This is a genomic window from Desulfopila aestuarii DSM 18488 (assembly GCF_900143695.1).
GTDB lineage: Bacteria > Desulfobacterota > Desulfobulbia > Desulfobulbales > Desulfocapsaceae > Desulfopila > Desulfopila aestuarii.
In genome coordinates, this window is sequence record NZ_FRFE01000014.1 from 1 (window position 1) to 57,671 (window position 57,671).

At 48.8% G+C, this 57,671-nt stretch carries 52 protein-coding genes and 1 pseudogene (1 of these 53 running past the window's edge); 28 read left to right on the forward strand and 25 right to left on the reverse strand.

Annotated elements, in window-relative coordinates:
- Together BUF15_RS14045 and BUF15_RS27755 are read left to right on the forward strand one after the other, a co-directional pair.
- Window positions 1-324 (forward strand): transposase (locus tag BUF15_RS14045; RefSeq protein ID WP_143170723.1); only part of this gene is annotated, 324 nt, incomplete at its 5' end.
- A gap of 805 nt (window positions 325-1,129) precedes the next feature.
- Window positions 1,130-1,423 carry a hypothetical protein gene (locus BUF15_RS27755; protein WP_073614193.1) on the forward strand — a complete coding sequence of 98 codons (294 nt, stop codon included), beginning with the start codon at window positions 1,130-1,132 and terminating at the stop codon, window positions 1,421-1,423.
- Between the two features lie 196 nt (window positions 1,424-1,619).
- On the opposite strand, the gene BUF15_RS14060 is transcribed toward BUF15_RS27755, so the two are convergent.
- Window positions 1,620-2,123 (reverse strand): lactoylglutathione lyase family protein, encoded by a 504-nt coding sequence (locus tag BUF15_RS14060; RefSeq protein ID WP_073614194.1) that lies wholly within the window; start codon window positions 2,121-2,123, stop codon window positions 1,620-1,622.
- Between the two features lie 179 nt (window positions 2,124-2,302).
- On the opposite strand from BUF15_RS14060, the gene BUF15_RS14065 reads away from it, so the two are divergent.
- Window positions 2,303-2,641, forward strand: coding sequence for a winged helix-turn-helix transcriptional regulator (locus BUF15_RS14065; protein WP_073614195.1), 339 nt, complete (start codon window positions 2,303-2,305; stop codon window positions 2,639-2,641).
- Window positions 2,642-3,194: 553 nt separating this feature from the next.
- Entirely contained in the window at window positions 3,195-4,277 is a 1,083-nt protein-coding gene (locus BUF15_RS14070) for an ADP-ribosylglycohydrolase family protein (protein WP_073614196.1), read from the forward strand.
- A gap of 45 nt (window positions 4,278-4,322) precedes the next feature.
- Here the strand turns inward: BUF15_RS14070 and BUF15_RS28355 are convergent.
- The 3 genes and pseudogenes from BUF15_RS28355 to BUF15_RS14085 all read right to left on the reverse strand — a co-directional run bounded on the left by BUF15_RS28355 (window position 4,323) and on the right by BUF15_RS14085 (window position 6,047).
- Window positions 4,323-4,822: pseudogene (locus BUF15_RS28355) on the reverse strand (dioxygenase family protein).
- A 153-nt stretch (window positions 4,823-4,975) separates the two neighbouring features.
- On the reverse strand, window positions 4,976-5,368 hold the full coding sequence (locus BUF15_RS14080; protein ID WP_073614198.1) for a DoxX family protein: 393 nt from the start codon (window positions 5,366-5,368) through the stop codon (window positions 4,976-4,978).
- A gap of 91 nt (window positions 5,369-5,459) precedes the next feature.
- Window positions 5,460-6,047 carry a YceI family protein gene (locus BUF15_RS14085; protein WP_073614199.1) on the reverse strand — a complete coding sequence of 196 codons (588 nt, stop codon included), beginning with the start codon at window positions 6,045-6,047 and terminating at the stop codon, window positions 5,460-5,462.
- 118 nt (window positions 6,048-6,165) lie between these two features.
- Between BUF15_RS14085 and BUF15_RS14090 the strand changes: the two genes are divergently transcribed.
- Complete coding sequence (locus BUF15_RS14090; protein WP_073614200.1) at window positions 6,166-7,047, forward strand: LysR family transcriptional regulator; 882 nt, start codon at window positions 6,166-6,168, stop codon at window positions 7,045-7,047.
- A gap of 123 nt (window positions 7,048-7,170) precedes the next feature.
- On the opposite strand, the gene BUF15_RS14095 is transcribed toward BUF15_RS14090, so the two are convergent.
- From BUF15_RS14095 to BUF15_RS14105, 3 genes are all read right to left on the reverse strand, one after another.
- Window positions 7,171-7,761, reverse strand: a complete 591-nt coding sequence (locus BUF15_RS14095; protein ID WP_143170724.1) for an NF038143 family protein — start codon at window positions 7,759-7,761, stop codon at window positions 7,171-7,173.
- A gap of 106 nt (window positions 7,762-7,867) precedes the next feature.
- Window positions 7,868-8,104 (reverse strand): hypothetical protein, encoded by a 237-nt coding sequence (locus BUF15_RS14100; protein ID WP_073614202.1) that lies wholly within the window; start codon window positions 8,102-8,104, stop codon window positions 7,868-7,870.
- Window positions 8,105-8,164: 60 nt separating this feature from the next.
- Complete coding sequence (locus BUF15_RS14105) at window positions 8,165-9,907, reverse strand: YeiH family protein (RefSeq protein WP_073614203.1); 1,743 nt, start codon at window positions 9,905-9,907, stop codon at window positions 8,165-8,167.
- A gap of 309 nt (window positions 9,908-10,216) precedes the next feature.
- On the opposite strand from BUF15_RS14105, the gene BUF15_RS14110 reads away from it, so the two are divergent.
- The 3 genes from BUF15_RS14110 to BUF15_RS14120 all read left to right on the forward strand — a co-directional run bounded on the left by BUF15_RS14110 (window position 10,217) and on the right by BUF15_RS14120 (window position 16,086).
- On the forward strand, window positions 10,217-12,637 hold the full coding sequence (locus BUF15_RS14110) for a c-type heme family protein (RefSeq protein ID WP_073614204.1): 2,421 nt from the start codon (window positions 10,217-10,219) through the stop codon (window positions 12,635-12,637).
- 11 nt (window positions 12,638-12,648) lie between these two features.
- Window positions 12,649-14,040, forward strand: a complete 1,392-nt coding sequence (locus BUF15_RS14115; protein WP_073614205.1) for a sigma-54-dependent transcriptional regulator — start codon at window positions 12,649-12,651, stop codon at window positions 14,038-14,040.
- 333 nt (window positions 14,041-14,373) lie between these two features.
- Window positions 14,374-16,086: a carboxypeptidase regulatory-like domain-containing protein gene (locus tag BUF15_RS14120; RefSeq protein ID WP_159441303.1), complete on the forward strand. Its 1,713-nt coding sequence runs from the start codon at window positions 14,374-14,376 to the stop codon at window positions 16,084-16,086.
- A 283-nt stretch (window positions 16,087-16,369) separates the two neighbouring features.
- On the opposite strand, the gene BUF15_RS14125 is transcribed toward BUF15_RS14120, so the two are convergent.
- Entirely contained in the window at window positions 16,370-16,822 is a 453-nt protein-coding gene (locus BUF15_RS14125; RefSeq protein ID WP_200802394.1) for a DUF1499 domain-containing protein, read from the reverse strand.
- 461 nt (window positions 16,823-17,283) lie between these two features.
- On the opposite strand from BUF15_RS14125, the gene BUF15_RS14130 reads away from it, so the two are divergent.
- From BUF15_RS14130 to BUF15_RS14145, 4 genes are all read left to right on the forward strand, one after another.
- Entirely contained in the window at window positions 17,284-19,353 is a 2,070-nt protein-coding gene (locus tag BUF15_RS14130) for a methyl-accepting chemotaxis protein (RefSeq protein ID WP_234981181.1), read from the forward strand.
- Window positions 19,354-19,570: 217 nt separating this feature from the next.
- On the forward strand, window positions 19,571-20,494 hold the full coding sequence (locus BUF15_RS14135; RefSeq protein ID WP_073614208.1) for a DMT family transporter: 924 nt from the start codon (window positions 19,571-19,573) through the stop codon (window positions 20,492-20,494).
- A 40-nt stretch (window positions 20,495-20,534) separates the two neighbouring features.
- Entirely contained in the window at window positions 20,535-20,783 is a 249-nt protein-coding gene (locus BUF15_RS14140) for a DUF3820 family protein (protein WP_073614210.1), read from the forward strand.
- A 57-nt stretch (window positions 20,784-20,840) separates the two neighbouring features.
- Window positions 20,841-21,380: a hypothetical protein gene (locus BUF15_RS14145; RefSeq protein ID WP_073614212.1), complete on the forward strand. Its 540-nt coding sequence runs from the start codon at window positions 20,841-20,843 to the stop codon at window positions 21,378-21,380.
- Window positions 21,381-21,511: 131 nt separating this feature from the next.
- On the opposite strand, the gene BUF15_RS14150 is transcribed toward BUF15_RS14145, so the two are convergent.
- From BUF15_RS14150 to BUF15_RS14160, 3 genes are all read right to left on the reverse strand, one after another.
- Entirely contained in the window at window positions 21,512-23,233 is a 1,722-nt protein-coding gene (locus BUF15_RS14150) for a sensor domain-containing diguanylate cyclase (RefSeq protein WP_073614214.1), read from the reverse strand.
- A 287-nt stretch (window positions 23,234-23,520) separates the two neighbouring features.
- Window positions 23,521-24,933 carry an NADPH-dependent glutamate synthase gene (gltA, locus tag BUF15_RS14155; protein ID WP_073614215.1) on the reverse strand — a complete coding sequence of 471 codons (1,413 nt, stop codon included), beginning with the start codon at window positions 24,931-24,933 and terminating at the stop codon, window positions 23,521-23,523.
- Between the two features lie 112 nt (window positions 24,934-25,045).
- Complete coding sequence (locus BUF15_RS14160; RefSeq protein WP_073614216.1) at window positions 25,046-25,882, reverse strand: sulfide/dihydroorotate dehydrogenase-like FAD/NAD-binding protein; 837 nt, start codon at window positions 25,880-25,882, stop codon at window positions 25,046-25,048.
- Window positions 25,883-25,947: 65 nt separating this feature from the next.
- Between BUF15_RS14160 and BUF15_RS14165 the strand changes: the two genes are divergently transcribed.
- Window positions 25,948-26,358, forward strand: coding sequence for a hypothetical protein (locus BUF15_RS14165; protein ID WP_073614217.1), 411 nt, complete (start codon window positions 25,948-25,950; stop codon window positions 26,356-26,358).
- A 307-nt stretch (window positions 26,359-26,665) separates the two neighbouring features.
- Here the strand turns inward: BUF15_RS14165 and BUF15_RS14170 are convergent, their stop codons facing one another.
- Window positions 26,666-27,682: a uroporphyrinogen decarboxylase/cobalamine-independent methonine synthase family protein gene (locus tag BUF15_RS14170; protein ID WP_234981182.1), complete on the reverse strand. Its 1,017-nt coding sequence runs from the start codon at window positions 27,680-27,682 to the stop codon at window positions 26,666-26,668.
- Window positions 27,683-28,054: 372 nt separating this feature from the next.
- Between BUF15_RS14170 and BUF15_RS14175 the strand changes: the two genes are divergently transcribed.
- The 14 genes from BUF15_RS14175 (at window position 28,055) to BUF15_RS14245 (ending at window position 44,835) form a co-directional block, all read left to right on the forward strand.
- Window positions 28,055-28,237: a hypothetical protein gene (locus tag BUF15_RS14175; RefSeq protein ID WP_073614219.1), complete on the forward strand. Its 183-nt coding sequence runs from the start codon at window positions 28,055-28,057 to the stop codon at window positions 28,235-28,237.
- 1,013 nt (window positions 28,238-29,250) lie between these two features.
- The gene (locus tag BUF15_RS26600; RefSeq protein WP_084554007.1) at window positions 29,251-30,573 is read left to right on the forward strand and encodes a (Fe-S)-binding protein; all 1,323 of its coding nucleotides are present in this window, start codon (window positions 29,251-29,253) and stop codon (window positions 30,571-30,573) included.
- Window positions 30,574-30,747: 174 nt separating this feature from the next.
- The gene (locus BUF15_RS14190; protein ID WP_073614222.1) at window positions 30,748-31,620 is read left to right on the forward strand and encodes a methylenetetrahydrofolate reductase; all 873 of its coding nucleotides are present in this window, start codon (window positions 30,748-30,750) and stop codon (window positions 31,618-31,620) included.
- 72 nt (window positions 31,621-31,692) lie between these two features.
- Window positions 31,693-34,734 (forward strand): FAD-dependent oxidoreductase, encoded by a 3,042-nt coding sequence (locus tag BUF15_RS14195; RefSeq protein ID WP_073614223.1) that lies wholly within the window; start codon window positions 31,693-31,695, stop codon window positions 34,732-34,734.
- Entirely contained in the window at window positions 34,734-35,174 is a 441-nt protein-coding gene (locus BUF15_RS14200) for a hydrogenase iron-sulfur subunit (protein WP_073614224.1), read from the forward strand. The genes BUF15_RS14195 and BUF15_RS14200 overlap by 1 nt, the downstream gene beginning before the upstream one ends.
- A gap of 34 nt (window positions 35,175-35,208) precedes the next feature.
- Entirely contained in the window at window positions 35,209-35,877 is a 669-nt protein-coding gene (locus BUF15_RS14205; RefSeq protein WP_073614225.1) for a methylenetetrahydrofolate reductase C-terminal domain-containing protein, read from the forward strand.
- Window positions 35,874-36,797: a methylenetetrahydrofolate reductase gene (locus tag BUF15_RS14210; protein WP_073614226.1), complete on the forward strand. Its 924-nt coding sequence runs from the start codon at window positions 35,874-35,876 to the stop codon at window positions 36,795-36,797. Before BUF15_RS14205 ends, BUF15_RS14210 begins: the two co-directional genes overlap by 4 nt.
- A gap of 48 nt (window positions 36,798-36,845) precedes the next feature.
- Window positions 36,846-37,229 (forward strand): response regulator, encoded by a 384-nt coding sequence (locus BUF15_RS14215; RefSeq protein ID WP_073614228.1) that lies wholly within the window; start codon window positions 36,846-36,848, stop codon window positions 37,227-37,229.
- A gap of 73 nt (window positions 37,230-37,302) precedes the next feature.
- Window positions 37,303-38,325 carry a hypothetical protein gene (locus BUF15_RS14220; RefSeq protein ID WP_073614230.1) on the forward strand — a complete coding sequence of 341 codons (1,023 nt, stop codon included), beginning with the start codon at window positions 37,303-37,305 and terminating at the stop codon, window positions 38,323-38,325.
- Window positions 38,326-38,385: 60 nt separating this feature from the next.
- Complete coding sequence (locus BUF15_RS14225; protein WP_073614231.1) at window positions 38,386-39,909, forward strand: PAS domain-containing sensor histidine kinase; 1,524 nt, start codon at window positions 38,386-38,388, stop codon at window positions 39,907-39,909.
- A gap of 428 nt (window positions 39,910-40,337) precedes the next feature.
- The gene (locus BUF15_RS14230; protein ID WP_073614232.1) at window positions 40,338-42,059 is read left to right on the forward strand and encodes a 4Fe-4S dicluster domain-containing protein; all 1,722 of its coding nucleotides are present in this window, start codon (window positions 40,338-40,340) and stop codon (window positions 42,057-42,059) included.
- Complete coding sequence (locus tag BUF15_RS14235) at window positions 42,056-42,985, forward strand: CoB--CoM heterodisulfide reductase iron-sulfur subunit B family protein (protein ID WP_073614233.1); 930 nt, start codon at window positions 42,056-42,058, stop codon at window positions 42,983-42,985. Before BUF15_RS14230 ends, BUF15_RS14235 begins: the two co-directional genes overlap by 4 nt.
- Before the next feature lie 165 nt (window positions 42,986-43,150).
- Window positions 43,151-43,909, forward strand: a complete 759-nt coding sequence (locus BUF15_RS14240; RefSeq protein WP_073614234.1) for an ATP-binding protein — start codon at window positions 43,151-43,153, stop codon at window positions 43,907-43,909.
- Window positions 43,910-44,121: 212 nt separating this feature from the next.
- Window positions 44,122-44,835, forward strand: a complete 714-nt coding sequence (locus BUF15_RS14245; protein ID WP_073614235.1) for an HD domain-containing protein — start codon at window positions 44,122-44,124, stop codon at window positions 44,833-44,835.
- 151 nt (window positions 44,836-44,986) lie between these two features.
- Here the strand turns inward: BUF15_RS14245 and BUF15_RS14250 are convergent, their stop codons facing one another.
- The 3 genes from BUF15_RS14250 to BUF15_RS14255 all read right to left on the reverse strand — a co-directional run bounded on the left by BUF15_RS14250 (window position 44,987) and on the right by BUF15_RS14255 (window position 46,652).
- Window positions 44,987-45,559, reverse strand: coding sequence for a DUF4388 domain-containing protein (locus BUF15_RS14250; RefSeq protein WP_073614236.1), 573 nt, complete (start codon window positions 45,557-45,559; stop codon window positions 44,987-44,989).
- Window positions 45,556-45,690, reverse strand: a complete 135-nt coding sequence (locus BUF15_RS28360; RefSeq protein ID WP_159441306.1) for a HAMP domain-containing protein — start codon at window positions 45,688-45,690, stop codon at window positions 45,556-45,558. Before BUF15_RS28360 ends, BUF15_RS14250 begins: the two co-directional genes overlap by 4 nt.
- A gap of 92 nt (window positions 45,691-45,782) precedes the next feature.
- Complete coding sequence (locus BUF15_RS14255; protein ID WP_073614237.1) at window positions 45,783-46,652, reverse strand: cache domain-containing protein; 870 nt, start codon at window positions 46,650-46,652, stop codon at window positions 45,783-45,785.
- 553 nt (window positions 46,653-47,205) lie between these two features.
- Here BUF15_RS14255 and BUF15_RS14265 point away from each other — a divergent pair.
- The gene (locus tag BUF15_RS14265; RefSeq protein ID WP_073614239.1) at window positions 47,206-48,747 is read left to right on the forward strand and encodes a GGDEF domain-containing protein; all 1,542 of its coding nucleotides are present in this window, start codon (window positions 47,206-47,208) and stop codon (window positions 48,745-48,747) included.
- Between the two features lie 71 nt (window positions 48,748-48,818).
- Here the strand turns inward: BUF15_RS14265 and BUF15_RS27420 are convergent, their stop codons facing one another.
- The 10 genes from BUF15_RS27420 to acsB all read right to left on the reverse strand — a co-directional run.
- Window positions 48,819-48,992, reverse strand: coding sequence for a TFIIB-type zinc ribbon-containing protein (locus BUF15_RS27420; RefSeq protein WP_143170725.1), 174 nt, complete (start codon window positions 48,990-48,992; stop codon window positions 48,819-48,821).
- 141 nt (window positions 48,993-49,133) lie between these two features.
- Window positions 49,134-49,739 carry a DUF3786 domain-containing protein gene (locus BUF15_RS14270; RefSeq protein ID WP_073614240.1) on the reverse strand — a complete coding sequence of 202 codons (606 nt, stop codon included), beginning with the start codon at window positions 49,737-49,739 and terminating at the stop codon, window positions 49,134-49,136.
- A 6-nt stretch (window positions 49,740-49,745) separates the two neighbouring features.
- Window positions 49,746-49,922 carry a histidine kinase gene (locus tag BUF15_RS14275; protein WP_143170726.1) on the reverse strand — a complete coding sequence of 59 codons (177 nt, stop codon included), beginning with the start codon at window positions 49,920-49,922 and terminating at the stop codon, window positions 49,746-49,748.
- 47 nt (window positions 49,923-49,969) lie between these two features.
- Window positions 49,970-50,380: a hypothetical protein gene (locus BUF15_RS14280; RefSeq protein WP_073614242.1), complete on the reverse strand. Its 411-nt coding sequence runs from the start codon at window positions 50,378-50,380 to the stop codon at window positions 49,970-49,972.
- Window positions 50,381-50,465: 85 nt separating this feature from the next.
- On the reverse strand, window positions 50,466-52,421 hold the full coding sequence (cooS, locus tag BUF15_RS14285) for an anaerobic carbon-monoxide dehydrogenase catalytic subunit (RefSeq protein ID WP_073614243.1): 1,956 nt from the start codon (window positions 52,419-52,421) through the stop codon (window positions 50,466-50,468).
- Window positions 52,422-52,829: 408 nt separating this feature from the next.
- Entirely contained in the window at window positions 52,830-53,612 is a 783-nt protein-coding gene (locus BUF15_RS14290; RefSeq protein ID WP_084554009.1) for an ATP-binding protein, read from the reverse strand.
- A 134-nt stretch (window positions 53,613-53,746) separates the two neighbouring features.
- Complete coding sequence (locus BUF15_RS14295; RefSeq protein ID WP_073614245.1) at window positions 53,747-54,028, reverse strand: DUF3110 domain-containing protein; 282 nt, start codon at window positions 54,026-54,028, stop codon at window positions 53,747-53,749.
- Window positions 54,029-54,261: 233 nt separating this feature from the next.
- Entirely contained in the window at window positions 54,262-55,152 is an 891-nt protein-coding gene (locus BUF15_RS14300; protein WP_073614246.1) for a dihydropteroate synthase, read from the reverse strand.
- A gap of 136 nt (window positions 55,153-55,288) precedes the next feature.
- Window positions 55,289-56,635, reverse strand: a complete 1,347-nt coding sequence (acsC, locus tag BUF15_RS14305; protein ID WP_073614248.1) for an acetyl-CoA decarbonylase/synthase complex subunit gamma — start codon at window positions 56,633-56,635, stop codon at window positions 55,289-55,291.
- A gap of 84 nt (window positions 56,636-56,719) precedes the next feature.
- Window positions 56,720-57,671, reverse strand: partial view of an acetyl-CoA decarbonylase/synthase complex subunit alpha/beta gene (gene acsB, locus BUF15_RS14310; RefSeq protein WP_073614249.1) — the end only. 1,262 nt of this gene lie beyond the right edge of the window; the window shows 952 of its 2,214 coding nt (coding positions 1,263-2,214); its start codon lies off the right edge, out of view; its stop codon occupies window positions 56,720-56,722.

Genomic DNA, 57,671 nt, shown 5'->3' on the forward strand with positions numbered 1-57,671 from the left:
AAGCTCAAAGCTTCTGAAGTGGCGGCCATTTACAAAGAACGATGGAAAATCGAACTGTTCTTCAAATGGATCAAACAAAATCTCAAGGTGAAAACTTTCCTCGGTACTTCAGAAAATGCTGTGTTGACGCAGCTTTGGATTGCCTTGTGTCTTTACCTTCTGCTGGCTTATTTGAAGTTCCAGGCCAATCTAGGTTTGTCACTTTCGGGTATTTTACGACTATTGCAATTGAATCTCTTTGATCGTCGATCAATGACTGATTTATTCAAGCCACCTGACAATCCACAAACTATTAAATCTCCACAGCTTTTATTGTGGAATTAACTGTGAGACAGCAGTGAGTGAGAATGATTCTTGAGTTTAGTGTTTTCAGTGTTAACATCTAGAAATGGTGGAATTCAATAAAATATCCTCAAGCATCTCTTTGCCTTTTGATACCATGATGTCGAGTAAGTTCGTCAATTGGCCAATGGCATTGTCTGCCTTCAAGGAGAATCTGATAGAATAGCTCCCATCGCCAACTTTGACCGCTTTTGTTGCAAGATCAAATTGTCGCAAAATTTGCTGAGCGCACTGAAATCACAGAATGAAACAATACTTTTTGTGTCATCTCATATTCAGTCTATTGGCAGAGAAAGATCTTTTGCAAGGTCTTTCAACACTACTGAATTGTGGTGAGAATTAAATGACAACTTGATAAGGAAATTTATACTGCAATCTTGGATGAGGATTGCAGTTGTGCTAGAATTCTTGCTTGATCAGTTTCGGCAAACATTTTGATCATCTGCAGAGTCTTAGGCTAGCGCCTCCCCTTACTTCTTCCCACACCGGGCTACTAACAATCAGGACTATGGAGACGTTTTAATAAATTGATCCACCATGAGGTGGTTGAAAACAGTAGGTCCAAAAATAATGTTCAGTTTAAATAGTTCAAGAGGTGTTCATTTGACCGGCAGGGACACTCTAAATAGGCTCCTGCTTCCTGCGAATTTTGTAATGCCAGCGAAAATACCAATACCGTCTTGAGCGATCTCTAATTGAAGATTTGTACTACCAACCCGTTACGTCCTGTCGGCAATACCGATTGCGATGTTTTCTGACATGGGTAGGAAAAGCTAAATCTTGAGAATTGATCAAAAATGGAGCATCTACCAACAAAAGCCTACCAAAGAGTCTTATCATCCAGAACCCCAAAAGTGGTCGATCAGGGGAGACGGTTTATGTTCCACGAAAATTATTGGTAAAATTAACCGACTACGTAAAAGGCAATGATATCGCTAAAAGTGAACGGATTTTTCCGTTTTCCTACGTTGCCGCCTGGTCAATGGTGAGAAAAACAGGCACACTGATCAATATCGAACTTCGTCCACACGATCTCCGCCGTCATGCGCCACGTATGCCTCAAGATCTGGAACTCCCATAGAAATAGTCAGTAAAGTTATTCTAAGGCATGCAGACCTTTCAACAGCTCAAAGGTATCTCGAAAAGGTAAATGACACTGAAGTGATCAGGTGGATCGATACACTTTACGGATAGGAAAACGTCAACGGGCGAGGATTGTTCCTCGCCCGTTTGAAGCAACGCAGCCCACAACATTATTGGCTCCGCTACAACAACAATTACAGCTTATCTTGGTACGCTCCTGCTGAGTAGGTCAACTCATAACTGTGGGAGTAAATCTCAATAAGATTCCCGAAAGGGTCCTCACAGTAAACCATTCGATATGGTTTATCCCCTGGGTAATACTCCCTTACCGGCATTCTCTGTTTGCCGCCATTTTCTACAATTTTCGCAGCTAGACCTTCAACATCCGGATCTTGTACACAGAAGTGAAACACACCAGTTTTCCAATATTCAAAGTTGTTTTCTCGTTGTTCTGCGTTTTTGAATTCAAAAATTTCAACTCCGATCTTATCTCCGGTTGAAAGGTGAGCAATCTTAAAACTGCCCCAGCCTTTACCGAAAACGTCATCGCACATTATCCCAATTGCAGAGTCATCTGATACTATCTCAGTCGGAGGCATAATTACGTACCAACCAAGTACCTTAGTGTAAAAATCTACCGCTTTGTCAAGGTCAGTCACTGATAATCCGATATGAGAAAAAGTCCTTGGATATGTCATTTTAGTGCTCCTATATATTTATTTGTTATTCAGATGTTATCCCGGGTACAGTGACACTATAGCTATAAGAACTAGAGTGACAAGAAGGCACAATTTTGTTCGACACGAACCAATTGGTTCGGATTGTCTGGATTAGCCGGTTCTAGGATCAATCTTTTTTTCGAGGGTTAAGCGATATCATGATCAGCTGGAACAAAAAGCAGTACCACTGCCCCGTTGAAGTTTCCATGGCTCTGCTGAGTGGAAAATGGAAGTGCCTGATGCTGTGGCATTTGAATGAAGGGACTAAACGTTACAACGAGCTGGAGAGAATAGTGCCGGGAGTCAGTCAGAAAATGTTGACTCAACAATTAAAGGAGTTGGAAAAAGACGGACTGATATCACGAATGGTATATCCGGAAGTACCGCCACGAGTTGAATATAGCTTGACCGAACTTGGGCAAAGCGCATTTCCCATTTTAGAGATGATGCATTCATGGGCTGTCAAACAGTTGGGGCTTATCGATCCAGAAGTATAGGTTCGTAGGGGTAACATTAAAGGTTCCCAAATCTCCTCTCATTGAGTTGTTCCTCAGATGTTGGGATCGGCCAACAGCCGATAATTGCTCTAAAATGGAGCAACTGCAGAATGTAGCTTACCAAAGACTCTGCGTAACAAACTCAGTTTTTTCTATTTGTATTAAAATGTTAGCTATCTCATTCCCTCATGTTTAAGAGTGAATAATCAAGGCCTACCCCAGTGGTAGCTCCGTCATCAGGCAGTGCGAGAATAGGCCTCTCATGAGTGCAAAGCACTCCAGACTGAGCTTTCTACTGAGCACCGCAGCTTTTGTTCTCATGCACGGTGACCCAAAAAAATCAAACTCACGCTCTACAAACCACCTGGAAATATCCCACCCACCGTTTTGTACCATTTTCTTTACATCGGCAGCGCAAGTACATATTTGTTTAAGAGAAAAATGTATTACCCGATTATTTCATCACAGGAAAAGCACCGATACTTTTTGCAAAAATACGGCTTTATTTTTTTCCTATCAATGCCACCATGATGAATTCAACGAGGCAACGAAAATGACAACAGCAATACAGGATAGAGCGCAAGGGGCAATAGTAGGGGCATTCATTGGCGACGCCTTGGGGCTCGGTCCTCATTGGTACTATAACCTCAGAGAGCTACGAACGGATTACGGTGATTGGATCAGCGACTATACAGATCCCAAACCTGGGCGATACCATGATGGGTTAAAGGCGGGTCAGCTTTCCCAGTCCGGATATATTCTGACCATGATGATCCGTTCTTTGAACGATTGTGGTGGTTATGATGAAAATGATTTCTGTAAGCGGCTGGACGAGGAGCTCTTTCCGCAACTTGACGGCACTCCGATAAGCGGCCCTGGTGGGTATACCAGCCAATCGATACGTGAGATCTGGCGACAGAGAACCATCAAAGGGATAGGCTGGCAGGATACCGGGAGCAATGCCGATACCACCGAAGCCATCGAACGCACTCTGGCCATTGCAATACGCTATGCCACCCGCCCTTCGGAACTGGCCGAGGCCATAACCAGCAACACCGTGCTCACCCAAACGGACGATACTGTAGTTTCGATCACTGTAGCCTTTGGAGCAGTTCTGAGCATGCTCGTTCAAGGGCACCCATTCGACACCTCTTTATCGATGAAGTTGATGAAACTGGTAAAAAATGGGGCCTTGCCCTTTCACGCCGTCACCAGTGACAACCTGCAGCCTCCCAAACCAGGTGACCCGGATCCACCGAGGTCAGGCCGGTTTGCATCACCAGACGCATTGCTGACCCCATCCTATATGGCCGCAGCCGCAGTTGATCCCGATATCAAGATAGAACCAGCTTGGAAAGTTTCACTTGTCTACGGCATGCCGTGTGCCATCTACCATCAATTGCCTGCAGCATATTACCTCGCTGCCAGGTTCTGTGATGATTTCGAATCAGCCGTGCTTCATGCTGTAAATGGTGGTGGTCAAAACCAAGTGAGGGCAATCCTTGCAGGCAGCCTGGTCGGAGCCCAAGTTGGGTTATCACAAATTCCGGAGCGTTTCATCCTGGGACTCGAAAACTATTCAGAATTACTGGAATTGGCGAAATTATTGGCCAGCAAGATTCCTCCCCCTCAATAAGTGGTACGCAGGGGAAAAGGTTAGAAGGGTTTCCGCTCCCCTTTCCTACCCAATCTTCACGGAGGTCATTGAAAGTGAACCGCCCACAGTTCGGTCATTGAACAACGTGATGCTATCTTTTTTATTTCGAAGTGCCAATATGTAAAGTAAAGGCAAGAAGTGCTCACGCGTTGGGATCGACAATTGAAACGCTTTTCCCTGCTCTGAATAGTCAATCAGCTTGGTTTCTTGATTTTCTGGGCTAGTTCCGGACTGCCTGGGGCAGGATATTTTACCGCATAGAGTTCCTCGGGAAAACCACCAAAATCATGAAGAGTTGGGGGCTTTTCCATTGCAGTCACCATGGTCCCCCTTGCCTCCCAATGGGCAGAAATACACAAAATCGCCTTGGGTGTTTCTATTTCTGAAGACACCTTCCTGAATCCCTGTACGAATTCATTTTCGGCGATTGCATTCATCGGGCTACCATGCCCCAGGAAAAGCACGGGCATTTTTGCAGTCGGCTCAAATGATTCAGTAATTTTCTGTAAATCATTCATATCCATCTCCATTATGGTTCCTGCCATAGTTGCCGATTCATCACCCTAAAATCCTTCCTGCATATTGCAGGTCTGCATTGCAAGGTAATCTGGTCATGTGCCCATCCGGTCAGATCGAACACAATCACATCAAAAATAATCCTGCAGATTTCTCGATGTTCAAGTTTTCTTTTTGCGAGCATCTAAACAGAAACGATCATTGCCCAGAAAGAAAATTGCAATACCGACGAATACATAGAATGACTGTACCTCCAAGGCGTAAGCTCCGTGATCCCCCAAGGAGAAAAATTTGCCGGAATATACTAATACGCTGGCAGAAAATATTGTCGCACTTATTATTAAAGCCCCTGTTTTGACACGATAGCCAACCAAAAGCATAAGGGGTGCGATAATTTCGCCGACATATATTAAATATGCGAAAAATTCAGGGAATCCTTTTTTTCCCAATATCGCGATTATTCCACTCAAATGACCGATCTTATCTATTCCATGAAACAGTAGAAGAACTGCTAAAGTTACCCGTAGAACAAGTTTTCCAATATCTTCAGCCATAGTAAATCCTCAGAAATCAGCAGTATGGTACGTAGTCGAAAAGGCTGTAATCATCACCCAGACACAGCCTTCACCGTTTAACAGATTGGCATCATTTTTTGATGAACTCGAGATCAACGCTTATGTCAGCTTTCTCACCAATCAACAGATTGCCGCTCTCAAGAACTGCGTTATAAACTATGCCGAAATCCTTTCTATTGATCTCGCCAGTAATCTGCGCACCCTTTCGGACATTACCCCAAGGATCTTTCTGCTCACTGGACAATCCTTCAAGCGCTACCGTGATATCTTTACTCACCCCATGCATTGTCAGTGTGCCTTCTACCTGAAAATTGCCTTTACCTGCGGGAATGACCTTCGTTGAAATGAATTTGATGCTGGGATACGTCTTAACATCAAAAAAATCAGCACTTTTGAGATGTGCATCACGCTTTTCGACACCCGTATCTATCGTTTCAGGATCAATTGCAATTTCTAGTGAAAATGGATTGGGACCGGATTCGAGAAACTCGATTTTTCCAGAAACATTCTCGAAGTCCCCCTTCACCTTACTGATAGCCATATGCTGAATTGAAAAATTCGCGGTGGAATGATCTGTGTCGATTGTCCAGGTAGAGGCAGACGCTTCGGTTACAAATGCCATTACTATGCTTGCTGCCAGAACGATGAGCTTTTTCATTTTATTCTCCGTTGTAATAAGGTTGATTTTTATGAGGTGAGAGCTCTCTCTTGCCCCACAATGTAGTATGTGTTATTCTGCACATCAACCGCCAATTATGCAGGAGAGAATTGCAAATATGCACACGACCGCCAACTGGGACGACTATCTCTACTTTTTGAGAGTTGCACGCCTGGGATCATTGAAAGCTGCAAGCAAGTCGCTGAAAGTGAACCACACCACTGTATTGCGTCGAATTAACGCCCTTGAGGAAAAATTGGATGCCAGACTTTTTGAAAGATTAAAGACTGGATACGTGCTCACTGAAAGCGGTAACGAGATTTTCAACCAGATAGATCATATCGAAGAGGCTTTTCTTACAATAGAGAGGAAAATATTAGGAAGGGATATTCGTTATGAGGGTAAGATCAAACTTTCAACAACAGACACTCTCGGGCAATATTGGTTACCACATTATATCTATAAATTTAAGGAGGTTTACCCTGATATCATTCTGGATATTGACATCAGAACAAACTACACGGATTTGACAAAAAGAGAGGCAGATGTCGTTATAGCAGCAGTAAATGATCATCCTGACTACATAATCGGCAAAGTGCTGGCTCCAATCAAAATCAAGCTTTACGCCTCAATCGACTACATTGAAAAACATGGGAAGCCAGATTCACCCGAGGATTTATCCGATCATAAGTTGCTTCTACTTAACGAAAAGCTTGGACATATCGCGTTCAATGAATGGTTGAAAAATCTCGTACCTAAATCTGCAATAGCTGTAAGTAGCAATATGCTTACGACCCTTTACAGTTACGCTCGTCAGGGACTGGGAGTTGCACCGCTACCGACTTACGTTGGAGACAGAGATGACCAGCTGGCTTGCCTCATGGATGTGCCGGAGCAATTTCACCATAAAATTTGGATATTAACCCATCCAGATCTGAAAAATACCCGCAGGATCAAAGCATTCATGCAATTTATGTATAATGAGACCTCACTCAAGTAAAAAACAACAACTTGGACATTGTGAGTATTGAGGTGACGCTTCACCTGTAGAGTATGTTCATGGCGGCCGTGATGGTGCAGGAGTCCCCCCTGCCCTCCTTCAAAAATGACAGTGGAAATACTCTCAGGAAAATATTTTTTCAGCCTCCTCGGCCCTCAGATTATGTATACCTTCGTCTATCATTTTCGTAACCTGCAGCAGGTCTGAGCTATTCGCATCAATAGCCGAGAGAAGCTCTTGATTAACGGCGAACTCAACGGTCCTGATTTTTCGACAAAACGAGAGATAATCTTCTTTATACCGGTAGCTTGACTGTATAAGTTCAGGGTAAGTCTTTCCTTCGGCGGCAAGAATCAGCTGGAAATGTCCCACAAGTGCTGACAACCAGTCCATGCATAATCCACGTGTTGCCTCGTCCAGATTACCAAGCCGGTCAAGCAACTGCTCGATGTTGACAGGCTGACCACCCTTTTCAGCAGCCAGAACAGCCTCCAATATCATACGACGTGGAGTAAGATGATGTTCGGCGAATGCTTTCAGTGAACTCTCAAACTGTTTAATTTTTGAGAAATAGAGAACAAAGAGAATGGGAATAAAGATCATCCAGACACGAGGGACCGGTTTCTCAATGACATGCAGGGCCAATTGCCTTGCGATATCGGTTTCACTGGCGAGGATCAATTGTGCTTTTTCGTCGTTATCGATAAAGCTCATGGCCTTTTCCGTATGTACAGGTTTGTCAGTGGTGATACATGGCATCGTACAGCTGCAATATAATGCATTGCCAATAAGAGGCTGAGCGCACACAAAGGATTACCCCTCAATAGCCGTTCAGAGCCGTCTGCAGGTACTCCTCAGATTCCTTAACCTGTTCGACATCTGTGTAGTAATAGCGGGTTGGGTCGATGCCGTTATTATCGAGATACTGCGACATCCTGTTGAGAATGGTCACCGATTCGGTCAGAAAAGGTAGAAAGACATAAACAAAAATGAGGCAGGCGCCAAGGGATGCTGCGAAATTTCCTATTTTTTGCGACGTTGTTGCGGGTTGCTTCATAATTTCCTCGTCATGCCGGCCGGGAACAGCGTCCCGGCCGGCTGAGTGTTGGCACTTGCCTTAAATCCTCGCGGTGATTTCAGGGAAGACCAGGTAGAACATGATGTAAGCCATGGTCAGGGTCAAAACCAGATTGAGACTCTGGCCGCAGACATACAGGATGAGCGGCTTGCCACCTTTGAAATATTGAGCCAGCTCCCTGAAGTTCGTGGAAAGACCGATCGCAGCAAACGACAAGGCAAAAAACCAGCCGCGCATGAGTCGTGTACCACCGCGAACAGCACCCTGATCAACGAGCGCGTTGGAGAGGTCCTGCCCAAGACTGCTGTCGATAATGGAGAACAAAACGGATACAGCAAGAAAACCAAGAACAAATTTTGGAAAACGATGCCAGATCTCTCCGGTTCCGACAGTTCGTCCGGCCTGACGCTCCACCCGAGTACACCAGTACAGGGCGACGCAGAAGGCGGTAACACCGATCATGACGTTCTGGATCATCTTAATTGTTGCTGCAACATACATTGCCTTTTCGCCAAGGAAAGCGCCAGCCGCGGCAACAGCACCGGTAGAATCGATGGTTCCGCCCATCCAGGCACCACCGAGAATTTCCGGCAGCCCCATAGCTTTAATAACAGCTGGCATGACAATCATCATAATGGCGGTGAAAACAAGTGACAGACCAATTGAGAGAGTCAATTCCTCTTTCTTGGCGCGGCAGGCTGCTGCCGTGGCGATGGCTGCCGAAGTACCGCAAACAGACATATCTGCGGAAATAACGACATTAAGGGTTTTGGACGGCATCTTAATGACCTTCTGGCCAAAGATGTAGGTGCATACCAAAACGATGGGGGTAACAACCCAGGCAACAAAGATACCGGGAATACCTATGGCAAGAATTTTACCAAAAAGGACTTCTGCACCGAGCAGAACAAGACCAGTCTTGATGAAGAACTCAACCTGGCAGGCTGGCAGAACCCACCTGGGGGTGCCGATACTGTTGGCGATTATCATCCCAAGAAGAATACCCCAAGCCTCAGCACCGAAGCCATACTGTTTGGATATTGCCTGTCCGCCAAGCATGTAAGCCAGGACAGCAATAAGGAAAACCACCACGAAACCTTTGGCAAATTCTGAAAAACTTTTCTTCATACACGCGATGCCGGTTCCAAAAATCACGATGAAGAAAGCACACAGACCAATAAGGGTCGGGAAGTAATTGTAGGCTTTGTTGCCTATCTTTTTCTTGGCTGAGGCAACCTTCTTCTCAGCGGCTCGCCAATCAGCTATTTTCGCAGCAGCAGCGTCATTGAGGCTCTGGTCTTTGAATGCGGCAGCACCGGCAGCCGCTTCGGCCTCCTGTGCCGAAGTCAGTGCAGCGGCTGACTTGCCCTTGGCATCTTCATAAGCGGGCATAGCTTTATCGTTTAATGCCTTGGCTTGAGCATCGCTCATGATAAAAGCGTCAATCGGATTACTTTTCCAGGAACCGGGGTGTTTGGTCCAATGGGAGACAAATTTTCCGAAGCTTCCACTAGAGGCTTTCAGCTTTTTCTTGTCGTCATCGGCCTTGTACCAGGCAACCGTTTTAAAGGGGGCTTTTTCGACCTCGGCGGCCTGAATCTGATTGGCGGCATTGATCTTGGCGGTAAATTCCTCTTTGGGACCATAGCCAAAATAAGCGGTAAGGCTTATGGCGATGATAAGAAGGCCAAGCCATATAGCCAGGTAATCTTCTTTCGTCCAGAGATCCGACCAGCTACTTTGGCCATGATCAACAACGATGTTTGTGTCTGTTTGAGCCATGAATGGTTTCTCCTTGATATTGATTCGTTCTCAGGTCTTTCGACCACATGTTTCGTGTAAGCCCTATCAAGAAGAATGCCAAAAACAAAAACTATATAATTTCTATAAAAACAGTAAAATACAGGATTGGAAGTTTTTTTGACTGCTAACTGAACTTTGCAGCCGCAAACTGGGGTTATCGGTTGGGAATACTGTTATTATTAACTTTTTGTTTTTTTCTTTACAAAAGGTGCTGGTCTGCTACACATACAATCTCGTCAGCCACTCTTTGGAGTTTCAAGACTCTTTTAGCCTCAGCAGTTCATGCCCATGATTATTCCCCGACCCCATTCATTGCAAAGTAAATTTATTCTTCGGTTGATCGGCAGCATTATGCTGATCAGCTTCATCAACCTTACTGCACTCTACTATTTTATGCAGGATACCCTGGAGGAGGAGGTCAGCACGCGCGCATCCATTGTTCTTCAGCAGGTCGATGCTGTACAGAAATATGTACAGAAGATGTTGCGGCCAAAGATGCTTGAATTGCTGCCGGAAAAATTTGTCCTGGAGGCGATGTCCTCATCGTTCATTAGCCGGAGCATTATGGAGAAGACAGAAGATGCCGATGCCGATTATGTTTATCGGCGGGTCTCAATCAATGCCAGGAATCCAATGTTCGAAGCCAATGAGGTCGAGCTGGATCTTATCGACTTCTTTCGTAAAAACCAGAATGATTCTCTCTGGCAGGGGCTTAAGACCATTGATGGCCAAAACGTTTTTGTCATGGCCCGACCAGTGCGCTTTGTCGAAAGCTGCATGCTCTGTCACGGCAGCGCGGCGGATGCCCCGGAGGAGATGGCAGGACAATACGGACAGAGAGGTTTCAATCACCAGCTCGATAGTATTGACGGGGTTGATCTGGTGGGCATTCCCACCAATCGCTATGCCGTAAAAACCACGTCGGAGTTCACCCTCTATGTCGTGGTCTATATAATCATCTCCATTCTCGTTCTTTTCATGATTTACCTGACTTTCCAGCGGGTGGTGCTTGTCAATTTTCGTACGCTAACCAGCCAATTCAGGAAGAATTTTCACGACCAGGAAGGCGTTGAGCTTCTGCAAAAAGTTGAGCACGGCGATGAAATAGAAGAGATGATCGAGGGCATGGAGGGGCTCAGTCAGCACCTTTTTGAAACAGATCGTCGTCTCAAAGAATATACCGCCGACCTTGAGCGCGAAGTTGCACGGCGCACCGAACAACTGTCACTGGAAAATGATACCCATAAAAAAGACCTGACGATGCTGGTCAGCGTTCTTCACGCATTGAAATTGAGCAGGAATCGTCCGGAACTGTGGCGCAATTCACTGCCTCTCCTTGCAGATAGATTTCTTCTGGTGCGGGCATCCTATATCTGTACCTTTTCAAACCACCAGGATTTTACCTGGCCGGACCAGGCCAGACCACCGGAACTGCCGGAGGATTATGTCCAGTTGCTGCTGCAGCCACGAATCCAGTTCATCGACAACCGGGTCTTTATACCTGTCGGCAGTGGCGACGATAACATTGATGGTTTACTTTTTCTTGAACGTCCGGCCGGATTCCCTTTTACCGATGATGAGGCGGAGATGCTCACTGCTGTCGGCCGGCAACTCGGCATAGCCGCAGAAAACCTGACCGCCCTGGACTCGATTCTGAGCCAGACCAATAACCTGCAGACCATTTTCGAAGGAATTCCCGACCCGCTGCTCCTGCTGGACACCAATGGCACTATCATCATGGCCAACAGGGCTGCCAACCGGTTGATGGAAGAACTCGCCTGCCAGGAAGGCGAAGGAAAAAGGATGATCGACTGTCTTCTCCAATCTGGGACAATTGATAGTGCAGTTGACGAAGGTGCTGTAAGCCAGGCTGGTGTTGAGACGACCCGGGAAATTGAAACAGCAAACGGCAGGAGCTTTATTGTCAACACGATTGGTCTCGCGAAAGAAGAAAACAGAGCTGCTCGTATTGTTGTAGCTATACGGGAAGATACCGACCGAAAGAAGATGCTTCGCAAGTTTGTCCAGGCAGAGAAGCTGGGCACTGTTGGAAAGCTCGCCGCAGGACTCGCCCACGAGCTCAACAATCCTCTTGGGGTCATCCTTTGTTATGCTGAATTGTTGAAAAAGTCCCTCAGCAACGAACAGCACCAGGCTGATATCGATGTCATCATCAAACACACCAGTCAGGCACAGGCGGTACTTCTCGATCTTCTGAACTTTGCTCGACCCAAGGTATCTACCCACCGGAAAACCGTGGTCGGTGATGTGGCTGAAAGCGTTATTGGAGTTTTCAAGATCCAGGCAGCCAAGAAGGGAGCGACTATTTCCTGTCATCGTGAAGATGAAGGAATGGCTGTCAGGGTTGAGCCTCAGGTCATTGAACACATCGTACTGAACCTTTTAATCAATGCCCTCGATGCCTTGCCGGCGAACGAAGGCACTATTACCGTAACTATTGACGGTGACCGGGACAGAAACGGTCTTCGCTTGTCGGTTGCTGACAACGGTGACGGTATTGATCCGGCTGTTTTACCGTCAATTTTCGATCCGTTTTTCACAACCAAGGATGTGAACAAGGGTACAGGCTTGGGTCTGGCAATTATCTATGGCTATATGCATGAACTGGGCGGCACTATCGAGGCAAAAAACAGGCCTGAAGGCGGTGCTGTTTTTGAACTCTATTTTCCGGCTGCTCCGGGCGCCTGAGGCAGGAACAAATGGGTAAATCAATGCGAGTGCTTCTGGTCGACGATCAGCTCGATTTCATCAAAGGACTGGCTCGACTGCTACTTGCCGAGCTTGAAGATCTAGAGGTGTTGACCGCTGTAGGTGGTAAAGACGCCCTGCACCTCTTGGATACAACGGAAGTGCATATCCTTCTCACTGATCTACAGATGCCGGAAATGAACGGCCTGCAGTTGATGGAGGAGGTCCATCGTCGGTATCCTGCAACGAAGGTTATTATTCTCACCGGTTTTGGAACCATTGAAAAGGCTGTTCAGGCAGTACGCCATGGAGCGTTTGACTTTCTTACCAAACCAGTGGCATCGGAGCAACTCTATCGGACAGTAAGAAAAGCAGCTGATTTTATCCGGCTGGAGTTGGAAAACCAGCGTCTTCGGCAAATAGTGGCCGGCGGCGACAAACCTATCCTGCTTGGTGAAAGTGCAGCCATTCGACAGGTACGTCAGTCTATTGAGGCGGTTGCCGGTTCTGACTATCCCGTCCTGATTCAGGGAGAATCTGGCACCGGCAAGGAACTGGCAGCACAAATGGTGCACCGCTATAGCAATCGGATAAAAAAACCGTATGTGGCGGTCAATTGCCCTGCTATTCCCGATGCGCTTCTGGAAAGCGAACTATTCGGCCATTGCCGCGGAGCCTTCACCGGCGCCGATAGAGATAAGGACGGATTGTTCTTTACCGCCAATAACGGTACCCTGCACCTTGATGAAATCGGCGATATCTCCGCGACGATGCAGACCAAGATTTTACGTTTTCTGCAGGAGGGCGAAATCCGTCCGGTCGGTTCGACCAAAACCATAGCCACAGATGTACGGATCGTTGCCTCCACCAATCGGATACTTGATACACTGGTCGAGCAGGGTAACTTTCGCGCCGATCTTTTTTACCGTCTCAACGTCATCGCCATCCACATGCCGCCACTTCGTGAGAGAAGTGAGGATATCCCTCTCCTGGCCCACTTTTTTTTAGAAAAGACGCTGGTTGAAATGAAAATTGCGGAGATGACTATTGAGCCTGAAGTGCTTTCCTATCTCTGCACTAAAGATTGGCCCGGCAACGTCCGTGAACTCCAAAATACAATCAGGAGGTTAGTGGTATTCAGCGGCCACGAGAATATTACCATGGCGTCGGTGCAGCGTATCGAAACGCCAGGTCAACCCATGTCAGCCGTGACAGGTGAACTGGGACCATACAAAAGCATGAAAAACCTGGTGTCAGATAAGTTCTCGCGCAGCTATATCGAACAGCTCCTCGCCGCAACTTCCGGCAACGTCTCAGAGGCATCCCGGATAAGCGGACTTTCGAGGGTGGCTATACAAAAGCTAGGCCAGCGACTGGGCATAGATCTCAGCCGATTCCGATAAAAATCATGCCACTCCATCACGCATTATGCGCGGCAAGACACAATACCCATTGATGTAACGTCCTCGTCCGGGGCAGATTATTTATATAATCAAGGTACAATTTTGCGGCGCGCTCCGATTTGCACTTAATGATGACCACCAGTTCTTGTCGCACTACCACACTGTGGTTACCCTCTATATATCTTCTTTCTTTTACTCACGGTCATTTCTGAGACAAGGCGTTGGAAGGGAGATCATCGGAGGTCATACTTTGGAGTCCCGGACTCAGGCCTATCGAGTAACGGGAGGGTACAGCATGCTCCTCTCTATTTCATTTAGAGGATGGTGGAGACAATGAAAAATGACGTTAAGATATTTCGTTGGGTCTTGAGCATTGCCTTTTTTTTCGTTCTGGCCTGCGGACAAACTGTCCTCTGGGCAGACAGCGGGCTTCTGCATCAAGAGACTCAGACGCGACCGATTGAGCTTGGAACAAGTGGAGGAAATGTTAACGATCGCAGTTCCATTTACTGTTGCAGTGGCACGCTGGGAGCTCTCGTAGAGGACGGCAACGGAATTCGGTACATTTTAAGCAATAATCATGTGTTAGCTCGAAACAATCAGGCTGCGATAGGTGAAGAGATCAACCAGCCTGGCATGATCGATCAGCAATGCGGTCAATCAGGTATTGTGGCGCAGTTGAGCGATTTCGTGCCTATTCTGTATTCAAAGGGTCGAACTGTAAAGCTCAATGAAGTTGACGCCGCAATTGCTCAGATCAGGGATGGGTTTATTGATCCGACAGGCTCGATTATTGATATCGGCCCAATAAGTGACAATACGGTTTCAGCATATGTTGGACAGCTCGTCCAGAAGAGCGGTCGGACTACTGGCCATACCAGTGGTTCGATTAGTGCAGTGGATGTAACAGTCGATATAGGTTATTCCAAGGATTGCGGAAGCGCCGCTAACAATATCGCTCGTTTTGTTAATCAGTTGCGTATCACTCCAGGAACGTTCAGCGCTGGCGGCGATTCCGGAGCACTCATTGTCGAGTCGGGAACAGTCGATCCGCAGAATGGCTTACCGAGGGCAGTAGGATTGCTGTTTGCGGGAAGTTCCAGTTCGACCATTGCCAGTCCAATCGCTCCGGTCCTGGCGCAACTTGGAGTCACGATGGTTGGTGGTGGCTCGACATTGATTCCGTTAGGATCGATTTCTGGGCAAATCATTGATAACCAAGGCAATGCTCTCTCTGGAGCTAGTGTCGACGCTGATACAGGGCAATCCACATCGACAGGCGTGGGTGGTAACTATATTCTCGACAATGTCCCTGCAGGAGACCGGACAGTTACGGCCTCTGCGACCGGATTCCAGGCATCGCCTCAGGGAGTAGTAGTTACCGAAGGGAATCAGAGTACGGCAGATTTCGCGCTGACCCCGGTGACCTTAGCAACCAGTTCCCTCGTACCCTGCGTGACGTATGCCTCTACAGGCGGTAAAGACAATGATAGGCATCTGCTGATCACCCTTGGGGTGGAAGACGAACTCGGCAATCCGGTACCAGGTGCACAGGCCGATATCAGTGTTACCCTGGACGGCTCATTTTATGCCGATGGAACCGGCGCGATTACCGATTCCCAGGGGTTGGTAAGCTACAATGCAAAAAATGCATCAAACGGAAAATATGCAACCACGGTGACGGCAGTTATCAAAGACGGCCTCTCATTTTCCGGAATATTCCCCGTAAATGCATGGACAAAGGGCATTGATCCCAACCCTGATTCATTTTGTTTGGATGGTACGTCACCGCAGAGTGACAATGCTACAAGACAAAAAGCCTTACAGTCGCTTGATACGGTCAGAGAGATCAAGAGTCGGCATTCAAACGAACTTTTGTCGATTCCAGGCATTATTGGGCACGGCATATCTCGGTCAGCTGACGGAAGGCCGGTTATCGAGATCTATCTAGAAAACGAAAATGCCGAGACTCGAGCTCGTATTCCTTCGAATCTGGAGAACGTCCCGGTAAGAGTGTTGGTGACCGGACCGTTCACTGCCTTTTAAATAGTAAATCATATTGAGGCTGGATATCTGCACTACCATGTTCTTTGTGAAGCGCAGATATCCAACCAGTACAGCACGTATTCTCACTTCACCATAGCAGGAGGGTGAGATTCTTCTGCCCTATTAAGGGGTGTAACACAGAACCCCAAACATCACAGGAAAATGACCATCACCTGCGCCTCCAAATGAACCCATCCCGAAAAGATTTTTATTGAGATCGAAGAGAGAGTAATAAATGGAGCGTTGTCAGGTAACTGCCCTGCTTCCACACCGACCTTCGGCTTTACCTGCCAATCGCTGCGAGAAAAAGTTGGCGCAACCGTTCAATCCGTTTCCGGTTAACGCCCATATCCCACCAACCCAGCCGTGAGGCGGATCGCACTTCCACCTGCTGGAGTTTTGGTGGAAAATAAAACTCCACGTCATCCACGAATCCCAGCAGTCTCGAACGGAACTCGACATGAAGATATTCCGGCTCATCCAGAATTATTGTCGCATCGGTCTGTTCCTTGACCACTTGCCGCAACGCCTGCCCCGCTGCCATCCAATCTGTATCATAGCCAAAAGGTTCAATGAATGCGGAACTCCCGAGATCCATACTGCATACACAATTGGGCGACGCTTGACAGGGTGCGAGTCTGCCATTGGCCACCCCCAGATTTTTCGGTACACTTCCACCACACCCGCCAAGTAATATCGCAGTGGCACCGACAACCCATACCGAAACCATTCGCATACTCGCCTCCCATCCTTTTGTTCAAAATTAGGCCAGTAATCAAGAATTCACGGAAACATGAATCGACCCAATGCTTTCAGAGTGAATTTCCCTCTCCATCCAACTACCCTTTGATCAGTGTTCCGTTAGCTGCACCACTTCACCGGCCAATCAACCATATCCGCATCATTATGCCTTGATACAGGGGCGTTTCCACCTTCATACTATACAGGACATTTCCATAAGATTTGCCTGATTTGTACTTTTTCCTCACAATGTTCCTATCCCGCTGTTATACTCATTAGGACATCTTTTCTGAGATGAGGCAAGGCTGTTCGACAGAGAAAAAAGCATTCGTACCCGCCACACCATCTTCGATACAGGCAAGGGCACGAGATAATCTGGCACCGTCGCAACATCAATTACTAGCAACAATGCTTCCCCCGAACGTTATCAGGATGAAAATGAGCAACCAGAGTACTTTGAAGACAAAAACAACCAGCGTATTCAAGAGCATGAAATTTACCACCAAATTGCTTTCCTCCATTATCCTTCTATGCTTGGTCTCGATCCTCATCACCTCAGGAAACGCCATCAGAATGGCGGACAACGGTCTCCAATCCCTTGGAGAGGAATCTGTCGAGAATATCCACAATGCGATGCTCAATTCGCTGAAGTTATTGAATGGTACCATCCAGGCAAAGCTCGATGGCGACCTTGGCCTTTTCTCGAAAGAACTGAAAACCAAAGGACAAATAATTTTTGACAATTATAACAGTGAAGAAACAACTATCGTCAACCAAGTAACGAAAAAGGAAGAAAAGGCCGAACTTCCACAAATGATGGCCGGGGGGAGTTACATTTCCGGTAAAAATGACATTGTCGATGCCGTTGAAAAAGCAACAGGCAGTTCTGCCACTATCTTCCAGCTCGTCGAAGACAAGCTCGTTCGCATATCAACCACAGTGAAAAAAAACGATGGTAATCGAGCCATAGGCTCTTACATCCCATCAGACAGCCCGGTTTACCAGACAATCATGAAAGGTGAAGCCTTCAAAGGTAAAGCCTTTGTGGTGAACGACTGGTATCTGACAGCCTACGCCCCGCTTCTCGGCGGAGACGGCAAGGTTGTCGGCGCAATTTATGTTGGCCAACTTATGATCACTCCGATTCTCAATGATTTTCTCAACAGCACCAAAATCGGAAACGGTTATTTCTATTTGTATTCAGAAACAGGTGAAATACTTATCCACCCCACAATCGCCAAAGGAACAAACATTTTTACCAATATTCCTGTCCTGCAAGGCCATAAAGATGGCATGCTCCACTATACGCTTGACAACCAGGAAAGGATTTCCTTCGTCAAATATTATGAGGACTGGGGCGTCTATCTCAATGCCAGCACCACCAAGGAAGACATTATCGGCGGGCGCGACCTCATTATGCTGCGCAACAACCTATTAGTAGGTGTAGGCGTTATTTTTGTAGGTATTATCATAAGCATGCTTCTGGTCAGAACTATCAACAGGCCTCTGCAAGATCTGGCAGGCAAGAGCGTCAAGGTTGGCGAAGGCGACTATACTATCACTTTCGAATCCTCCTCCAACGACGCCATTGGCCAACTCGCGCAATCACTCGGTTTAATGGTTGAGAAATCGAAAGCGATGCTGGAGGATGTTATCGTCTCGACTAAGGCCTTGTCCGAGTCATCATGGGAACTTTCGGCCATTTCAGAGGAGATGGTCAGTAGCGCCGACGCCACCACTGGCATTGCCGATGAGGCCTCCACCAATGCTGCCAATGTCTCGGACAATATGGACTCCATCTCAGCCGCAATGGGGCAGTCCACTTCCAATCTCGACATGATTGCTGCTGCTTCTGAAGAAATGGGCAACACGATCAGGGAAATTGCTGAAAACAGCAGCCATGCCCGTGTTACCACCGAACAGGCAGTAGCCAGCGCCCAAAAATCCCATGACGGTGTTCAGAAACTGGGTGAAGCAGCCAAGGCCATCGGCACAGTTACAGCAACCATCACCGAGATTTCCGACCAGACTAATCTCCTTGCCCTCAACGCCACCATCGAAGCCGCCCGAGCCGGTGAGGCTGGTAAAGGTTTTGCGGTAGTCGCCAACGAAATCAAGGAACTGGCAAAACAGACGGCTCTCGCTACAGGTAAGATTAGTGACGCTATTGAGGAGATGCAGCGGCAGACTGGTGAAACCGTCTCCGATATCGAGTCGATCACCAAAGTTATTGAAGATGTCAATGAGGTGGTCAACAGCATCGTCACTGCCGTTGAAGAGCAGTCGATCACCACCAATGAGATCGTCAACAACGTGGCCCAGGCCTCGCGCGGCATATCGGAGATTAACGAAAATGTTGCCAACAGCAGCAGCATGACGACCATGATGTCGGAGGGAGTACAACAGGTTCGCACCAGATCAATGGAGGTTAAGTCGAGCAGCGAACTTGTACGGGCCTCTTCCGATCAACTTTCAAAGCTTGCCACCGATCTCACCGAGCTTGTTTCGAAATTCAAGATTTCATAAAACAGCATCTGGAGAATATCGTCCGAGCTTGCCCGATGCAATTATCCTCACCTGACCGGAGATGATTGCCGGACAGATCATATCAACATAGCCGATACGCAGGCTACTTTGCGCATCGGCTATGTTCTTTCGACTAAAGTGCAAAGTCGTTTATTGTTGGCTCGTAACTACCTATTCCCTTATACACATTCAACTTCTTTCAACACATATAACTTCCATGTATTTCGGCACCTACCTCTCGCTGGTACTCACCACCTTTTTCTGGGGTGCAACCTTTATTGCTGGCCGATCCCTGGCCGGCGCTGTGCCACCCGCAACAGCAGCCTTCTTTCGTTTCACCATCGCTTCGGCCGCTTTGCTTATTTTGTGCCGCCTTATTGACGGCCGATTAACGGTTCCGCCCCCCCGACTCTGGTTTTCTCTCTTTTTACTCGGACTCACCGGTGTATTCAGCTACAACATCTGCTTTTTCACTGGGCTGCACTATATCGAGGCTGGCCGTGCTTCGCTGATCATTGCCCTCAACCCCCTGGCCATCACCCTCTTCGCCAGCCTGCTCTTGAAAGAGCCTCTGGCGCCCAGACAGTTTATCGGCGTCATCGTCTCGCTCATCGGTGCGCTCTTTGTTATCAGTAACGGCCACCCTTCCGTCATATACAATGGTGATTTCGGTAAAGGTGAGCTGGCTATTCTCGGTTGTGTCGCCAGCTGGGCCACCTATTCACTTGTTGGCCGCTCGGTTTTGAAAACAATGACGCCACTTTCCGCTGTATTCTATTCGTCCGTTATTGGCAGCCTGCTGCTTCTTCTACCTGCCCTTAGAGAAGGATCACTCATAGAAGCTGTCAACTATTCTACGTTAACCATCGGTAATCTTGCCTTTCTCGGTCTCTGCGGCACCGCCATCGGCTTCTCTCTCTATTATCAGGCCATTCGCAAAATCGGCGCCACCCGCTCAGGGGTCTTCATCAATCTCGTTCCGTTTTTTGCCATCATTCTCTCCTGGCTTATCCTTGGCGAATCGATAAAACCTGTGGTACTTTCAGGTGGCGTACTCGTGCTTGCCGGCGTGACCCTCACCAATATGCCAACTCGCAAGAACACAGCCATAGCGCCACAACAATTATCCTCACGTCAGTAACAATGAAACTCACGATTGCGACACTTCGAGAAAAAAGACCATGAGCGAAACCGATAACAACGGCATCTCCGGCCTCGATCATACGCAGCTGCTTGAACTGGCCGAAACTCGAATGCCGTTTGGCAAATATTCCGGCAGATTATTAATCGACCTACCGGAGCCATATGTCATCTGGTTTGCCGGCAAGGGATTCCCGGCAGGCAAACTCGGCCGCATGCTGCAAACCATTTACGAAATCAAGGTTAACGGGCTTGAGTATCTGTTTGAGCCGTTGCGAAAGACCTGCTGAACGTTTGAAACCGCAAACTTTGTCGGCCATTTCAACTACATTATCAAGAGGTCCCATATGAGTACCGTGAGCCAGGAAGAAAAGAGCTTTATCTTTGAACTGCACAATATGATCGGCGGCAATGTCGACTCACAGGTCTCAATGTATGATGTCGGGGCATCTCTTGGCATGAACAAAGGCACCACCACCTCCATGAGCCAGGATCTGATGATAGAAGAGCTTGTGGAGTTGAAAACTCTTGCGGGTGGAATCGGGATAACAGACAAGGGACTGGAACTGCTCCGCAAGGAAGGGCTCATAGTAGGCTCAGCCACGGAGCAGTCGATACGACTCGGTAAAGGTCCGGTACTTGATGGGCAGGATCGCGAGCAGGTGGAAAAATTCCTCACAGAGATAAAAAAAGGGCTATTCACCAACCCTACCGGCTATCCCCAGATCGAGGAGCTGGTAATGGATGTCAAGACACTGGAAACGCAAATGCTCTCACCACGTCCCAAAACTGCAGTGATCAGGGCAGTGTTCAGCTCCCTATCACCTGCACTGGCCGCCAGTGGCTCTAAAGATATTTCGGAGAAAATTGATATATTTCTCGAATAATACCCTGCCATGTTGGAGAGCATTGTGCAATATCCAGTGCACCTTTTTATTAACCGGACATTCCACCAAAAGTATCAGTGTATTCAGGCATTTATTACTGATCTCGTGATCCCTGCACGGTTATTCTCTGCTTAACACGACACACATCTGTTCCGGCCACCTTTCTTGGCACGATACAACGCTTCATCTGTTCTTTGCAGGAAATCTTCAATCTTCTCAGGAGGTCTGTAGGTGCTTGTACCAAAGCTGCAGGTGATATCCCGCTCAACGGAAAACCTATGGGTTTCAATAATTTTCCGAAGCTTTTCTGAAAATTTCCCCGCCTGTACAATATTGATATTTGTGACAAGGATAACGAACTCCTCGCCACCCCACCTGGCAAAAACATCAGTTTGCCGGATGTTGTCACTTATCAGTGCTGCCAATTCCCGGAGCACGGTATCACCGGCTAAATGACCAAGGGTATCGTTGATCACCTTGAATTTGTCTATATCGAAAAGTATGAGTGAGACAGGATTAGGGTATCTCTCCGCTGACGCTATCTCTTTGGCCAGTTGTTCATTGAAATAGCCACGATTGTTGATTTTGGTCAGCGCATCTGTCTGACTCTGCTTTTCAAGCTCGTTATTGAGTGTCTCAAGTTGTTTGGCGTATTCTTCCTGAGCGTGACGATAATTGTTGAAGATACGCTGGAGCCCCTTTGAGAGAAAAAAAGCGGCAAGAAGAGCAAGTACAACACCGCCGAAGAATATGAGAATCAACAACTTGATATCTTCTGTAACTTTAGAGCTCAGCTCTTCTTTTTTTTCTGCGATGACCTCGTCTAAACGATCGAAGTATATACCTTTGGCAATGACCCAGTTCCATTCAGGGTAAAACTTGAAGTAAGAAAGTTTCCGTCCGTCACCGGAACCGTCCGTTTTCCTGTACCAATACACGACATACGCTTCGCCCTTTTCCCGAATACCTTTGAGAAACTCTTTTCTAAACTGTTTGCCTTTTGCATCGGTGTAGTCATCGGAGATTGGCTTCCCTACCAGGTCAGGGCGATTATTGTTGATGAGCATCGTGGCGAAATCTTTGCCGCCTCCGATATTGTTGAGCTCATAAATAAAAAAATAGTCGGGAATATTACCCTGCAGGCTTTCCCTCAGTTCATTCGTAACGGTTTTCCTGGTCAACGAATCAAGATTATCAACATATTCACCCGTGCCTATAATCCAACCGAGGGGCTCAAAAAGCGCGACATAGGATATCTTTTCAACACGCTGGCCTGAAAGGTCATGAGGCTTGAACCAATCGTAACGAAGAGAGCCTTGCCCCTGCGCTTTCACCAATTCGATCATTTCCGCTACGACCTCTGGAGCCAAGTAAATATTATTGGAAAAAAAATTGGTCCCCTCAAGATTTGTATCTGCCGGGTAAAGAATCACTTCCCCATCCAGCCTCAGGATAAAGCAATACCCTTGCTTATCATTGAATCGAATTGGTCGTATCGCCTCTTTGATGACATTTTCAATCATCTCATCAGACATACGGGACTTCATGGTCGAACGGATGTTCTCAGCAGTCATCAATGCTTCCTGAACCCGAACCTGCAGGTTACGCTCAAGAACACTCTTCATTGATTTACTGCGTGATGCGATGTTTGCTTGAAGCGAACTGACATCGTTTCTCAATTGCTCTTTTTCGTCGGCAATAAAATCCTGCTCAAGCGTAACAAGATCCTTGTTGAGAGTATCGAACTTATTTGCAATAAAGAGAAGACCACTGGACACGGTCAGGATAGCAACCAGAACCACAGCACATAAAAAGCTGATCCTGGCAACATTTTGCTCACTGAACATGTTCATACAGTAACCGTGGCTAAATAATGAGGAGATACTATGAGTTTATTCTATCTGAAAACACGCTCGAAATTTTGCTATGTTGAATAATCCTATCGTGTTCGACAATTCGGATCAAATTTTTCATACCTCATCAGGTGATTAACGACAGGCTGAATGCGGATTTACTCTTTTTTTGACGGTTTGATCCTACCAGGCGGAATAGGCCCTGTTTAGGATCACTATTTGACTTTCGAAAAAAAAAGCCCGCCGGCAATCCGACGGGCTTTATTCCTTCAAAAACAGCTAACGCTCTACCACCCCAGCGTCAAATACTCATGCATGGAGTCGGCGGCTTGACGGCCTGCGCCCATGGCCAGAATGACGGTCGCGGCACCAGTGACAATATCTCCACCGGCCCAGACACCCTTCATTGTGGTTTTGCCGTTCTTTTCATCAGCATGGATGTTCCCCCATTTGTTCAGCTGAATTTTTGGGGTCTCCGCGGTGAGAAGAGGATTGGCGCCGGAGCCAACGGCGACGATACAGAGATCTGTCTCGATCTCGAACTCCGAGCCCTTTATCGCAACCGGACGACGACGCCCTGAAGCATCCGGTTCGCCGAGTTCCATCTTCAAACATTCCATCCCAATCAGGCGACCATTATCATTACCGATATATTTGGTCGGATTGGTGAGCAGGAAGAGCTCAATACCCTCTTCTTCCGCATGGTGAATTTCCGCACCACGGGCGGGCATCTCTTCACGAGATCGACGATAGACGATTTTCACGCTCTCTGCGCCAAGACGCATAGCTGTTCTAGCGGCATCCATGGCAACGTTGCCCGCTCCCAGCACGGTGACATTTTTACCTAATGGAATTGGGGTATCTACTTCGGGATACTTATAGGCCTTCATCAGGTTGGCGCGGGTGAGGTATTCGTTGGCGGAAAGAATGCCAACCAGGTTCTCACCAGGGATGTTCATAAAACGAGGCAGGCCGGCGCCAACGCCGATATAGATAGCATCAAACCCTTCCTCGAAAAGCTCATCAAGACTGACGGTTTTACCAACAACTGCATTACAGACAACTTTTACGCCAAGGCGCTCAAGGAAGTTGACTTCCTGGGCAACGATGGCTTTGGGCAGACGAAACTCAGGGATACCATAGACAAGGACGCCACCCGGCTTATGGAAGGCTTCAAAAATGGTCACGTCATGGCCTTTGACGATCAAATCGCCAGCCACGGTCAGTCCGGAAGGACCGGAGCCTACCACTGCAACCTTCTTACCGGTTGGCGCAGCCTTCGGCGGCAATTCACCGGTGCCGTTCTCACGCTCATAGTCAGCACAAAAACGCTCAAGGTTACCGATAGCAACCGCCTCACCTTTCTTACCAAGGATACACTGCCCTTCACACTGGCTTTCCTGCGGACAGACACGACCGCAGACCGCCGGCAAGGCATTCTTACTCCAAAGATTGCGGATGGCACCGGTCAAATCGCCCTGGCTCAACAGATCGATAAAACCGGGAATATCAACACCGACCGGACATCCCTGCACACAAGCAGGCTTTTTACACTGCAGGCAGCGCGAAGCCTCTTCCTGCGCCATTTTCGGGGTGTAACCGGTAGGTACTTCAAGAAAATTTCTGGCCCGCACCTTCGGATCCTGCTCGGGCATCGGGATTCTGCCTTTCTTCTCTTTATTCACTGCTTTCTCCGCCATTCTATCCTCCATGTATGGAAACGAGTTTTCTCGCTACGTTTTTTCATCACAGCAGTTCAGGCATTCCGGACCGATTTCGGCAACTCAGCCTGCATTCGGTTCGAACAGGAGCCTACTTGGCATCCCGGATGGTACAGTAATCGCTATGGCATTTCTTTTCTTCTTCCTGATAAGCCCGAAGACGCATGATCAGCTCGTCATAATCGACCAGATGGCCGTCAAACTCAGGTCCGTCAACACAGGCAAATTTTGTCTCGCCACCGACGGAAACACGGCAACCGCCGCACATGCCGGTGCCGTCAACCATAATCGGGTTCAGGCTCACCATGGTGGGAACGTTGAACTCTTTGGTGATATTGGAAACAGCCTTCATCATCGGCACAGGGCCGATTCCAACTACCAGTTTCACGTCGCCCTGCTGCAGCACTTCTTTCATTACCTCAGTGACAAAACCGTGATGGCCGTAAGAACCATCGTCAGTACAAATCCGCAGGTCATTGGAAGCGGCTTTCATCTGTTCTTCAAGGATGAGCAGGCTCTTATTACGTGCACCTATAATGCAGGTCACGTCGTTGCCGATCTCTTTTAAGGCACGGGTGATTGGATGCAAAACAGCAACACCGGTACCACCGCCTACGCAGATAACCTTGCCGACCTTCTCGATGTGTGTTGCCTTGCCCAGAGGACCAATGACATCCTGAAAAACATCGCCCACTTTCATGTCCCTGAACAATGCAGTGGACTTACCGACGACCATATAAATGATGGTGACAGTGCCTTTCTCAGGGTTGGTCTCCGCCATTGTCAACGGAATTCTTTCACCTTCCTCGTTAGCCTTCAGGATAATGAATTGACCGGGTTTGGCCTTCTTTGCGATGAGCGGCGCCTCGATTTCATTAAGGATTACCGTCCCTTCAGCCATTTCTTCACGTCTCACAATCTTAAACATACTTTCCTCCGGGTTAAAAATACCATTGGACTGAACATGACATGCCCAGTTGTAACGACGATACGATGATGAACTTCAAAAAATCGAAAAGCCTGCTGGCAGAGAATGTGACTCGGAAGTCGGCACTCGCTACTGCAATGCAAATTATCACTATCAGACGCCATACCTCGTCGATTCATCTCGTGGATAATTCGAGGCCTGAAACTGACCAAACGTTTTCACATCAGGCAACGCTTAGCCCATTTTCTTGGTTCCCGTCAAGCCAGAAAATATTTTTCAGCAAAATTCGTTATTTTGATATTTTCCAGCCCTTTGCACCAAACCAACAAATTGTGCGAACTAAACATTTTGTGCACATTGGCACCCGCCAAAACACCACAGACCAAGGCTCATCATATTGCACAATAGTCATGTCAGGAACACAGATTTCTCTTGTCCGCGAGTTCACAGACGGCGTCAGAACTGATTGCAAATGATGTATTAGCATTACGCGTCGGGTGCGTCCAACACTGTAACAGATTGACAGACTTCGTTAAACCTGAATCGTTGCCTTTTACGAGAAGCCACGTCATCTCGGAAACCCGCAAACACAATTACCATGATTCATGCGTCGAAAGTCACCGTCTGGGTGAGTAAAAATGTTCCTAAAGGATTCCGTGCAGAAATTGTCTACCTACAAAAAAACGCGCAGGAAGATACAGCTATCGGGGAAAGTGACGAAGAAAAGAAATGAAGACCCTGACGCCCCGGAGCAGATTGCCTCGGGGCGTCAGTAAATGATAATCAACCCAGTTTTGCTCGAATAGCGGCAGAGACGTTACGAGTAAGCTCCATCACCTTACGCGCCTGCTCCACACTCACCGTACCGGTTCCGCAGCTGGGTGTGATCAGTGTCTGCCGGAAGATCGTTTCACCATTAATACCCAACGCTTCAAGCTGTGCTGTCTGTGAATACCACATCTCAACCAGCTCATCTACCGTGGCGTTATCGATCAAATCGGCAGCTGTTGGGACAATACCGGTGGCAAGAATGCCGCCCCGTTCCAGAAAACTTTTCAGCTCTTTTGGATAAAGTACCAAACGGTCAAAAAAGCCATAGGCGTCATAGCTCAGCACATCCACACCCGCTTCAAAGAGCAGTGACCATTCGGTATTGGCGCAAACATGGACACCGGTCAGTCCGCCTTCTGCCTTGACAGCGGCAAACACCTCTGCAAGGCATTGAATGATATCCTCTTTGCTGATGGTAATAAAGGCAGAGGTACCAAAACCAGATAACCCAGGCTCATCAAAGAAAACAAGAGCAGGACGGGCGATCTGGGCCATACGTCGGGCCTGATAGGCACCTTTCAAGGCCAGCATCTTGATGGCCGCATCCCGCAGCTGATCGTTATAGAATATCGCCCGGCCAGCCTGGTCAACTACACCAGTGCAAAACGTTACAGGACCGGTGATCTGCCCTTTAAGACCAACCAGCTCGTTTTTCCTTTCTGCGGCAACATCGAGGAATTCGAAAAAACCTTTCGCTACTTGCGGGGTAAGTGCAAACCTTGAATCTTCAAGATCCGATGCCCCCTCGGAAACAAGGAGATACTCCTCGAAAAAAGCGAGGAACTCCTCATCAAAACTCTCCCGCTCCATATTGATGAAGGTCTTGCCATCACAGTCGTCAACACCTGGATATCCAGACAGAAACTGTGGAATCATCCCCTCCTCCCGATACATCGGCAGCTGCGGCCAGATTGGTAGTTGCGGTGTATGGGCGAAAATCATTTCCACCGCCTGGCGGTGATCATTCAAAGGGACGCTTCCTATAAGAAGCGGCAAACAACATGGCGTAAAATCAGACATCTTCAATACCTTCGTTCATGTATGATGGACAGTGCGTTTTTCCAAAAATCCAGAATCTCCAAAAACTTGCCTCTAATTAATAACCACTTTTTTTGGTATCAGCCCTTCCCTCTTCGCCACTCAAATACTATTGTATGTTATGCTTTACAGGTAACCATTGAGTATCTCATGAATTTCGCAAATGTAAAAAAAAAATTGCGAGCAAGAAGTGCACCCGGTTGGGGCAGGCCCATACCGGGCAACATTTAGGGCCATGCCTGATTACCAGAGTGGCCTCCAAACTTCAAGATTCTGAATTTCTTTACCTCGAGGAGCACAACCATGAAAATCGCAATAGACAAAAATGTAGTGGAAATCACCCCTGAAAATGATAACGAAGCAAAGCAGCTTGATGCCCTCTGGAAAGTAGTTGTTGACTGTAACAGCACCAATAAAAAGCTTGTTCCCATCGGTGAGTTTGTCCCGGTAAAATCCACCCTGGCTCGTTTCGCCATCGAGAACTGATCCCTCCCCTCCCCTTGCCCATTCGGACGGTCAGGGGGAGGGCTGCATGATCTCCAGCCTTTCATATCTGGTCAATCCTTCGACCCACCTTGCACCTTAGGCCCACATTGCACTATCACCTCATGTTTCCCTGCGCTTTCAAGGCGATACTACCACTCCGTATCCTTCAGATATATTGAGCAACCACTTAACTCTTATTGATATTCAAGAAAAAATGGCCTGTCACTGGTTCGATTCAGGTGAGGTGGTTACTCGCAATTGCCCATAACTGCTGAATCTCCGCTTACGTCAACGCCGATTCCCTTCTCAATCATCAACGCCCTCTCGTCACCTTATGACAATTTTAGAGCCAATCTAAATAATTGACTTTTAAAATCCCTGTCTGTAGATTCGATTCTGCTTGACTGGCAAGGGCTGGAGAGCAGCCGCTCGGATAACGCAACACATCGCGACCTACCCAGCGCTGCCCCCCCGACTACTGACGACATAACAAGGTTCATGTTGTATGAGGTACAGTCTACTTACATATTCTCACCTGATGCTGCCCGTCGTAGCAACCGACGCGGAAACTGCGGCTTGTCGTCTTTTCCGCCCTGCGGTATCCCGTCAACACCACCCTGTTCAACATTGCGGGTAAGGCGATGATTGTGAGTACTACATTATCACCGAATCTCCCTCTCACCCGCCATACTGTCACATCCAGTATCTTTACTACCCAACTACCCGTGGCCGGACAGCAATGTTTCCAGAAAACAGTGTTTTCTCTTGTCAACACGGGTAGTTCGAATTTAGCACAGCAGAAAAATCCGATACTCCGCGCAAGCAGAGCCGGGGCGACGCCCTTTTTGTCTGCACGGAAAACCACGAACCGCTCTCAACCATCATGGAGGTACAGCTGCGACATGACTGGCGGTGCGTCTACCGCTGCCTGAAGCGTGATGTTGTTCGTTCTGACTGACAATCGAGTTATCCTGCCCCGTTAACGCGGGCAGGGCAGAAAGAGGATTGAGTTTATGGCAGAAAGCAGTATCAAAATCAAAGGCAAGAAAGAGAGCTTCTTCATGGACAAGGTTAAGGAGATTCTGCCGGAAGGCGGGAACTTGAACCTCTGTCTCACCTGCGGCGCCTGCGCCTCAGGATGTCCAGCCACCGGTCTTGCGGATATGGATCCCCGCAAGTTTCTCCGGATGTGCGCCATGGGCATGGATGAAGAAGTGACCACGACTCCCTGGGTCTGGATGTGTACCATGTGTCAACGGTGCATCTATGTCTGCCCCATGAAGATCGACATCCCTCAGTTGGTTTTTAATGCACGAGGCACATGGCCTCGCGACCAACGCCCCAAGGGCATCCGAGATTCCTGTGACATGGCCCTTAGGAACCCCTCTAACAGCGCCATGGGCACAGCCCCCGACGATTTTGTATTCGTCGTTGAAGATGTCCTGGCTGAATATCAGGAAGCACAACCCGAATTCGCCGATATGGTCGCCCCTATCGACAAAGAAGGTGCGCATTTCTTTCTCAATCAGAACTCCCGCGAACCGGTAACCGAACCGGACGAGATGGTACCGCTCTGGAAAATCCTGCATCTGGCCGGCGTTGACTGGACCTACGGATCCAAAGGCTGGGCCGCGGAAAACTATTGTCTGTTCCTGGCAGACAATCAGTGCTGGGAGCATGTCACCAGGGTTTCGGCGAAGCAGGCAGATGACCTGGGGTGCAAGGTCTTTCTCAATACGGAGTGAGGACACATAACATTCTCAGTCCGGGCCGGACTGAAAAAATTCGGAATTGACCACAAATTTGAAGTTGCCTCAATCTATTCGTACTATGCCAAATGGATCCGCGAGGGCCGACTGAAAGTCAGCTCAGAGTGGAACAGAGAACGCAAAGTGAAGTTCACCATTCAGGATCCCTGTCAGATCGTGCGCAAGGGCTTTGGCGACGAAATCGCCGATGACCTTCGGTTCGTGATCAAATCCGTGGTTGGTGAGGAGAACGTCATTGAGATGACACCCAACAAGTCAAACAACTACTGCTGCGGCGGCGGTGGCGGATTCCTGCAGTCAGGATTCACCGAAGAACGCCGGGCTTACGGCAAGAAGAAGTTTGACCAGATTATTGAGACCGGAGCCGACTACTGTATCACCGGCTGCCACAACTGCCACGCGCAGGTCCATGATATCGGGCATCATTTCGGTGGAACATACCAGACCGTACACATCTGGACGCTCATCTGCCTCTCTTTGGGCATTCTTGGACCAAACGAGAGAACGTACTTAGGTGACGACTTGAAAGATGTAGACGTTTTCCACCCAGAATCTTCTCTGTACTGAGATTTAGGCTGATGCACCGGGAAACGATTGAACACCGGAACTGATTGTTGGTTCCGCAAAAAGGCTGAAAATATATAAATTTCCAGCCTTGCAGATGATCGATCAGACTGTCTGTCCTGCAAGGCTGGACGCTTTTTGCGGGGTGATCAACAAATTGAAAAGGAGCTAAAACGTATGACTTTTCAGAAACGATTGGCAGCAAAGGAATTCGTCGTGCTGGCGGAAATGCATACCCCGAAAGGGGTAAACATCTCCCGCCTGGTCAATGATGCCCGCAAGGTCAAGGGCAAGGTAGATGCAGTGGTTATCCCCGGCATGGATAACGGCATCATGCGGATGAGTGCTCTTGGCGGCGGAGTCCTGATGCAGCAACAGGGCATTGAGGCCATCATGCATGTCTATTGTCGAGACCGCAACCGTATGGCCCTGCAGGGCGACATTCTGGCTGCCCATGTGCTGGGTGTCCAGAATCTGATTGTTGCCCACAGCGAGGATATCACCGAAGGCGATCACCGCGAGGCAAAGCCGGTCAACGATATCGACGAGGTCCAGCTGCTCGAGGCAATCGGCAAACTCCAGAAGGGTAAGGACATGGAAGGGTTTGAGCTTGACGGCATCCCCTCCTTTAACACAGGCTGCACTTTTGGTCCATATACCGACCCCAAAAGTATGGAAGCACAACTGAAACTGGCCAAGGCCAAAGTCGAAGCTGGCGCCAAATACATCATCACCCCGCCGGTTTTCGATATGGAGCATTTCAAAGGATTCTATGCCAAGGTGAAAGAACTTGGTGTTCCAGTTATCCCCACCGTGTTCCTCATCAAATCCCTGGCCATCGCCCAGTACATCGCCTCCACCGATCCTGGGGCCCATATCTCCGAAGATGTTATCAGCCGCATCCGCAAATCCAAAGAGCGGGAGCTTGAAGGCATCAAGATCGCAGGCGAAACCATCGCAGCACTTCGCGAACTCGCCCAGGGCGTCATGATCCAGACCCTAGGCTGGGAATACAAACTGCCCGAGATACTCGACGCAGCCGGAATCTGATCGGAACACAGGGACAAGAACCAAATATTATGTTGTTCAACCCTGCTTAACCTGTGCAAATGAAGGGTAGAAATGCAGAACACAAATAGACTCCAAAGCAGCAACAAGGTACTTGTTATCGGCGGAGGTCTCGGTGGTATCCGTACAGCTCTCGATCTGGCAGAGGCGGAAAAGGATGTTATCCTGGTGGATAAAGCCCCGGCAATCGGCGGCCTGATGACCCAGCTTGACCGTACTTTTCCGACCAACAACTGCGATCTGTGCACACTCGCCCCGCATCTTTCGGAAGGCAGTCGCCAGAAGCATATCGAGTTGCTCTCTTTAACCAGCGTAACCGACGTCAAGGGCGAAAAAGGCAACTTCACCGTCAGTCTGAAAACCGCTCCCAGATATATCAACCTCGACAAATGCACCGCCTGCGGCGCGTGCTATAAAGCGTTTCCGGAGTGCGTCACCTTCACTCCGGGTCTTGATCATCGTGCCCCCACCTGTATGCGCTATCCCCAGTCAACTCCGCAAGCCTACGCGGTGGATCTCGCCAAGTGCAGTGATGTGGAAGCGTTGATGAAAGTCTGTCCGACCGGGGCCATCGTTCCGGATGATCTGGGCAGAAACCAGGAAGTAAAGTGCGGCGCCATCGTCTTCAGCCCCGGTGCGGCCCTTTTTGATCCCAGTCATCTCGACTATCTCGCCTATGCTACCAACCCCGATGTGGTAACCGCCCTTGAGTATGAGCGGATCCTCTCTGCATCCGGGCCGACCATGGGCAAATTGACTCGGCCTTCCAACGGTGAACAGCCGAAAAAGATCGCCTGGATCCAGTGTATCGGCTCCCGCGGTCTGCAAAAGGGCTCAGGCGAATACTGCTCGAGCGCCTGCTGCATGTTCGCTTTGAAAGAAGCTATGGTGACCCGTGAGCGCTTCGGTGACGATATCGAAACCACCATCTTCTACATGGACATGCGTACCTTCGGCAAAGACTACGAGCTGTATCTTCAGCGAGCAGTCAATGAGTTCGGTGTTCGCCTGGTCCATAGTCGACCGCACAGTATTCTGCAGCCTGAGGGAGAGACCAAACTGAAACTCTCCTACACCAACGACGGTTCGACCCAGCAGCACGATGAAGATTTTGACATGGTAGTGCTTTCCACCGGCTTTAAGGTGGCCGATGATGTCAAAGTCCTGGCCGGCAAGATGGGAATTGACCTCCATAGCGACGGCTTTCCGAAAACAGAAGGCTTCAATGCCCACGCCACTTCCGTTCCCGGAATTTATGTCTGCGGCACCTTCGAGGCCCCGAAAGATATACCGGAAACGATGGTTCAGGCCAGCGCAGCCGCCTGCCTTGCATCCGGCGACGTTGCCAGCGTAAAAGTCGAAGAAGACACTGAAGATCTCTTCCCGGCCGAGCGTGAAGTCACCGGCGAAGAGCCGAAGGTCGGCGTCTTTATCTGCGACTGCGGCGAGAACATCGGCTCCACCGTCAACGTCGAGACGCTCGTTGAAGATGCCCTGAAACTCTCCAATGTTGCGGTGGCCAAAGCAGTCGGCCATGGTTGCAGTCGGGAATCGATGGCCATCATCAAAAGCGCTATCGAGGAAGAAGGAATCAACCGGGTAGTTATCGGCGGCTGTTCGCCAAGAACTCATCAGGAAAAATTCCAGGATCTCTTGAAGAGTGCAGGACTCAATAAATATCTGCTCGAAATCGCCAATATCCGTGAACAGGCTACCTGGGTACATTCTGGCGATCCGGCAAAAGCCACTGCCAAGGCCTGTGAGCTGATCCGAATGGCCACAGCCGCAGCAGTCAAGGCCCAACCGCTAGCCGATTATACCTTGCCGATGAACAAGGATGTACTGGTTGTCGGTGGGGGCGTTACCGGTATGACCACGGCGCTTGAGCTGGCAGACAAAGGCTCGAAAGTCTACCTCGCTGAAAAGACCAAAGAGCTTGGCGGCGTTGCCAACAAGCTGAAGAAAACCCTTGAGGGTGCAAACGTTCAGGAGTTTGTGGCAGACTTGGTCGCCAAAACCAAGGCTCATGAGAATATTGAAGTAATCACAAGCGCCCTGATCGTTGATCATATCGGTATGCCGGGTATGTTCAAGACCGGTATGCAGGTTGGACGACAGATGTTCTACCGTCAGATTGAGCACGGAGTAACAATTATGGCCACCGGGGCTAAGCCTAACCGCCCCAAAGCCTACATGCTCGATGAATGCGACAAGGTCGTCACCCAGATCGAGATCCAGAATCTGATCGAGGAACAGCCGGATGTCGTAAAAGGCTGGGACAACGTGGTGATGATTCAGTGTGTCGGTTCGCGCATTCCGGACAATCCCAACTGTTCCCGCATCTGCTGTCAGAACGCCGTGAAAAATTCACTCCGTATTCTGGAGTTGAACCCCAACGCACGCATTTTTGTGCTCTACCGGGATATGCGGACCTACGGACGGCAGGAAGAGTATTATCGCAAAGCCAGGGCAAAAGGTGTCATGTTTGTACGCTACGACCTCGACAATACCCCGCAGGTCGATGCGGTGGACGGACTGGTGGATGTCACCTACCATGACCCGATTCTCGGGATGAAGGTCACGGTCAGTGCCGACTGCCTCTGCCTCAGCACCGGTCTTATCGCCGACCACGATTCCAACGAGGAATTGGCGATGACCTTCAAGCTGCCGCGCACCGTCGACGGCTATTTCCTTGAAGATCATGTCAAACTCAGACCGGTGGATCTACCGGTACCCGGCTTCTTTGTCGCGGGAACCGCCCATTCGCCCAAGACCATTCGGGAAAGCGTTACCCAGGCACGGGCCGCTGCATCGCGCGCCCAAACCATGCTCGCACGCGATGTCATAAACCTCGGTGCGCGGGTTGCAAGGGTCGACAAGAAGAAGTGCGCAACCTGTCTGGTCTGCGTACGGGCCTGTCCGTTTGATATTCCGTTTATCAATGCTGACAGGTACTCCGAGATCGATCCTGCCAAGTGCCATGGCTGCGGTGCCTGCGTCTCCGAATGTCCGGCCAAAGCCATTCAGCTTATGGAGTTCGAGGATGACCGGATACTCGCCAAGCTGGAAGAACTTTTTGAGAAGGTGGAAGCATAATGGAAAATTTTGAACCGGTAATTGTGGCCTTCTGCTGCCACTACTGTGCCTATACCGCGGCGGATATGGCTGGGACCCAGAGACTCACCTATCCCTCCAATGTCAAAATCATTCGCGTCCCCTGTTCCTGCAAGGTTGACGCCCTGCATTTGGTCAAAGCTTTTGAAAAAGGTGCCGACGGCGTCTATGTCGCCGGTTGCCTCAAAGGCGACTGCCATTTCAACAATGGTAATGACCGGGCAGCCAGCAGGGTCGCCTACGTCAAGAAGTATTTGGAAGAGTTAGGTATCGAAAGCGAGAGGCTGGCAATGTTTCGCATGTCGGCGGGCATGGGTTTTCAGTTCGCCCAGACCGCCAAGGACATGACGGAAAAAATCCGGGAGCTTGGACCAAGTCCGATCAATGTTGCCAAGGCCCAGTTAAAGGGAGAGGCTGCGTGAGCAGAGGTTAACCCAAGAAGGAGAATGAATTACAATGATCACCGCTGAACGTAAACCTTTAGAAGAAATCATAGCCTGCGTCGCGCCTTTTCGAAAAGTCCTGCTCGTCGGCTGCAATGAGTGCGTCACGGTCTGTGCCGCCGGTGGCCGCAAGGAAGTCGGACTGCTTGCCTCCGGGCTGCATATGGCTCTTCTGCAACAGGGCAAGAGCGTGGAAATCCGCGAGCACACCCTGGAGCGCCAATGCGATCCCGAGTATGTCGAAGAGCTCAACTCCTTGATCGACGGTGCCGACGCTGTACTGTCCATGGCCTGTGGCTGTGGCGTACAGACCATCGCCGGCCGTTACAAGGACAAGCCGGTCTTTCCTGCAGTAAATACCAAATTTATGGGCGCTTCCGAACGTCAGGGCGTCTGGGCTGAACGCTGCCAGGGTTGCGGCAACTGTCTGCTCGGCCAGACCGGTGGCATCTGCCCCATCGCCAGATGTGCCAAACGACTGATGAACGGCCCCTGTGGCGGTTCTACCAAAGGCAGCTGCGAGATCGATCCGGATACAGACTGCGCATGGCAACTCATATGGGACCGGCTCAAAGCACTGGGCCTGACCGAGAACTATGTGGAAATGATCCCGGCCAAAGATTGGCGGACCAGCATCGGCAATGGCCCCCGTAAGATTATCAGAGAGGATTTGGCAGAATGAAAACAGATAGCAAGTTAGAAAAAATATTAGCCGCAGGTCATCTGGCAGTCACCGGCGAATGTGGTCCGCCACGCGGGTGTATGCCGGATAAAGTTCGCGAAAAAGCCAAGTACCTGGAAGGCGTTGTCGATGCCGTCAACATCACCGACAACCAGACCGCTATGGTTCGTATGTCAAGCTTTGCCGCATCGGTTATAGTGAAGCAGGAAGGGCTCAACCCTCTCCTGCAGATGGTATCCCGTGACCGTAATCGCCTTTCCATGCAGGCAGACATCATCGGCGCCTATTCACTTGGCATCGACACCATGCTCTGCCTCTCTGGCGACCATACCAGATTTGGCGATCATCCAATGGCCCTCAATGTTCACGACCTTGATTCAATCCAGATGATCAAGATGGTCAAGGATATGCGTGATGAAGGCAAGTTCCAGGGCGGTGCTGAGATCAAAGGGGCTCCAAAGATGTTCATCGGTGCTGCAGCAAACCCCTTTGCCGACCCGTTTGAACTGCGGGTCATGCGCCTTGCCAAGAAAATCAACGCCGGTGCTGACTTCATTCAAACCCAGTGCATCTTCAATGTCCCGAAATTTGAGCAGTGGATGGAAGGCGTTCGCAAAATGGGGTTGCACAAGAAGACCTACATCCTGGCCGGTGTCACCCCGATGAAGTCCGTCGGCGCCGCCCGTTTCATGCAGAAAAGAGTACCAGGCATGGACGTTCCTCAGGAATTGGTTGATCGTATGGCTTCCGTTCCCAAAGAAGAGCAGGCGGAAGAAGGTGTGAAAATCTGTGTTGAAACCATCCAGCGACTGAAACAAGTTGAAGGTGTCTCCGGTTTCCACATCATGGCAATCGAATGGGAAGAAAAAGTTCCAGAAATTTGCGAAAGAGCGGGACTTCTTCCAAGACCTCAGGTATAAAAATGATAATAAAAACTCAATTCAACCTCGTCCAAGGAGGAATTACACGTGAGCGATAAGCAACTGATTTTGGTCGTAGACGACGATACGGATCTCGTGGAAATGGTCTCCATGAAGCTGGAGAATGAGAACTTCCGGGTAGCCAAGGCCTATGACGGAATCGAGGCGATGGACAAGATCAAGGAAGAACGCCCCGCCCTGATCATTCTCGATGTCATGATGCCGCGAAAAGACGGCTACACGCTTTGTGATGAATTGAAAAAATCCGATGAGTACAAGGATATTTGTATTGTCCTTCTCACTGCAGTGACCGAGGCCATCGGCTCAACCAACTACACCCACATGGGTGGTAAAACTACACTGGCAAACGACTTTATTCCGAAACCGATCGATCTGGATAAGCTCGTCTCCATCGTCAAAGACAACCTGTAAGAACAAGAACCCTCCGCCGGTCTTTTCCCCAATTTTGGGAAAAGACCGGCGTTTTTCGCATCATAGGAGAGGTATGCCTAAAGGTCCCGCAGAGATTCACGACAGAATCAGCATTGGCGGGATAAAGCTGAGCCCGGAGCTGGCTCAGTTCTCCTGTAGCTGCCCTAAAAACGACCCCAATTTTCTCACCTCGCTGCTTCAAGCAATCGCCGGACAACAGATCAATATTGTCTACTTCAGTCTCACAGATGCGGGCGACAACTTCAATTTGAGCTTTTGCATCGAGGCTGTTCATCATCCCAATGTCGTAGGCCTTTTTCCGCATTTTGACTACCAGGTCAGCCAGGTCCAGCATCTTGATTCTGTAGGAACTGTCACCATATTCCCCCATCGCAACAGCTTGAATCTGCTTGGCCGGGTGCTCGCCACCTGCGGCGCCGATAATCTTTCCATTTTCGGATTGCTTACCTCGATCTCCGCACTCTCCTTCACAGCACCCTACTCGAGCCTCGACGACACCGTCACAAAGCTCACAACCTTGTTGGACCTGCCGGATAATCACGCACCTTTCAGGCCCCAATCGATACTGGTAAATATGGTTGAGACTGTAGCCGTCTATTGGGAGCCGGTAATCCGGGTGTATGGCATTGACATCGTGAAGGATGTGGCATTGCTCGAACTCACCTTCCGACCTGAAGACTGTGCACTTCTCGGTCAACTACTTATGCAGTTCAAAGAAGAAGGTCGAGGCTTTGTCATGGTCCTGCTGGAGACGACCGCCACTGGTAATCTTCGCATTTACCTCGCCCTACGTCAGGAAGTGGCTACGAGATTTCACCAACAGCTTGAGAATTTCACCCAAAAAGACTACACATTAAGTGCCAGACTGACAGAACAGGTTGAGGTGCTCTTTTTTCATGGCCCCCACTTCCAGGACCGGTATGGCATTGTCGAGGCGCTTTTTCGCTCAGTTAACCAGCAGGAAATCACTCTGCATCTGGTCGGTTGCACTGGCACCAGCGTCTATCTTGTAGTCGGTGATGGCGAGGCCACACGTGCCCGCGATATGCTGGCTGGAGATTTTGTCGTCCCCTGAACGGCACGACTCCCCACCTATATCCTCAAGCGTTCTATCGCTACAGCATGTACGAGGCCTATGGAACTATTCATACATGAACTTGACTGGCGAGTCCGTATCTTTGATGCGCTGTCGTATCCGACCCTCATTCTCAGGCCGGACCGCACCATCATCGCGGTCAACAAGGTTTTTCTCAGTAAATACAATGTTACTGAGGAAGAGGTCGTTGGCAAGACATGCCACGACGACGTGCTACCCACCCACAGCAGCCCCAAGATCCCCTGTACCACTGACTTTTGCCCACACCTCACCGCCAAGGAATCCGCCAAAACCCGGTCTATTCAGGTTCAAACCAAAGACAAAGATGGCAACCCTTGCTGGGAAGAGCGAGTTTTCTCACCGATCATCGATGAGAACGGCAATGTCAAATATATCATCGAGTCGATTCGCGATATCAGCCGGGTCAAAAATCTCGAAAAGAAATATAGTGAGATGCGTGAGCTCATCGACAAGGTCGTGCAGAGCTCTGTCAGCGGCATCATGGCTGCCGATCGTTCCGGCAACATTATTCTCATGAACGAAGCGGCCGAGAAGCTTTTTGGGTATTCCATTCTCGATGCCAACGAAGTCAACATTGAAAATTTTTATCCAGCTGGAGTCGCCCGTGAGATCATGCGCAAACTCCGGGATGAATCCCTCGGTGGCAAAGGCAAACTCCCCATCACCAACGTCAATATCCTCACCCACAATAAAGAGGAAGTTCCCGTCGAGATGACCGCCGCCATCATCTATGAAGGAGAAAGAGAAGCCGCTACCGCCGCCATCTTCAACGATCTTCGGGAAAAATATGCTGTTGCCAAAAAGCTTGAAGAGGCTGAAGAACAACTGGCCCATTCGGAAAAACTCGCCTCCATTGGTCGGCTTGCCGCCGGTGTTGCCCATGAGATCAACAATCCGCTCACCTCGATTTTACTGTATGGCAACATGATGTATGAAGCCCTCGAGGCGGATCATCCCCTCTCAGAAAATCTCAGGTTTATCCTAGAAGATGCCCAACGATGTACTGAAATCGTCAAGAACCTTCTGGCCTACTCCCGCCAGGCTGCCCCTTCCCGTGCCGTGTTTTATCTGAATAACATGGTCAACGAGAGTCTGGCGCTTATCCGTGACCAGAAGTTTTTTATGAATGTCAACGTTGTCAAGAATTTCGATGACCACCAGATTCTCGTCAATGCAGACAAAAATCAACTCTGCCAGGTGCTGATCAACCTGCTCATTAACGCCTTCGACGCCATGGAGCACAAGGGCACCCTCACCCTCACCACCTATCGGGATCTTGAGAATCACCGGGCATTTATCGAAGTGAGCGACACGGGCTGCGGTATTCCCGAACAAAACCTTTCCAAGATCTTCGATCCGTTTTTTACAACCAAAGAGCTTGGCAAGGGTACTGGCCTCGGGCTCAGTATGGCTTATGGAATCATGAAGGAAAATCAGGGTTCCATTTCTATCAAATCGACAGGCCCAGAAGGAACAACCATTCTACTGGAACTCCCTGAGGAACCGGTTACCGACGAGTTTGCCTTTGTCTCAATCGGCTGAGAACGATTTCTCTCCCAGGCTGATGACACCATGTACAGGTCTAGCTGACACCGTGTTTTTTTATCTGTTACGACATTATCCAATCACGTTTTATGAGGAGATATCATCATCTCAAACCCCTTGCCTAAAGTCGAAATCAACAAGAAAAATGAAATAATAGAATAAAAAAATATTATAAGAATTGTGGAATTCACGCACGATACCAGTTATAAGAAATGATGGGTTCTCGACCAAGTCTGAATGCAATTTATCAATCGACGCTCGGCCCCATGGAGAAAACGCCACATGGTGTCCCAGCCTTGAGGAGGAGCCGCACGCCTGTTCACATTGCATTTGAATGTGCAAGATAGTGACATTTCACACCTCGTGTTTTGTGAAACGCTAGTCCGATAAATCCATCAACATTACAGAGGGTAAAGAGACTTATTATGAATTTCAGCACACTTCTGGCATTGTCTGTTGTTATCTGTCTGGTCGGTTTGGCTCTACGTTTATACGTCTGGTTTTCTCAGGGAATCCACCCCCCCACCTCGTCTCTTTCGCTTGGAGATAGAATCAGCGCCGGACTTCAGTCCACAAGCAAGGTTCTATTTGGCGGTGGCATTGTGACCATCATCAAGTCATTTTTTTCCGATCTCCTTTTTCAACAGCGGATCATTCAGAAATCAGCGTTACGCTGGGCTGCCCATACCCTCATCTTCACCGGCTTCATCCTGCTGCTACTGATGCACGGCATGGAAACTGTAATCAGCCAGAAACTCTTTACCGGGTACGAGTCAACCCTGAACCCTTATCTCTTTCTCCGCAACCTTTTCGGCCTGATGGTCCTGGCCGGGGTTGGCATCGCCGTTTATCGTCGCATTACTTTAAAACCAAAGCGACTCAAGTCCTATCCAAGTGATTGGGCCGCTCTTATTTTTGTCGGCGGCATCATCCTCTCAGGCATGCTGCTAGAAGGTTCCCGCATCTCCTCCTACACCATTTTCCAGGGTATGGTTGAGGAGTATGGAGCTTTTGATGAAGATGAAACACTTGCCCTCGAAGCGTTCTGGGTTGCTGAAAACGGTTTGGTTTCACCCAATATCTCCGGCCCCATCAATCAGGAACAGATCGAGATGGGCCGCGAGGCCAACGGTAGCAGTTGTATTGAATGCCACGCAGCCAACAGCTCCGCTTTTGCCAGCTTCACCCTGAAAGGTATAACAAGGCCTTTTGCCTGGATATTGGGTGACTCAGCAGCTGTGAGCTTCTTCACTTTCCTTCATGCTGCTTTCTGCCTCGCCTTTCTTGCCTGGCTGCCATTCAGCAAGATGTTCCATGTGGTGGCTGCACCAGTGAGTCTTCTGGTCAACAGCATCCTTGGCAAGGAAAATGGGACACCTGCCAACCTGCTCAATCGTCAGATGGTTGGCCTTTCCGCCTGTACACATTGCGGTTCCTGCTCTCTTGAATGTTCGTCGAGCATGTTTTTTGAGTCGTTTAACAACGACTTCATACTTCCGTCTGAAAAGGTCCAGTTTCTTAAAAAACTGGCCGCTGGTAAGGATATTGACCGGGCAACCAAAAAGCGCCTGCAGGAAGGGCTCTATGTCTGCACCAGTTGCGACCGATGTACCGATATCTGTCCATCCGGCATCAATCTAAAAGAAATATTCGTCAGTGCCCGTTATGCTCTTTTGGCCGATGGCACCCCCGAAAAAACCCTGCTCAGCCACTTTTCTTTCCCGCTGGCCTTGGCCCAGAGATACACCGGTGATCATCTAAAAGCGTTAAAAGCCGTAGAAGAGGTATTCAGGAAAACTCTGCAGAAGTTGACCGACCTGACACTGCCGCTCTCACTTTCCCGCTCAAAAGAAATGGTCAACCAGAGCTATAAGAGCTGCTACTCCTGTCAGCGCTGCACCAATATCTGCCCCGTGGTACGTAGTTATGACAACCCGATAGAAGCCCTCGACATGCTGCCTCATCAACTCATCTATAGTATCGGGATCGGCAACACCGAAGTTGCAATGGGCGCAAAAATGATCTGGAGCTGTTCTACCTGCTACCTTTGCCAGGAACACTGCCCCAATCAAGTCGAATTGACCGACATCTTCTATACCCTGAAGAATAAGGCATTGAAGAAAATAGATTCTGGAGAGAACTCATGAAATACGCATTCTTTCAAGGCTGCAACATCCCTGTTCGCATTCAGCAGTACGCACTTGCCACTGAAGCAGTATTGAACAAGTTCGGCGTTGAGCTGCAGGTCATGCGCGATTTCAATTGCTGCGGCTATCCGATGCGCAATGTTGATGAAAAGTCCTATATTCTGCCCTCGGTACGTAACCTCGCCGTCGCGGAAAAAGCAGGTCTCGATATCATGGTGATCTGCAACTGCTGCTTTCAGAGTCTGAAGAAAGCTGCCAGTATAATGGCTAAAAATCCCGAACTCGCCGCTGAGCTGAACGGGATGTTAGCCAAAGAGGGGCTCCGCTATACTGGAGCAACCACAATTAAGCATTACCTTACCGTGCTCCACACCGATATCGGAATTGCAGCCATCAAGGAAAAGCTTGTCTACCGCTTCAAAGGTCTCAACAGTGCGGTAATCCACGGCTGCCACCTGCTTCGTCCCCGGGAGATTATGGGTTTCGACGACTCCTTCGTGCCGAAAATCACCGAAGATCTCATGGCTGTTGCTGGTGCGACGAGTCTCGACTGGCTGGGTCGTCTTGAATGTTGTGGAGCCGCATTGGCCGGCTTCAACGATGAGCTTTCGATCAGGTTGCTCAATGAAAAAATATCCGGAGCCAAGGCTGCAGGAGCCCAATACATCACCCCCATCTGTTCCTACTGCCATCTCCAGTTCGACACGGCACAGGTCAACAGCCTCAAGGATGAGTCGGCTGCTGAACCCTTCCCGGTATTACTCTATCCGCAGCTGCTTGGGCTCTGTCTCGGTATCGATGCAGCATCACTGGGTTTAGCCCAGAACCAGACAATCACCAGCCAGCATATAAGTAATCTGACCGCCCTCCTCGGGCCACCAGTGGAAGAGAAAAAATCCCGCAAAAAGGCTAAAGCTACTTCATAAAAATTACCTGTAATCTCTTGCCTTCCCCGGCAAGTTGACAGCCGCCTCCCAACTTTTGTTGCGAGGCGGCTTTTTTCTTTCATAAATCTCAGGAATGGTTATATCTATCAAATGTCGTTTGAACCATCTCACAAACTTTTTACCCACATAACGAATGGAGTACACATGGGCAAGGTAATAGCATTTGCAGGCAAAGGCGGCGTTGGCAAAACCACTGTGGCGACACTTGTTATCCGGCATCTCTCCGTCAATGGTGAGACACCGATTCTCGCGGTTGACGCAGATCCCAACAGCAATCTCGGCGAAACCATGGGGGTAGACGTACACACCACCATCGGCGATATCCGTGAAAATTATATGCGCGATCCGCAGGGCATCCCCTCTGGTATGGATAAGATCAATTACCTGGAGACTCTGGTAGAGCAGGCACTCATTGAAAAACCGACCTTCGACCTGCTGGTCATGGGCCGTCAGGAAGGCCAGGGTTGCTACTGCATGGTCAACAATATCCTTAACAACTTCACTGATCGGTTAGAAGCAAGCTATAAATATCTTGTAGTAGATAATGAGGCGGGTATGGAACACCTAAGCCGCCGTACATCCGGCAAAGTGGACATGCTCTACCTCGTGACCGATTACTCGCTTCGCGGTCTACGCGCCGTACGCAGGATTCATGACATGCTGGCCAGCCTCAAACTGAACGTCAAGAATATCGGTATAGTGGTAACACGTGCTCCAGAAGAACTGAGTGATGCCTTTTTAAAAGAGGTGGATGAAATTGGAGTTCCAATAATCGGCACCATCCCCTATGACCCGGCACTGCTTGAGTTTGATATGGAGAAACGCTCACTGATGGAACTTCCCGATGACTCTCTCGCAGTCCAGGCTGTCGGACGGATCATGTCCACACCGGTCACTGCCTGATTTTTTACAAACCGTTTCGTAATCACCAGAGGCAAAACACCCTTTCATGGGTGTTTTGCCTTTTTTTTTTGAAAAACAGCCACAATTCCCTGCCGCTTTTGACCCAGGTCAATTCACCTTTACGGCCAACCCAGTACACTATGCTTATACTGTGAGAACGACTGTGCACGACAGCCACAACCAAGTCATACAAACCGAGACGAGGTGAGAAAATGAAATGTCCGGGTCAGGATATGCAATACTGGAACGAGGACTCTATCTATGAGGTCGACTGCCCTAAATGTCATAAACCCGTAGAGTTCTATAAGGATGACACCAACCGCCGCTGTCACCACTGCAATCACCGATTCGTTAATCCCAAAATGGATTTCGGCTGCGCCGCCTATTGCCAATATGCCGAACAATGTCTCGGAACCCTACCCGAAGAGTTTGCCGGTGCCCAGGATGCGTTATTGAAAGACAAGGTCGCCGTAGAGGTAAAGCGGTATTTCAAAACCGACTTTCACCGCATCGGCCATGCCGCACGAGTTGCCCGCTATGCCGAAACCCTCGGGAAAAGTGAAGGAGCAAATGTAGCTGTACTACTTTGCGCGGCCTATCTTCACAATATCGGCAATACAAGCTCTGGGGAAGAACCCGAAAATTCAACATCGGCGATCGCCACCGACATTCTCACCCGATTAAAAACCAAAACTGCTATGCTGGAAGCGGTTTGTGCACTATTGGAAAAAAACAACACTGCAGAAACAGATCTTGCACTGGAAATACAGCTTCTAGATGATGCTGCCAGACTTGCCGTTCTTGAGGAGAGATGCAAACAGGATGACCCTGTTTCTTCTGAAGAAATTGAAAAAATCGTGGCAGAACTGCACTCGAATGAAGCTCGCCGTCTGGCGGAGACACTTCTTGCCAGCGCCTCTGCTTGAAACAACGCTGTCTCCTACCTGAGTGTATCAGAAGCTATCTGCTCAGACATAATGGTCTTTTAGAATGAACTATTTGCGCCAGCCCATTCGCAGAATAAACATCACCCTGAAAATGGATTGGCGCGAGATACCGAAAACCAAACAGGAAGGATCAGTCTGAGAGTCTTTGCAACATTTCAGCAGAAAAGGATTTCGCCTGCCCTTCTTCTGGAATTTCCGCAGCCAAACGCTCAATAGCTGATACTACGTCACCTGCTTTCTCCAAATGATCTTCGCAGATAAACGAAGCCATCGGCCCGATATAAATTGCCAGTCCTTCCTCGAGTATCCTTTTCTGCTCGTCGGAAAGGCTCACCATTACGGTTGATTGCTGCTCGGTTCTATTGGGAACTTCTACTGAGCTGTTGCTTGCTTCCTCCAGCTCTCCTGACGCGGCAGAGAGATAGCGGAGGACATCGTCGGTGACTAACGACGGAGTTCGCATCGACGGTATCGAACCCTCCTGAAACCTATACCGTCCCGACTGAATCTCCGGCAAGAGCATAAGCGCATCATGGCCCCGCTTATTGAAATAGTAGAGGTAAACAATGCTACCATTTTCAACCATGATCTGCGCTGAACGGTTCAACTGGGAGGTGATAAACATTGTCCCGGTCTTCTTCCCATTACAGATCGACTTCAATTGAGAGACTATCTCCGCAAACGTTACAGTTTCCTGGGTCATTTTGTCTTCCGCAGTCTGTCAATTGCCATTTGCAAACTTACCCCCATACGCTCGATAGCCCGCGCCAGGGCACCTATTTCATCACTTCTACTGCATTCATCAATCTTGGCCCCAAGCTTACCTTTACTAATTTAATCAGCTATAAGGGTTAGATTCCTGATTGGTTGAGAAAGCCTTCGGGCCAGCAGAGTTGCTACCACCAGAACTATCGCCAGGGTCGCGCCTAGAAGAATGAATGCATTCGTCCGGGCCTTTTGAGCGGCACTGTACGCCTCGTTGGCATCCTGCTGGACAATAAGTTTCCAGCCGAGTTTGGTAGCAGCAGTATAGGCAACGATTTTTTCCCTTCATAGTCGAAAGTAAAATTATCTGGATCAGGTTTTACACCAGCAGCAACCAGAGGGTGGCCCCCCATATCCTGAAGCTTATTTTCAATCTCGCCTTTGCCGTGGGCTATCAACCGGTTCTGTTCATCCACCAGAATTGCAAAACCGGTTTTCCCTATCCGCGTTCTGGTGATAGTTGCCGAAAGCTCCTCAAGGGTCATGGCAATGGCAATGACACCAGCAGGCTTATCCCCGTTTTTCCCGATCGGTTTTGATAAAATAAAGGCAGGCTTGCCGGAGGTCTTGCCCATCAATACCTGCTGGCCCATCTCACCACCGGCCATCACGTCTTTGAAATAATCGCGATCTCCATAAAACTTTGGTGCCTCACCGTCACTTCTGCCAATATTTTCGCCATCAGGACCAATGGTAAATGCGAGGTAAATCCATTTGTAGGTATCGGTTATCGTTTTCAACACCATGCTTTGGCGTGAACCTTCCATGGATTGCATGTCTGAAACAAGACTGTTCTGATCAAGAACTCGAAGATTCATGGTCGCCCATTCATCCACTCGTTGGCTCAAGTTCTCTGTATTAGCAACCAGGGCCTGGTAAATGTTCGCGGTCCAATCTTCCCTGGCCTTGTAAATGCTGATATACCACAAACCGCCAATGGGGATCAGGGCTGTAATCAGCATTGTGATGAGAATTTGATAGACGATAGTCAACCCACCTGAACCTGTTTTCACATTTTGCCCTTTTTCCATTTTTCCCCTTTCAATCCGCGTAGTTTCTTTTCAATTAAGCTTTTGCAATTCCTTAAAAAATAATCATGAAACCATGTTTCCATTTCATCGTGGCATGAAATTTCCTTCCCTGGTTGTATCGTGTTTTGGTCGGCCCTCATCGGACAATCCAACAACAGATACATATTCACACCAGCATCATGCGACAATTATCAAAACACCTACCTTAATTACACCGACCAGACAAGATAATTTTGGACATAACCAGTATTTAGACAATATATAGAGTTTTCATGTTATAGTAACTGGAAGCTGTCTGTACAGAATTATGAAGTTCACACATCTGGCTCTATTGCCTATAGGGGGAGAGGTGGTGATTGCTGAAGATCAATAGCCCCAGAAGCCGGTGATACCCTTCACCGGTCAACATTCCCTTACATTTCTACACGGCTACTGGCCTTATGAAGTGATATGATATTGGCTTGCCATTAAAAGCAATTTTAAGGTAGCTTTTAATAGAGATAAAAAAAAAACCAGACGACGACCGCGAAGCGGTCAGACTGCAGGATGAACCATGTTGCGGAAAATACAAAACTTGTTTTTTCACTTAATAAGCCAAAGAAAGCACGTCTTTGCCGACAGCGACGAAGAGAGTCGGTTTCGTAGCTATGCCATTTTCTGCCTCACCGGTCTCCCGGTCATGCTGGCCTTTGGCCTGTACAACATCGCTACCGCCAACTACACTTTATCACTTGTCATTTTTACCAGCTACGCAGGTCTTCTAGCCGGACTATACCTTCTCTATCGAAGAATAGCCCCAAGAGCTGTCTATCGTGTCAACAGCTTGCTCTTTTTGCTTTTGCTCCTCTACATGGTGGCCATTGGCGGTAACGATGGTTCCAAATCTCTTTGGTGCTTTGTCTTTCCATTGGTGGCATTTTTTCTTCTCGGCACTCGGGAAGGAACACTGTGGAACAGCCTGCTCTTTCTCATATACCAACTCATTAGCTGGAACCCCTATAAGGTTGGCTGGTTTCATAAATATCATGGTGAATATTCCATTCGATTCAGTCTCGCCTTTCTCTGTGTAGCCACTATCACCTATTTCTACGAGCATTACCGGTTCACCTACCGCACCCGGATCGAGGAGCAGAACAGGCAACTCAATAACGAGATAAAGGATCGCACCCGAGCAGAAACAGCATTACGCATAAGTGAGGAAAAATATAAGGCCATCTACCTGCAGGCTGCGGAAGGCATCATCGTCATGAATCCACAGGGCAATGTACTCGAATCTAATCCACAAATGCTTAACATGCTTGGCTATTCAGATGAAGACCTGATTGGCACCAACATCCACAATCTCATTCACCCAGAAGACCTTGCTCAAACCCCCTCACAGGTATCTCGCATATTGAAAGGGGAAACCGTGATGCTTGAACGGCGTTTGCGGACAGCGGTAGGTAGTTACAGACTTTTTGAGCAGAGTGGAAGACTCGTTGACGAAAACAGGATAATGCTGCTCTATCGTGATATCACCGAGCGGAAAGCGGCTGAAATAGCCCTGGAACGGGCGAATCTCGAACTCGACAAACTTGCCAATCTCGATGGTCTGACCCAAATTGCCAACCGCAGAAAATTTGAGGCAGTTCTTCGTAAGGAATGGCAACGGTTGAGCAGAGAGCAGTTACCGCTCTCCATGATTATCGGTGATATAGACTACTTCAAACAATACAACGACCTTTATGGTCATCAAGAGGGTGACAACTGCCTGATAACCATTGCCCAGACAATGGAACATGCCTTACATCGAGCTTCAGATATGGTTGCACGTTTGGGAGGAGAGGAATTCATCATCCTTTTGCCCAACACCAACGAGGACGGCGGGCAGCATATTGCCGAGGATATTCGCCAACGCATAGCCCTTTTGAGAATTCCCCATAAAGGTTCCCAATGCAGTCCCTATGTGAGCATGAGCTTTGGTGTGAGTTCAGATGTTCCAAACCCTAAAAGGTTACCGGAAGATCTGATCGCCATCGCCGACAAGGCGCTTTACCTGGCCAAACAGAATGGCAGAAATAGAGTGGAAAGAGCCGATATGGACATACTTTCCTAAATTGGCTGCGCAAAGAAAAGGCCTGTAACGAATTTTTCCGTTACAGGCCTTACGGTAATAACAGCTGTCGATCAGCCGGCAGTGCAGGTTTTTGGATCGACCTTGGAGCTGCAGGCCGGGCATTTGATCGTTTTATCCAGCTCGTCAGAAAAGACATCAAACTCTTTTCCGCAGTCAGGGCACTTCAATTTCACCTCATTTAAACTCTTGTTGGCCTCAAATCCTGGACAATGCTGATCGGTCATATTGACTTCTCCTTTTCACGTAAAGTTGCTTTCATCCCGGTTGCTGACTGAACTCCTGCAGACAGCAACTCCTCAGCCACGTACCACAATATAAATATACAACAAACATTTCGCCGCAGATTACGACGAAGGGCAAAAACTTCAAGCACGTATCAATCGGCCGGAAAGTAATGTTCCCGTCATGGCGAGACACTCCATATCCAGAAAATCCTCAGCGGATGCCCGGTAGAGAATGGAACAGGAAGCGGGAAACATGTCATCCTTGTCATTAAAATTGAGCACGACTGGTATTCTTGGCAAGGCATGGAATAGCATTGAACAGTCATATGATGTATTTTCCTGCTCCAGCCCCCCTAATTCACGGCAGGCTTTTACCAATAATGCCAGTTTACCGGCAAAGGTCTGTTCAAGAGTCTTGTTCGTGTTAGTGGTGAAATAGGAAATCAGCGGCGATGAATTACTAAAGTCTCGAAACGTCTTGTACGGGTCTTCATGCATTTCCACAACATTTTGACAATGCAGCACATATCTGCTGAGAATAACCCTGATCGCCGTGGTGGTCTCCCCGCCATCCACTGGAAAGATACCAGCAGCCGAAACCAGATAGCGACGATCATAAAATGGGACAATCAGCCTGTCACCATCTCTCTCCACACCTAGGAGGTCAGCCTTAGCCAGGTAGTCGATATTGCCAATTTCAGTAAGATAATTCCGATAGGTATCTTCAAACACCCGGTTTTTTTCCATGCCTGATCAACATGCCATTTTTTCGAGTTGCGCTTTTAATATGTCCCGTTCGTCTTCCAGCACCAGTAACTCCGTCATGATCGGAGGCTTGACAGAGTGGGCAGGAAGCCTTTTCAACACTTCTCCTATCTCTTCTTCAAGCTCTTTCAACCGTTTCTCTATTGCCACTTTGTCCATGGACATATCACTCATTTCCAAGTTCGCTCTTTCATAGTAGGTGATGCCCATCGTTACTGCAAGGCGGCAAGCTCTTTTTTGATAACTCTTTTTTCCCCGGCAAGCGGTTGACGCTTATCAATAGAATAAAAACAGATATCCCCCATCCTCCCCTTTTCGGTGAAAACCACAACCTCAAACTCACCAGAGTTATCCTTTCGCTCCTCCGCCCAGAGTACCTTATCCATCTCAAGAGAAAAATCATGACAGATATGTTTGGCAAACTTCTCAGGATTTTCAGAAATTGATACGCCTTCACCCGTGGCTGAGTAGATGCAGATAAAGGGCTTTAAATGGGTTACTCCACTCTGTTTCTCAGAGAGATTGAAGATTTTCAGATTGTACGTTCCGGGAAACCAGGCAATAGGTTCCTCACTGCTGTGTTTCTTGCCATCCCAACTGTATCTTCCGGCAAATACCTTCATCCTCACCTCCATCGCCCTTCTCGTTACCCGGCAACCATAGTACGGCTCGGGCCAAGGTGATACCCTTGGCCCGAGCCTTCTTGCATTATACCTCAAGAGCCCGACGATCGGCCATATCAACCAGCACTCTCTCCCGGCCTTTATCAATACCGAGATCTTTGCGTTTCCTGTCGATATGGGCAATCATCAATCGGGCCATCTCAATCGGATCTGACGCGAATCCCCACTTACCGAATCCTTTACCGGCAAGTTCCTCAAAGAGATGTTTCTCGAACTTTGTGCCTTTGGTGATTGGGAACGTGTGGCCAAAGACCGTGAAGACACCAGAAGCCACAAAATACTGGCCGATAGCAATAGCCTTCTCGCTCATCCACTCCGGGGCACAACCGGCAACCGGTAAATCAGCGATCGCCTCACCCAGGCCACCCGTTTTGACCATCTCCGCCAGGATCATGAGGATTCTCGAATTGTCTACACAGGCACCAAGCCCCAATACCGGTGGAATACCTACAGTCTCGCACACTTCAGCGAGACCCGGTCCAGCAAGAGCCGCGGCTCCCGGGGTAGTCAGTCCGGCCTTGGCCAGAGCCATTTGTGAACAGCCGGTCTGGACGACGAGGATATCGTTCTTAATCAGCTCTTTTACCAGTTCAACATGGGAGAAGTCCTGTTTTGATCTTGGGTTAGTACAACCAACGACACCGGCGGCACCGCGAATACGTCCATTGATGATATTTTCGTTCAGTGGCTCATAGCCGCTTCGGAATGAACCACCCAGCATATACTTGATATACTCATGCGAGAAGCCATGAATACCCTTTGCCTTTCGCCTTGGGATTTGGATAGCTTTATTGCGGTGTTTGTAACGGCTGATGGCCTTGATGATAATCTCATCGGTGCACTCAAGAGGATTATGCTCGTCCATTTCCACATGCATTGCACCTTCAATCTTGGCACGATAGTTCGTGGTAATAAACACCGTCTCATAACACTCGCAGACTTTTGCAAGATCCTGTTTAATGCACTGAATATCAACAGTCATCGCATCAACTGCTCCTGAAACGAGGACGGCTTCGGTGGATGAAAAGTTGCCTGCGTGAGGAATGCCATGCCGCGATAGCACATCAAGCCCGGAACAGCACATACCGACAAGGTTGATACCTTTCGCGCCTGCATCTACCGCCATTTGTTTTAAAGAAGGCGAACCAGCCGAGACGATCATCGCTTCAAGCAGGATCGGTTCATGACCGTGGACAATGATGTTGACATGATCTTCTTTCAATACACCCATATCAACTTCGACCTCTACAGGTGAAGGCGTGCCGAACAGGATATCGGAAATATCGGTTGAAACCATTGAGCCACCCCAGCCGTCAGCCAAGGCGGTTCGAGAGATCTGCTTGGTGATATTTTCATAATCCTGGTCCACACCCATGGCGGTACGGTGCATCATCTCCATGATCTCCCTCATGGCACCTCGAGGCACAATACCCTCCTGACGCCAGGTTTCGAGAGTTTTAGCTGGAACACGTTTTACCAACGGGATTTCACCATCTACCTGGGTATAGGTCAACTCAAGCGCCTTATAAAGATCCTTTGCGATCTCCAGGGTAGTTCGGTCTTCAGTTGGAATATCCAGTGACTCGGCAACTTCCCGTAATTTGATAGGGTCTTTGATCTCAAAATCCTTCACCGTTCCTTCAACAACACCGCGAAAGAGATCGAGCATGGCCATACCGTGATCTGTATGGGCAGCGGTTCCGGCAGCGACCATTCGCCCAAAGTTTCTTGCAACTATGGTGTCAATGGTGGCGCCGCAGATTCCTACCCGCGAATAGGGATCTTTCGTATTCAATCGGCACGGTCCCATTGAACAGTGCTTACAACAAGCCGACTCGTTACCGATTGGACAAGGACGCATGCTTTCCGCCCGATCGAAAAATAACTCAACCCCGTCCTTACGGGCCTTGTGAATCATCTGCTGCGTTGAATCGCAGGTGGTAATATCCTCGGGTCGAATCAAATCACTAAGCTTAGCCATGACTCCTCCAAACGACTGATGTTTTGACGTACGCTGATGAAATCTGCAAACAGGACGTTTGATGGTAATTGCGTGCCGGTGTGAAGGGAAAATGTATACGCTTCTTCCTGAGCTTTTAAAAGCAAACTGCCTGTCGCAGGACGACACTCACTCCTACATGTGATAATTTCTCATTATCAAGTAAAAGTATCGCTACATTGTGGCATTGTCAATGGCAAGATCTCATTTGACGGATGAGATAATACTAAAAACCTGAGGAGCAATTTCCTGAAATTGCCAGCCGATTTGTATGAGAAAAAAGAGATTCTGTGAAGCAGAGGGGAAATCATTGGTTACTTTCGGTATCAGGATTCTGAAGAGTACTCCTGATACCGAAAGTTCGTAATGAGATAAGGAAAGATCTAAACGCTACTGTTTGCCATACGACTTCAACTTTTCTGCGATAGCAAATAATTCCTTCGGGGCCTGCTCAATCGAATCAAACGGCCTGTGGCCAGCCCGATCCCCATCGACAATTTCGGGATCTTCTGGAATGTAACCAAGGATATCGAAACCAGGCAAGGAAGAGCGGATGAGCTCCTCATCTTCTGGCCCACGCACCCTATTACCCAGAATCACAATATTTTTAATGCCAATATCCTGGCCAAGTTTTTTAATTTTATGGGCGGCATTACGGCTGCGTGCCCCAGGGTTCACCACGACAACAAGGGCATCGACAGAACCGGAAGTTGCCCGGCCAAGATGCTCAACCCCAGCCTCCATGTCCATCAAGACCACCTCATCCCGATACAGCACGAGATGGGTCATAAGAGCTTTAAGAATTGTACTCTCCGGGCAGATACAGCCAGAACCACCACTCTGAACCGTCCCCATAACCAACAGCTTTACGCCGTCACGCTCTTTTGAGAAACGTTCAGGAATGTCGTCAACTTTAGGGTTTAAGGTGAAAAAACCGCCCATGGTACCAGGTTTTGCCCCGGTACGTTCAGCAATTAACTCAGAAAGCTCAGCAATAGGGGTTATTGGCTCGTCCTCGGGGATACCGAGTCCGGCAGCCAGGTTGGCCACGGGATCTGCATCGATGGCAATCACTTTATTGGATTTATCCGCAGCAAGACAACGGGCCAACAGCGCCGTTACCGTTGTTTTTCCGACTCCGCCTTTGCCACCAACAGCTATTTTCAGGCTCACAGTCTGTACTCCTGTCGTGAAATCATTCTTCATAATCGGTGATGCTACAGCTCGTCTCACCGACGGTTTTGCTTTACACTTATTTACATCAGCGTCAACATCTGGGAATCTGATCAAGACACCCAACAGTTGCTTTAGCGAATAATTTTGCCGTCTTTATCCACCATAGCCACCAGAAAATTATTCTTTTCTGCCTGTTCATTCAGCTCTTCAATGTGCACCGCCTGTACTTCATATTTTTTCCCTTTCTCTCTGGGAAGAGAGAGAAAGCACTCTTGGGCATCATCTTTATTGGCAAAGGTCGGAATAAAATTTGCTTTGGTCGTTTCATCATAAAGTCCAAGCAAATTTTCGCCGTCTCCTTCTTTACCTACAAACACATAGACCCAGTCTTTATTATTTTGTTCTACAGTCATAGTTATTCTGCTTTAGGGTTAAGTTATGGTGATACAGTGGCATTCCCTATTCGGTTATCGCCTCCAATGCGGCACCTCACACTGCGGGTATACCCTAATACATATATGCAAAAGAGCAACATATCCTATCATGTATTTCCAGAGGTTTCAGCATCATGGGATCACACAACGCAAAAAGCTCCATCCTTCTACAGGATGGAGCTTTTATTTTCTTCATATGTCAGAAGTCAGACTTAGATCTCGAGATAGGAATCTGAGAACAGCTGCTCACCGGTGATGACACGTACGGTCTTCACGTAGTCAGCAAGTTCCTTGCTCAAGGTGGACAGATCAGGAGCGGTGCCGTCCATAGCCTGATAAACCACATCAACTATATCCTGACGCTTACCTTTGGCAACAGCTGTCAAACCCTCATCCAAAGGATCAGAGATAACAGACTTCATGCCATAACGGCCAAGCATGATCATGTAGGTGGTGTTCAGGATCGGGCGCAGGTGTACTGGCGGGCCGTTAGAGATGTTAGAGAGACCACAGGTCGACATGGCGCCGGGAGCAATATCTTCAAGCATCATCTGGAAATTGAGGAGGCTCATACACTGCTGCTGCTGAATGTTTACCGGGGTAACGATACCATCTACCCAGATCTTCTCGTTGGGAATACCTGCCTCGTTGGCGGCATAAAGCAGCTCAACGGCCAGGGCGGCGCGCTCGTTCTCATCGCGGGGCAGTCCATCCGGACCCCACATCAAGGCAACGATGTCGGCCTCATATTTGGCAGCCATCGGCAGCATTACGGTGTAACGCTCAGGACGGGCCATGATGGAGTTAACTATATGCGGTTTTGCACAGGGCTTGATTACCTTGAGGCCCTCTTCAATTGCCTGAATGTTGGAGGTATCGAGCAACAGAGGAATCTCAGGTACAACTTCCTGTACGACCTGGACAACCCATGGCATCAACTCATGTCCATCCTTTTTGGCCGGACCAAGGTTGATGTCGATATAATCCATGCCTTTTTCTTTCTGCTCAAGGGCTTCTTCCTGGATTGGTTTAGGGTCACGTTCCCTGAATGCTTTTCCTATTTTTTTGGAAATGACATTCAAGCTTTCACCAAAAAGAATCATTGTACTCCTCCGTAACTGAGTTCGTTGTCAGCATCCCTTTAACAGGACATTTACTCTTAGGGGGGACAAACCACGCTGCCAATCCCCGATATCGTCAACGCTACCGGGCTTGTACCCGGTAGCGTTATACCACAGTTTACTGTGTTTTCGCCTTCAGGAAACCTGCCAAGTGGGCAGATTCACGCGGACCGACGGTGATGGTCCAGCCCGGAAGCTCTTCCTCGACATCGCCGGCAATCGCTGCTGCATAACCGGGGATAACCAGTTCAGTGTGTTTGACCTTGTCCATGATGCCACATTTTTTAACAAACATGCCAACATCGTCGCCGCCGAACTTGCCGGCTGCCCAAGCGGTAAGAACTGAAAGGCCCTCAGCATCCTTAATAAGCAGCCAGGACGGAACCTTGCTTGCTTCAATCTCACCAGAAACAATAAAGTAGGTAAGTGCAAAGTTGGTGGTGACCAGTACCGGCGAATTCTCGGTCGGATTACCGATCGGGTAGATACCTTCGGTGACGGTCATCGGCCGCTGAGGATCAGTGAAGATATTCAGCCGCTCCAGAAGGAGTGGGAATATGACCTCGGTAGTCAGGTCAGAAAGCACAACGATACCGGCATATTTCGAGACAAACATACCAGCGATAAGTGCTTCCATATCCGTGTTGGAGGCCATCTCCGACGGGAACACGATGGTCGGGAAACCTACAGAGCGGTTGGTATCTTTCAGAGCTGCTCTTCTGATGGCTACCTGATCCTCCAGTGCCTGCTTGAGCTCACGGGTACCGGTGTCGATTACCAGATCCTTAAGTCCCATGCCGGTTAGCTTGGTGGTGAGTGCGATTACACCATCAATATCGCCAGCCTTCACTGCCAGAGGGAGATCATTGTCGAGGGCAATTTTGCCCATGGCATCGACATTGGCCTCTGTTGCAGCATACACCAGCGGACGCTTGAAACCACAACCTGCTACAGCAGCCTCGATTACGGCCGCATCTTCACTCATCAGGATGAGGTTGAACTCGGAGGTTTCGGCAATCTGCTTGGCCAGGGCCGCAAAAGCAGCAGCATCACCATTAACGTCCTTCAATGCTACCAGTTCCGGGCGCAGGTTGAAACCGACACGTTCATATTGCAGCGCATTCCACACCTTCAGCTTAGCCTCAACATCGGCGGCAGCACTATCACTGGCAATGGTGCCGGCAAAGAGCGTCGGGTTAAAGAAAGTCTTCTCATGACGGTACATGACGGTCTCGCCACCAGTGGTAGCCTTGCGAACGCCTTTTCCCAACACGACCGGACGTATCGGCGGAGCTGATGCTTCGGCCAGTTGGGCCCGGGCATCGTCAGATACATACGGGCATGAATCAAGCTCGGCTTTGCCGGAAGCAAGATTCATGGCAAACGCCAGACAGGTGGGCACACCACATTCCTTGCAGTTGGTCTTCGGCAAGAGTTTGAATATTTGAATACCTGTTAACGCCATTTGTTAGTTCTCCTTATCGATATTTCCATGCCGGCTGCCTGTTAGGGCAGACGTATGCTTTCACGAAGCAGCCGGCGTAGTGAGTTATCCAATCAGCGCTTCCATGCTCAATGCTGGATGCCCTTTCTCCTGAAGCCATGGCAAAATTTCTTCTTCCGTGATACCGACGGTCTCATCGGCAATCAGGTCAGCGAAATTCTTGACACCCATCTCTTCGCCACGCTTATTGAGCCGATCGCGAAGTTCTTCCTTCAGCATTTTGGGCATCCATACCATACGAAGCAGACCACCGTCGCCCAGGATGAACTTGCCTTGGGTAATATTGAACTTTGAATGGCCAACAAAACCAGGAGAAGACGCACCACCGCCCATAACACCGGCCAGAGTGGTGAACTTCATTCCTGATGGAGTTTCACCTGCATAATCACGGCCAACGGTCATGATACCGTTACAGCTCGGCAGCATTGCGGCGATACATTCGCAACAACCACAGGTGGTCATCGGAGCCTGAACCATTGAATAGAAGTTATAGGTGTCGATAGCACCCTTGGAGGCACCCTTGATGAATTCATCAACACCTTCAAACCGTCCAAGCTTCGCGTCAAGAACTTTTCCTTTCTTAACCGGCTGGTTCGGGCCTGTAGGATTGATCTCAAACGACGCCTTACAATCCATCCAGTTATACGCGCCACAAAGACCTGTACGCTCAGGGCTGACGGTACATACATGACTCGGAGCGAAAGACTGACAGAGACTGCAGGAGTAGAAGGTCTCTACGTCCTCATCCGTCATTGTATCGACGCGCTCGTCACGTGTTTTATATTCTGCCCTGGCGCGAGCAGTCAACTTGTCGACGTCATCTTGGTTGGTAAAGAGTGTAACCTGAACTTTGTCGACAATCTTCTGGAAGTCCTGATGGAATTTCGCATGCAGAACAACGCCGATATCTTTCAGGGTGAAGCCCTTTTCGACAGCAGCCTTGCTGATACGTACCCAGGAAATATCACGCTGACCGATATGCATGATGCCCTGGATG

Coding starts and splice junctions, on each gene's coding strand:
- BUF15_RS14095 (WP_143170724.1), bottom strand. CDS start 7,761: ATGAGCTTTATCGATAACGACGAAAAAGCACAATTGATCCTCGCCAGT.
- BUF15_RS14280 (WP_073614242.1), bottom strand. CDS start 50,380: ATGAAGGTATTTGCCGGAAGATACAGTTGGGATGGCAAGAAACACAGC.
- BUF15_RS14275 (WP_143170726.1), bottom strand. CDS start 49,922: ATGTCCATGGACAAAGTGGCAATAGAGAAACGGTTGAAAGAGCTTGAA.
- cooS (WP_073614243.1), bottom strand. CDS start 52,421: ATGGCTAAGCTTAGTGATTTGATTCGACCCGAGGATATTACCACCTGC.
- BUF15_RS14240 (WP_073614234.1), top strand. CDS start 43,151: ATGGGCAAGGTAATAGCATTTGCAGGCAAAGGCGGCGTTGGCAAAACC.
- gltA (WP_073614215.1), bottom strand. CDS start 24,933: ATGGCGGAGAAAGCAGTGAATAAAGAGAAGAAAGGCAGAATCCCGATG.
- BUF15_RS14300 (WP_073614246.1), bottom strand. CDS start 55,152: ATGATTCTTTTTGGTGAAAGCTTGAATGTCATTTCCAAAAAAATAGGA.
- BUF15_RS14105 (WP_073614203.1), bottom strand. CDS start 9,907: ATGGCTCAAACAGACACAAACATCGTTGTTGATCATGGCCAAAGTAGC.
- BUF15_RS14145 (WP_073614212.1), top strand. CDS start 20,841: ATGAGTACCGTGAGCCAGGAAGAAAAGAGCTTTATCTTTGAACTGCAC.
- BUF15_RS14080 (WP_073614198.1), bottom strand. CDS start 5,368: ATGGCTGAAGATATTGGAAAACTTGTTCTACGGGTAACTTTAGCAGTT.
- BUF15_RS14090 (WP_073614200.1), top strand. CDS start 6,166: ATGCACACGACCGCCAACTGGGACGACTATCTCTACTTTTTGAGAGTT.
- BUF15_RS14230 (WP_073614232.1), top strand. CDS start 40,338: ATGAATTTCAGCACACTTCTGGCATTGTCTGTTGTTATCTGTCTGGTC.
- BUF15_RS14225 (WP_073614231.1), top strand. CDS start 38,386: ATGGAACTATTCATACATGAACTTGACTGGCGAGTCCGTATCTTTGAT.
- BUF15_RS14195 (WP_073614223.1), top strand. CDS start 31,693: ATGCAGAACACAAATAGACTCCAAAGCAGCAACAAGGTACTTGTTATC.
- BUF15_RS14135 (WP_073614208.1), top strand. CDS start 19,571: ATGTATTTCGGCACCTACCTCTCGCTGGTACTCACCACCTTTTTCTGG.
- BUF15_RS14245 (WP_073614235.1), top strand. CDS start 44,122: ATGAAATGTCCGGGTCAGGATATGCAATACTGGAACGAGGACTCTATC.
- BUF15_RS14220 (WP_073614230.1), top strand. CDS start 37,303: ATGCCTAAAGGTCCCGCAGAGATTCACGACAGAATCAGCATTGGCGGG.
- BUF15_RS14295 (WP_073614245.1), bottom strand. CDS start 54,028: ATGACTGTAGAACAAAATAATAAAGACTGGGTCTATGTGTTTGTAGGT.
- BUF15_RS14190 (WP_073614222.1), top strand. CDS start 30,748: ATGACTTTTCAGAAACGATTGGCAGCAAAGGAATTCGTCGTGCTGGCG.
- BUF15_RS14070 (WP_073614196.1), top strand. CDS start 3,195: ATGACAACAGCAATACAGGATAGAGCGCAAGGGGCAATAGTAGGGGCA.
- BUF15_RS14200 (WP_073614224.1), top strand. CDS start 34,734: ATGGAAAATTTTGAACCGGTAATTGTGGCCTTCTGCTGCCACTACTGT.
- BUF15_RS14160 (WP_073614216.1), bottom strand. CDS start 25,882: ATGTTTAAGATTGTGAGACGTGAAGAAATGGCTGAAGGGACGGTAATC.
- BUF15_RS14115 (WP_073614205.1), top strand. CDS start 12,649: ATGGGTAAATCAATGCGAGTGCTTCTGGTCGACGATCAGCTCGATTTC.
- BUF15_RS14150 (WP_073614214.1), bottom strand. CDS start 23,233: ATGAACATGTTCAGTGAGCAAAATGTTGCCAGGATCAGCTTTTTATGT.
- BUF15_RS14140 (WP_073614210.1), top strand. CDS start 20,535: ATGAGCGAAACCGATAACAACGGCATCTCCGGCCTCGATCATACGCAG.
- BUF15_RS14255 (WP_073614237.1), bottom strand. CDS start 46,652: ATGGAAAAAGGGCAAAATGTGAAAACAGGTTCAGGTGGGTTGACTATC.
- BUF15_RS14175 (WP_073614219.1), top strand. CDS start 28,055: ATGAAAATCGCAATAGACAAAAATGTAGTGGAAATCACCCCTGAAAAT.
- BUF15_RS14110 (WP_073614204.1), top strand. CDS start 10,217: ATGATTATTCCCCGACCCCATTCATTGCAAAGTAAATTTATTCTTCGG.
- BUF15_RS14205 (WP_073614225.1), top strand. CDS start 35,209: ATGATCACCGCTGAACGTAAACCTTTAGAAGAAATCATAGCCTGCGTC.
- acsC (WP_073614248.1), bottom strand. CDS start 56,635: ATGGCGTTAACAGGTATTCAAATATTCAAACTCTTGCCGAAGACCAAC.
- BUF15_RS14165 (WP_073614217.1), top strand. CDS start 25,948: ATGATGAACTTCAAAAAATCGAAAAGCCTGCTGGCAGAGAATGTGACT.
- BUF15_RS14210 (WP_073614226.1), top strand. CDS start 35,874: ATGAAAACAGATAGCAAGTTAGAAAAAATATTAGCCGCAGGTCATCTG.
- BUF15_RS14120 (WP_159441303.1), top strand. CDS start 14,374: ATGAAAAATGACGTTAAGATATTTCGTTGGGTCTTGAGCATTGCCTTT.
- BUF15_RS27420 (WP_143170725.1), bottom strand. CDS start 48,992: ATGACCGATCAGCATTGTCCAGGATTTGAGGCCAACAAGAGTTTAAAT.
- BUF15_RS14060 (WP_073614194.1), bottom strand. CDS start 2,123: ATGACATATCCAAGGACTTTTTCTCATATCGGATTATCAGTGACTGAC.
- BUF15_RS14250 (WP_073614236.1), bottom strand. CDS start 45,559: ATGACCCAGGAAACTGTAACGTTTGCGGAGATAGTCTCTCAATTGAAG.
- BUF15_RS14100 (WP_073614202.1), bottom strand. CDS start 8,104: ATGAAGCAACCCGCAACAACGTCGCAAAAAATAGGAAATTTCGCAGCA.
- BUF15_RS14265 (WP_073614239.1), top strand. CDS start 47,206: ATGTTGCGGAAAATACAAAACTTGTTTTTTCACTTAATAAGCCAAAGA.
- BUF15_RS14065 (WP_073614195.1), top strand. CDS start 2,303: ATGATCAGCTGGAACAAAAAGCAGTACCACTGCCCCGTTGAAGTTTCC.
- BUF15_RS14085 (WP_073614199.1), bottom strand. CDS start 6,047: ATGAAAAAGCTCATCGTTCTGGCAGCAAGCATAGTAATGGCATTTGTA.
- BUF15_RS14125 (WP_200802394.1), bottom strand. CDS start 16,822: ATGCGAATGGTTTCGGTATGGGTTGTCGGTGCCACTGCGATATTACTT.
- BUF15_RS14235 (WP_073614233.1), top strand. CDS start 42,056: ATGAAATACGCATTCTTTCAAGGCTGCAACATCCCTGTTCGCATTCAG.
- BUF15_RS14270 (WP_073614240.1), bottom strand. CDS start 49,739: ATGGAAAAAAACCGGGTGTTTGAAGATACCTATCGGAATTATCTTACT.